At 65.5% G+C, this 51,455-nt stretch carries 35 protein-coding genes; 19 read left to right on the plus strand and 16 right to left on the minus strand.

Annotated elements, in window-relative coordinates; translation table 11 throughout:
• Window positions 1-43: 43 nt before the first annotated feature.
• Window positions 44-301: a hypothetical protein gene (locus tag JOZ06_RS00130; RefSeq protein WP_293227521.1), complete on the minus strand. Its 258-nt coding sequence runs from the start codon at window positions 299-301 to the stop codon at window positions 44-46.
• Between the two features lie 168 nt (window positions 302-469).
• Here JOZ06_RS00130 and chrA point away from each other — a divergent pair, with 168 nt between their 5' ends.
• The 4 genes from chrA (at window position 470) to JOZ06_RS00150 (ending at window position 5,628) form a co-directional block, all read left to right on the plus strand.
• Window positions 470-1,660, plus strand: coding sequence for a chromate efflux transporter (gene chrA, locus JOZ06_RS00135; protein WP_293227522.1), 1,191 nt, complete (start codon window positions 470-472; stop codon window positions 1,658-1,660).
• A gap of 111 nt (window positions 1,661-1,771) precedes the next feature.
• Entirely contained in the window at window positions 1,772-2,020 is a 249-nt protein-coding gene (locus JOZ06_RS00140; RefSeq protein ID WP_293227524.1) for a helix-turn-helix transcriptional regulator, read from the plus strand.
• Window position 2,021: 1 nt separating this feature from the next.
• Window positions 2,022-3,353: a HipA domain-containing protein gene (locus JOZ06_RS00145; RefSeq protein WP_293227526.1), complete on the plus strand. Its 1,332-nt coding sequence runs from the start codon at window positions 2,022-2,024 to the stop codon at window positions 3,351-3,353.
• Window positions 3,354-3,525: 172 nt separating this feature from the next.
• Window positions 3,526-5,628 carry an EAL domain-containing protein gene (locus tag JOZ06_RS00150; protein ID WP_293227527.1) on the plus strand — a complete coding sequence of 701 codons (2,103 nt, stop codon included), beginning with the start codon at window positions 3,526-3,528 and terminating at the stop codon, window positions 5,626-5,628.
• Window positions 5,629-5,711: 83 nt separating this feature from the next.
• On the opposite strand, the gene JOZ06_RS00155 is transcribed toward JOZ06_RS00150, so the two are convergent.
• Both JOZ06_RS00155 and JOZ06_RS00160 read right to left on the minus strand, forming a co-directional pair.
• Window positions 5,712-6,437: a pyridoxine 5'-phosphate synthase gene (locus JOZ06_RS00155; protein ID WP_293227528.1), complete on the minus strand. Its 726-nt coding sequence runs from the start codon at window positions 6,435-6,437 to the stop codon at window positions 5,712-5,714.
• Window positions 6,438-6,510: 73 nt separating this feature from the next.
• On the minus strand, window positions 6,511-6,999 hold the full coding sequence (locus JOZ06_RS00160; protein WP_293227529.1) for a Spy/CpxP family protein refolding chaperone: 489 nt from the start codon (window positions 6,997-6,999) through the stop codon (window positions 6,511-6,513).
• A gap of 158 nt (window positions 7,000-7,157) precedes the next feature.
• Here JOZ06_RS00160 and JOZ06_RS00165 point away from each other — a divergent pair, with 158 nt between their 5' ends.
• Window positions 7,158-7,889 carry a response regulator transcription factor gene (locus tag JOZ06_RS00165; RefSeq protein ID WP_293227530.1) on the plus strand — a complete coding sequence of 244 codons (732 nt, stop codon included), beginning with the start codon at window positions 7,158-7,160 and terminating at the stop codon, window positions 7,887-7,889.
• Window positions 7,886-9,247 carry an ATP-binding protein gene (locus tag JOZ06_RS00170; RefSeq protein ID WP_293227531.1) on the plus strand — a complete coding sequence of 454 codons (1,362 nt, stop codon included), beginning with the start codon at window positions 7,886-7,888 and terminating at the stop codon, window positions 9,245-9,247. The genes JOZ06_RS00165 and JOZ06_RS00170 overlap by 4 nt, the downstream gene beginning before the upstream one ends.
• Window positions 9,248-9,252: 5 nt before the next feature.
• Here JOZ06_RS00170 and rmuC read toward each other — a convergent pair whose 3' ends face one another.
• Genes rmuC through JOZ06_RS00185 form a run of 3 tightly spaced genes read right to left on the minus strand, consistent with a single transcriptional unit; the run spans window position 9,253 to window position 13,351 of the window.
• Entirely contained in the window at window positions 9,253-10,632 is a 1,380-nt protein-coding gene (gene rmuC, locus JOZ06_RS00175) for a DNA recombination protein RmuC (protein ID WP_293227532.1), read from the minus strand.
• Window positions 10,633-12,342 (minus strand): single-stranded-DNA-specific exonuclease RecJ, encoded by a 1,710-nt coding sequence (gene recJ, locus JOZ06_RS00180; protein WP_293227534.1) that lies wholly within the window; start codon window positions 12,340-12,342, stop codon window positions 10,633-10,635.
• Between the two features lie 7 nt (window positions 12,343-12,349).
• A complete protein-coding gene (locus JOZ06_RS00185) occupies window positions 12,350-13,351 on the minus strand; it encodes a hypothetical protein (RefSeq protein WP_293227535.1) in 1,002 nt (333 codons plus the stop codon).
• Window positions 13,352-13,484: 133 nt separating this feature from the next.
• On the opposite strand from JOZ06_RS00185, the gene JOZ06_RS00190 reads away from it, so the two are divergent.
• From JOZ06_RS00190 to JOZ06_RS00235, 10 genes are all read left to right on the plus strand, one after another.
• Window positions 13,485-14,585: an anhydro-N-acetylmuramic acid kinase gene (locus JOZ06_RS00190; RefSeq protein WP_293227536.1), complete on the plus strand. Its 1,101-nt coding sequence runs from the start codon at window positions 13,485-13,487 to the stop codon at window positions 14,583-14,585.
• A 79-nt stretch (window positions 14,586-14,664) separates the two neighbouring features.
• Entirely contained in the window at window positions 14,665-15,543 is an 879-nt protein-coding gene (locus JOZ06_RS00195; protein WP_293227537.1) for a bifunctional methylenetetrahydrofolate dehydrogenase/methenyltetrahydrofolate cyclohydrolase, read from the plus strand.
• A gap of 169 nt (window positions 15,544-15,712) precedes the next feature.
• The gene (locus JOZ06_RS00200; protein ID WP_293227539.1) at window positions 15,713-18,013 is read left to right on the plus strand and encodes a DNA translocase FtsK; all 2,301 of its coding nucleotides are present in this window, start codon (window positions 15,713-15,715) and stop codon (window positions 18,011-18,013) included.
• Window positions 18,014-18,032: 19 nt separating this feature from the next.
• Window positions 18,033-19,121 carry a ferrochelatase gene (gene hemH / locus JOZ06_RS00205; RefSeq protein WP_293227541.1) on the plus strand — a complete coding sequence of 363 codons (1,089 nt, stop codon included), beginning with the start codon at window positions 18,033-18,035 and terminating at the stop codon, window positions 19,119-19,121.
• A gap of 158 nt (window positions 19,122-19,279) precedes the next feature.
• Window positions 19,280-20,497 (plus strand): branched-chain amino acid ABC transporter substrate-binding protein, encoded by a 1,218-nt coding sequence (locus JOZ06_RS00210; protein ID WP_293227542.1) that lies wholly within the window; start codon window positions 19,280-19,282, stop codon window positions 20,495-20,497.
• A 139-nt stretch (window positions 20,498-20,636) separates the two neighbouring features.
• Window positions 20,637-24,545 carry a hypothetical protein gene (locus tag JOZ06_RS00215; RefSeq protein WP_293227544.1) on the plus strand — a complete coding sequence of 1,303 codons (3,909 nt, stop codon included), beginning with the start codon at window positions 20,637-20,639 and terminating at the stop codon, window positions 24,543-24,545.
• A gap of 43 nt (window positions 24,546-24,588) precedes the next feature.
• Window positions 24,589-28,578, plus strand: coding sequence for a hypothetical protein (locus JOZ06_RS00220; protein WP_293227546.1), 3,990 nt, complete (start codon window positions 24,589-24,591; stop codon window positions 28,576-28,578).
• A 33-nt stretch (window positions 28,579-28,611) separates the two neighbouring features.
• Window positions 28,612-32,469 (plus strand): hypothetical protein, encoded by a 3,858-nt coding sequence (locus JOZ06_RS00225; RefSeq protein WP_293227548.1) that lies wholly within the window; start codon window positions 28,612-28,614, stop codon window positions 32,467-32,469.
• Complete coding sequence (locus JOZ06_RS00230) at window positions 32,459-36,346, plus strand: hypothetical protein (RefSeq protein WP_293227550.1); 3,888 nt, start codon at window positions 32,459-32,461, stop codon at window positions 36,344-36,346. The genes JOZ06_RS00225 and JOZ06_RS00230 overlap by 11 nt, the downstream gene beginning before the upstream one ends.
• 75 nt (window positions 36,347-36,421) lie before the next feature.
• Complete coding sequence (locus JOZ06_RS00235) at window positions 36,422-40,732, plus strand: TcdA/TcdB pore-forming domain-containing protein (protein ID WP_293227552.1); 4,311 nt, start codon at window positions 36,422-36,424, stop codon at window positions 40,730-40,732.
• On the opposite strand, the gene JOZ06_RS00240 is transcribed toward JOZ06_RS00235, so the two are convergent.
• Genes JOZ06_RS00240 through JOZ06_RS00250 form a run of 3 tightly spaced genes read right to left on the minus strand, consistent with a single transcriptional unit; the run spans window position 40,729 to window position 42,669 of the window.
• Window positions 40,729-41,541 (minus strand): crotonase/enoyl-CoA hydratase family protein, encoded by an 813-nt coding sequence (locus JOZ06_RS00240; RefSeq protein ID WP_293227554.1) that lies wholly within the window; start codon window positions 41,539-41,541, stop codon window positions 40,729-40,731. The two genes, JOZ06_RS00235 and JOZ06_RS00240, sit on opposite strands and share 4 nt — an antisense overlap.
• Before the next feature lie 10 nt (window positions 41,542-41,551).
• Window positions 41,552-42,046, minus strand: coding sequence for a DUF4442 domain-containing protein (locus tag JOZ06_RS00245; RefSeq protein WP_293227555.1), 495 nt, complete (start codon window positions 42,044-42,046; stop codon window positions 41,552-41,554).
• 44 nt (window positions 42,047-42,090) lie between these two features.
• Entirely contained in the window at window positions 42,091-42,669 is a 579-nt protein-coding gene (locus tag JOZ06_RS00250) for a TetR/AcrR family transcriptional regulator (RefSeq protein WP_293227556.1), read from the minus strand.
• Between the two features lie 114 nt (window positions 42,670-42,783).
• Here JOZ06_RS00250 and dapF point away from each other — a divergent pair, with 114 nt between their 5' ends.
• Genes dapF through JOZ06_RS00265 form a run of 3 tightly spaced genes read left to right on the plus strand, consistent with a single transcriptional unit; the run spans window position 42,784 to window position 44,835 of the window.
• Window positions 42,784-43,617 carry a diaminopimelate epimerase gene (dapF, locus tag JOZ06_RS00255; RefSeq protein ID WP_293227558.1) on the plus strand — a complete coding sequence of 278 codons (834 nt, stop codon included), beginning with the start codon at window positions 42,784-42,786 and terminating at the stop codon, window positions 43,615-43,617.
• Window positions 43,610-44,275: a DUF484 family protein gene (locus tag JOZ06_RS00260; RefSeq protein ID WP_293227560.1), complete on the plus strand. Its 666-nt coding sequence runs from the start codon at window positions 43,610-43,612 to the stop codon at window positions 44,273-44,275. The genes dapF and JOZ06_RS00260 overlap by 8 nt, the downstream gene beginning before the upstream one ends.
• Window positions 44,272-44,835 carry a hypothetical protein gene (locus tag JOZ06_RS00265; protein ID WP_293227561.1) on the plus strand — a complete coding sequence of 188 codons (564 nt, stop codon included), beginning with the start codon at window positions 44,272-44,274 and terminating at the stop codon, window positions 44,833-44,835. The genes JOZ06_RS00260 and JOZ06_RS00265 overlap by 4 nt, the downstream gene beginning before the upstream one ends.
• Here JOZ06_RS00265 and JOZ06_RS00270 read toward each other — a convergent pair.
• From JOZ06_RS00270 to serC, 7 genes are read right to left on the minus strand one after another with little or no spacing between them, the layout of a single operon-like run.
• Window positions 44,826-46,061, minus strand: coding sequence for a PrpF domain-containing protein (locus JOZ06_RS00270; protein ID WP_293227562.1), 1,236 nt, complete (start codon window positions 46,059-46,061; stop codon window positions 44,826-44,828). The two genes, JOZ06_RS00265 and JOZ06_RS00270, sit on opposite strands and share 10 nt — an antisense overlap.
• Window positions 46,062-46,119: 58 nt before the next feature.
• Window positions 46,120-47,136 carry a 3-deoxy-7-phosphoheptulonate synthase gene (locus tag JOZ06_RS00275; protein WP_293227564.1) on the minus strand — a complete coding sequence of 339 codons (1,017 nt, stop codon included), beginning with the start codon at window positions 47,134-47,136 and terminating at the stop codon, window positions 46,120-46,122.
• The gene (locus tag JOZ06_RS00280) at window positions 47,133-47,834 is read right to left on the minus strand and encodes an isoprenoid biosynthesis protein ElbB (protein WP_293227565.1); all 702 of its coding nucleotides are present in this window, start codon (window positions 47,832-47,834) and stop codon (window positions 47,133-47,135) included. The genes JOZ06_RS00275 and JOZ06_RS00280 overlap by 4 nt, the downstream gene beginning before the upstream one ends.
• A 12-nt stretch (window positions 47,835-47,846) precedes the next feature.
• Entirely contained in the window at window positions 47,847-48,434 is a 588-nt protein-coding gene (locus tag JOZ06_RS00285; protein WP_293227567.1) for a TIGR00730 family Rossman fold protein, read from the minus strand.
• A gap of 5 nt (window positions 48,435-48,439) precedes the next feature.
• A complete protein-coding gene (gene pheA, locus JOZ06_RS00290) occupies window positions 48,440-49,513 on the minus strand; it encodes a prephenate dehydratase (RefSeq protein WP_293227569.1) in 1,074 nt (357 codons plus the stop codon).
• A 3-nt stretch (window positions 49,514-49,516) separates the two neighbouring features.
• A complete protein-coding gene (locus tag JOZ06_RS00295) occupies window positions 49,517-50,107 on the minus strand; it encodes a class I SAM-dependent methyltransferase (protein WP_293227570.1) in 591 nt (196 codons plus the stop codon).
• Window positions 50,108-50,155: 48 nt separating this feature from the next.
• Window positions 50,156-51,244 (minus strand): 3-phosphoserine/phosphohydroxythreonine transaminase, encoded by a 1,089-nt coding sequence (serC, locus tag JOZ06_RS00300; RefSeq protein ID WP_293227572.1) that lies wholly within the window; start codon window positions 51,242-51,244, stop codon window positions 50,156-50,158.
• Window positions 51,245-51,455 lie beyond the last annotated feature (211 nt).

A 51,455-nucleotide genomic window follows, 5' to 3' on the forward strand; every position in this document is an offset into this window, starting at 1 on the left:
CCCGGCCGAGGGGCCTTGCGCCCCTCGCCTCCCGGTTAGCGCCTTAGTCGGCGGTTAAGATCAGGCATCCCGCCACCCGCCGGGTACGCACGGTGTCCGGCAAATACATCCAAGAACGCTCCGAATCGACGCGCAGCGACGACCACGGCAGGCGGCTATCGACGATCAGCCGGCAGATGCCGGGGTCGGCTTGGCCCGCGCGCGGCGCGCACAATTCCGAGATTAGAGCGAACAGCGGCAGTTGCTGGAGGTCGCGGTTTGAAGCGGCGGTGGGGATTGCAGTACGATGCGAGATAGCCATTCAACTTCTCCTTCGGTAAAGAGGTTTAGGAGTTGCGTGGTCAGCGGGTCCGGAGGTTGCAGCCCCCGGGCCCGCGCCCTTTGCGGCACTGACGTGCCGCAGCCAAAACGATAGCGAGCAGAAGGGAAAAGAACAATAGTGGATAGCCGTCAGGAAAGTCTGAAAATAATGACACCCGCCACACCGCCCACTGACTCGCTCCCGCACCTGTTTCTGACCTTTCTGCGCCTGGGCTGCACCAGCTTCGGCGGCCCGGTCGCACATATCGGCTATTTTCGCGAAGCCTTCGTCGCCCGCCGGCAATGGCTCGACGACCCGGCGTACGGCGACTTGGTCGCGTTGAGCCAGCTGCTGCCCGGCCCGGCCAGCAGCCAAGTCGGCATCGGCCTGGGCTTGATGCGGCGCGGGCTTGCCAGCGCCTTCGTCGCCTGGCTCGGCTTCACCCTGCCCTCCGCCGTGGCGCTGGTGCTGTTCGGCTTGTTGCTGACGCACGCCGGCGGCGCGCCCGGCCATTGGCTGCACGGGCTGAAGGTGGTGACCGTCGCGGTGGTGGCGCAAGCGATCTGGACCATGGGCCGGAAGCTCTGCCCCGACCTGCCGCGCGCCGCCCTGGCGCTCGCCACGGCGGTGATCGTCTCCCTCGCGCCCGGCGTTGGCGGCCAACTCGGCGTGCTGTGCGCCTCGGCGCTGCTCGGCTGGCGCTTTTTGCCGGCCGCCGCCGCGCCGCCGCACCATCCCTTTCCGTTACGGCTAAGCCCGCGCGCCGGCACGGCCGCACTAGTGCTGTTCGCCGCACTGCTGGCGCTGCTGCCGCTATGGGCCCGCCAAGGCGGCTACGCGGTCGATTTGTTCGCGCGCTTCTACCGCGCCGGCGCGCTGGTTTTCGGTGGCGGCCATGTGGTGCTGCCCATGCTGCAAGCCGCCACCGTGCCGTCCGGCTGGGTTTCCAACGACGTGTTTCTGGCGGGTTACGGCGCGGCGCAGGCCGTGCCGGGGCCGCTGTTCACCTTTGCCGCGTTTCTCGGGGCGGTCTCCCGCCAAACGCCGCACGGCTGGCTCGGCGCCGCGGTGGCGCTGGTGGCGATTTTCTTGCCGGGATTTTTGCTGATGGTCGGCATCTTGCCGTTGTGGGCGACGTGGCGCGATCACCCGGCGCTACGCCGCGCCATGACCGGCGTCAACGCGGCCGTGGTCGGCCTGCTGTTGGCTGCGTTCTATCAGCCGGTGTGGACGCACGCCATTTTCACTTTCGGCGATTTCGCGCTGGCGGCGTTCGCCCTGCTGGCTTTGACCCGGTGGCGCGTGCCGCCCTGGCTGGTGGTATTACTGTGCGCGGGGCTGGCAAATCTGATCTTTTAAGCGCGCTTACAAAAAATTATTTCAGTTGCGACTGAATTTTACTTGCATTCTCTCTATGTTTATACCATTTACATACTAAATAATAATGTCATTATTAGGGAGAGAACATCCATGCCACAGGTAATCCATTCTTCGCAAAATTTAGGTGCCGAGCTGCGCAATTGGCGCCGTGCGCGCGCCATGACCCAGTCCATGGCGGCGCATCGTATCGGTCTCGCGCAAAAAGCCATCTCGGCGCTGGAAACCCATACTGGACAATCGAGCATCGCCCGTCTGCTGCAAGTGCTCTCCGCACTCGACCTGGAGCTCGTCCTGCGCGACAAGCGTGACGGCAGCCTGGTCGGCTCGCAGGATTGGTGACATGCCGCGGCGCGGACAAAGCCGGCTGCACGTCTGGATGAATCGCGAGCTGGTCGGCCAGTGGCAATACACCGAAGCCGCCGGCCATCGCTTTCACTACGACGCTTCCTGGCTGAGATCGCCCTTATGCCGGCCGCTATCGCTTTCCTTGCCGCTACGGCCGGCGCGCGATCATTGGCAAGGGCCGCGGGTGGGCCGTTTTTTTGACAGTCTGTTGCCGGAAAATCCCCTACAGCGCCAGCGCTTGCGCCTTTGCTTCGGCGCGCCAACCGCCTCGGCCTTCGATCTGTTGCGTTGCGTCGGTTTCGACTGTCCCGGCGCGATACAACTGAGCGCCAGCGATCAGCCGCCGGCGCTGGCGCCGCCCGAAGCGGCGCGGCCGCTGGCGGCAAACGACGTCATCTCCATGCTGACGGCGCTACGCTCGGCGCCGACGCAATCCGGCGGCGCTGGACCGATGGCGCCCGTGGCGCTGGCCGGCACGCAGGACAAAACCGCGCTCGTGTGGCACCAGGGACAATGGCGTCTGCCCGGCAATGGCGTGCTGAGCACGCATCTGCTCAAGCTGCCGGTCGAGCGCCATGCCAGCAGCGGCTTCATGCTCAACGGCTCGCTGGAAAACGCCTGGCTGTGCCAGCGCGTCGCCGAAGCGTTCGATGTGGCGGTGCCCCACAACGAATTGGTGAATCTCGGTTCGCAACGCGTGCTGCTGATCGATCGCGCCGACCGGCGCTGGCAAAAAGAACAGGGTGTCTGGATCGGCGTGCCGCGCGAAGACATGTGCCAGGCCTTAGGCCTGACGCCCGAGATGAAGTATCAGACCCATGGCGGGCGAAGCGGCGGCGCGATTGCCCGCTTCATGCTGGGCAGCAACGACGCCGCGGCCGACCGTTTGGCGCTGATGCGCGCCATGCTGGTGTTCTGGCTGTTGTGCGCGTTCGACGCGCACGCCCGCCGTTTCGCCATTCGCTTGCTGCCCGGAGGACGCTTCCGCTTCGACGCGCCGCTGGGCGTGCTATCGGCGCACCCGCTGCTGGGCAATGGCCCGGGCAAGCTGCTGCCGGAGCAGATCCGCCCCGCGCTCGGCCTCTCCGACGAGTCGCCGCCGCCTTGCTGGCGCGCGCTCGACGGTTCGGCCTGGCTCGCGCACGCGCGCGCCTGCGCGTTGCCGCGCGAGGACATCGAGCGGCTGATTATCGAGCTGGCCGACCAGGCCGTGCCCGTATCGGCCCGGCTGCGCAAGCAGTTGCCCCCCGGTTTTCCCGTCGCCGTCTCCGAGCCGATTCTGCAAGGCGTGGTTCAGGCCGCGCGGCGGCTGCGCGCCTCGCTCTAGGTATTCGGCGCAATGCCGCGCGTTGCGCGTCGATTGCCCTACGCAACGCCCCTTCGCCCCTCCCTCTCTTTGCTCGCCAACCTTGATTTAACTCATTGGCATAAGTATTTCACTGTCCTATTTTTATAGCTTAGAGCAGTACGCCGACCACACCTTCACCACAGGACACAGCATGAGTGCGCACCCCAAACGCACCATCCACATTCTGCAGCTTGAAGACGACACCGACGACGCCGAGCTCACTTGCCGCGCGCTACGCGATGCCGGTTTGTCGATTGACGTCCAGTTGGTCTGCAACGAGGCGGACTATCGTGCCAGGCTGCAGCAGCCTGGGCTGGTGGATATCGTTTTATCCGATTTCTCGTTGCCCGATTACGATGGCCTGTCCGCGCTGATTCTGCGCTCCACCCTCGTGCCCGAAGTGCCGTTCATCTTCGTCACCGGCGCGCTGGGCGAGGAGCGCGCGGTGGAGATGCTGCACATCGGCGCGTCGGACTATGTGCTCAAGGGCAATTTGCAGCGCTTGCCCGCCGCGGTGATGCGCGCGTTGGCCGAAGCGGACGAGGTCCGCATTCGCGATGCCATGCAAAAGCAATTGAAGGCCGAACGCCAGCTATTGAGCGCCGTACTCGACACCTCGGGCGCGCTGATCGTGCTGGTGGATCAAGCCGGCCGGATCGTGCGTATGAATCCGGCAGCGACCGCCCCGCTCTCCGCGGCGCAGCGCGAGGCGGATGAACAGTACTTCGACACGCTCTTCGCCGCAGAGGACGAGCGCAACGTGGTGAGCGAACATCTCGCCCACCTGTGCCGTCTGCCGCTGGGCATGCCCGTATCCTGGCGCGCCACCGTCAACGGCCGTCTGGTGTTATGGTCGGCGGCGCGGCTTTCCGATCAGGCCGAGACGCCGGGTTTCGCCGTCATGTCCGGGCTCGACATCACCGCGCAGGAAGAAGCCGAGCAGCAGGCCTATTATCTGCGGCACTTCGACAGTGCGAGCGGCCTACCCAACCGGGCGCTGTTGCTGCTGCGCATGCGTCAGCCGACGCAGCCCGTCGGCGAGCGCATGGCGCTGATCATGATCGGTTTGAGCCGGCTGCAAGAGATCCGCGACAGTCTAGGGGACGAGGCCGCCAATCACCTGCTGCGCGAGGTATCCCGCAGACTGATGGCGGGGCCGCTAGCCGGCGATTATCTGGCCAAGGTCGGCGACGACAGCTTCGCCCTGCTGTGCGCGGCGCCGGAGGAATCCGCGCTCAACGCGCCGCTACAGGCGATGCTGACGCAGCTGCACGAGCCTTATATGCTCGACGGCCGCTTTTTCTTCTTGGCCGCGAACCTGGGCGTGGCGTTTTGCGAGACGGGCGCCCCCCCCGAGGAGACGCTGCAAGCGGCCACCATGGCACAGCACCAGGCGGCGCAGCAGCAAAACGAAAACTACCGTTTCTACCAGCCGCTGCTGTCGGATGAAGCCCGCTCCCGGCTGGAGTTGGAAGGCGAGCTGCACGCCGCCCTGGCCGTCGACGATCAGCTCTTTCTCGATTATCAGCCGCAGGTGGCGCTCCATAGCGGCCAGATCGTCGGCCTGGAGGCGTTGATCCGCTGGCGCCACCCCCGGCTCGGCCGGCTCGGCCCGATGCGCTTCGTACCCCTGGCCGAATCGTGCGGCCTGATCGCCGCCTTGGGCGACAAGGCCCTGCACATGGCTTGCCAGCAGGCGGTGAGCTGGCAGAACAGCGGGTTGCCGCCGGTGACGGTGGCCGTCAATCTATCCGCGGTGCAATGGTCGCAACCCGACCTCGCCGACACCATCCGCCAGGCACTGGCGCAAAGCGGCTTGGCGCCGGCGTGGCTGGAATTGGAGTTGACCGAATCGGCCACGATGCACAACCCCGTCGCCACGCTCGCCACCATGCAGGCACTGCGCGACATGGGCGTGCAGCTGTCGATCGACGATTTCGGCACGGGCTTTTGCAACCTCAGCTACCTGAAGCGCTTTCCCGTCGACAAATTGAAGATCGACCAAAGTTTTGTGCGCGACATCACCACGCAGCCCGACGATCTGGTGATTTCGCAGCTGGTGGTGGCCATGGGCCATTTGCTGCATTTATCGGTCGTGGCCGAAGGGGTGGAGACCGAGGGGCAATTGGCGCTGCTCGCCGAGGCGGGCTGCGACATCATTCAAGGCTATTACTTCAGCCGCCCGGTCAGCCCCCAGGCATGCACCAGCATGCTGGCGGCGGACCGGCGCGTGCCCCCGGCGGCGTGCGGGTAATGTGCCGAAAACGTGCATTGCCTGCGGCGAATGCACGCTACGAGACAGTTGGGTAGCGTGCGTTCGCGCAGCAACGCACGCGTCTAGCGGGGCGAGAGGATGGCGACGTAGCGGCGGATGGTTTCGTCGAACCCGAATTCCAGCGCCTCGACCGTCAGCGCATGACCGATCGACACTTCGGCCACTTGCGGCACCGCGGCGACAAACGCGCCGAGATTATCGAGATTGAGGTCATGGCCGGCATTGACGCCCAGGCCCAATTCGCCGGCTTGGCGCGCCGCGGCGGCATAAGGCGCCAGGCTCAGCGCATCCGGCGCATGGGCATAGGCCTCGGTGTACAGTTCGATCCGGTCAGCGCCGGTGGCCGGCGCCAGCGCGATTTGCGCCGGATCGGGGTCCATGAAGATGCTCGTGCGGATGCCGGCGGCGGAAAGGCGCGCCACCACATCGCGCACCGTATCCAGATGCCGGGTCAGATCCCAACCGTGATCCGAGGTCAATTGGCCGGGCGCGTCGGGCACCAGCGTGCATTGATCGGGGCGCGCGGCGATGACTTGGGCCAGGAAGGTATCGTCGGGATAGCCCTCGACATTCAGTTCGGTGCCAGGGTAGCGGCGCGTGACGTCGCGCAGCGCGGCGATATCGCTGTAGCGGGCGTGACGCTGATCGGGCCGGGGATGAATGGTGACGCCGTGCGCGCCGGCGGTCAGCGCCTTGCTGGCGAACGCCTCGACCGAAGGATAGTCTCGGCCGCGCGCATTGCGGATCAGGGCGATTTTGTTCAGGTTGACGCTAAGTTTGCAGGACATGGCGGGACTCCAGATTTTTCCGCCATTCTACTCTGCCGGAACCGGACGGCACAGCCCGGTTCCGGCGGAACGATTACTGCGGCGGCATATCGGGATGGTCGCCCATCCTATCGGGATGGGGCCGCATCATCGGGTGATGCATCATCTTCGTCAGCGTTTGGCGTTGGTCGGCGGACAAGACTTGCCACAGGTCAGCCACGGCTTTGCTCGACGCGGCCATGCGGTCGGCCATCAGCCGCGCGTGATCGGCGCGCGCCTGCGCCATATCCACCGGCGTGGCGTCGGGTTTCGGGCATGGGAACGGGGCCGGCGCGGCGAGCTCCGTGGCGGCAAAGGCCTTCCACGCGGCTTGTTGGCCCGGTTGCAGATTGAGCGCTTGCGCCAGGCGGTCGAGTCGTTGCTGCTGATGCTGCTGCATCCGCTGCAGCATCTCGCCGGCATGGGTCGGGCAGCCGGCCGGGTTGGGCTCGGCCGCTTGCACGCCAAGACCCATCGTCAACAGGCCAGCCAAGGCGGCAGCCTGTAGCGAACGTTTCAGCGAGAGAACCGGCAACGATTTCATGGGGCGACTCCTTTTACTTGGTAGGAGCCCCTATTAAACACACAAAATGTAAATGGCGTTTTTCGCCGCCGCCCGATAATGTAAATGGGTTGTAATGTTATGTCATCAGCCGTTAAAGACCCCCACCATAGAGGCCGAACCCTTTATGCTGACACCCTATGACGACATGGAACGACAATATGCCGCGCCGCCTCTTGCTGGTCGATGACGACCCGGAACTGACGCGGCTTATCGGCGACTACTTGCGCCAACAGGGCTACCTGGTCGATGTGGCCGAGGACGGCGAGCGCATGCGTGCGCAGTACGCCGTGCGCAAGCCGGACATGATCATTCTCGATCTGATGCTGCCGGGCGAGGATGGCCTGTCCTTATGTCGAACGCTGCGCTTCTCCGACAGCGATACGCCGATTTTGATGTTGACCGCGCGCGGCGACGACATCGACCGCATTATCGGGCTGGAGATGGGCGCGGACGATTACCTGCCCAAGCCCTTCAACCCGCGCGAACTGCTGGCCCGCGTCAAGAGCATTCTGCGCCGCAGTCAAAACCGGGAGGCCACGCGACAGGCGCGCCAGCTGGCATTTGCCGGCTGGATTCTCGATTTGGGCGCGCGCCACTTGATCGGCGGCGATAGCGTGGTGGTGCCGCTGACCGGCGCGGAATTCACCCTGCTGCACCTCCTGGCCGAAAATCCGAATCAAGTGCTGTCGCGCGATCAGCTGCTCGACGGTCTGGCCGGCCGCGAAGCCTCGCCCTTCGACCGCACGGTCGACGTCTTGATCTCGCGGCTGCGCCGGCGGCTGGGGGACGACGCGCGCGATCCGCAGTGGATCAAAACCGTGCGCAATGGCGGCTATATGCTGGCGACCGCCGTGGAACAGATCGTGTGAGAGTCCTGCCACGTACCCTGACCGGTCAATTGCTGCTGGCGGTGGTCGTCAGCCTGATTCTGGCGCAGATCGTCGGCGCCTGGCTGTTATTGGCCGACCGCGCGCATTTCGGCAATCAATTGCGCGGCCAAAACGACGCCGAGCGGCTGGCGGGCATCGTCAGCATGCTGGAGCGCACGCCCAGCGCCGACCGCAACCGGCTGATCCGGGTACTGAACGAGCCGGACAATCTCTTCACGCTGGCGGAAGCTTGGGGCGCACCCGAGCCCGCGACCACGGTCGATCAAGCGTTCGCCAACACCTTTCGCGACGCGCTCGGCCTGAATCGGGCGGTTCAGGTGCTGCCGGTCGAACTGCGCTCGCCCGCGCCGCCTGGGGCGCCGCCGATGCACGGCATGGCGCATGGACGCGGACCGATGCGCATCCCCTTCCTGGTCATGCAGGCCCGGCTGACCGATGGCGCCGTGCTCACCTGGCGCCATGCCGCGCCGCCGGAGCCGCGCAACTGGCCGGCGCGCACGCTGCTGCTGTTGTGGGTGCTGGCCATCTTGGTCGCCGTGCTGGCGAGCCTGCTCGTGCGACGGCTGACGCGCCCGCTGGCGGCGCTGGCCGAGGCCGCCAGCGGGCTGGCGCGCAATCTCGATCAGCCGCCGCTGCCGGAGGGCGGGCCGCGCGAGGTGGCCCGCGCCGCCACGGCGTTCAACCACATGCAACGCGACTTGAAAAGCTATCTGGAAACCCGCTCCCAGGCATTGGCCGGCGTCTCGCACGACTTGCGCCTGCCGATCACCCGCCTGCGTTTGCGGCTGGAGCAACTGAACGACGAGGCGCTGCGTTCGCAGTGCGAAGCCGACCTCGCCGAGATGGACGCGATGATCGGCCATACCTTGGCGTTTTTACGCGCCGGACAGTGCAGCGAACCCACGGTCAAGCTCAATCTGGATGCGCTACTGGATGGATTGGCGGAGGATTTCGAGGCGCTCGGCATGACGGTCGCCCGTCACGGCGAGGCCGGCCGGCCGGTCATGGCGCGCCCGCAAGCACTGCGGCGCTGTCTGGGCAACTTGATGGAAAACGCCCGGCGCTATGCCGGCGACAAGGTCGATCTGCGCGTCGAGGCCGACGATGCCCAAGTGCACGTACTGGTCGAGGACCGGGGCCCCGGCATTCCCCTGGAGGCGCGCGACCGGGTGTTCGAGCCCTATTTCCGGCTCGAATCCTCGCGCGCCCGCACCACCGGGGGCACCGGGCTTGGCTTGGCGATCGCCCGCGCCACCGCGCGCGCCATGGGCGGCGACCTGACGCTGCACGACCGCCCCGGCGGCGGCTTGTCGGCGCGGCTGACGTTACCCGGCTAGCCGGCTCACGCTTCCTCCGCTTCGCCGGCGTCGTCCGCCGCCTCGTCGTGGCCGAGCAGGTGCGCGGCCAGCTGTTTATTGGCCTTGATGCCGAGCTTGCGCAGCTTCTCGGCACTGGTGATCAAATTGCCGCGGCCGTCGCGCAGCTTCTTCATCGCGTCCTGCCAGGTGTCGCGCGTGCCGTCCAGCTGCTTGCCGACCTTCTCTAGGCTATCGACGAAACCGACGAACTTGTCGTACATCGCCCCGCTTTGGCGCGCGATCTCCTGCGCGTTCTGATTCTGGTACTCGTAGCGCCAGATGCTGGCCACCGTGCGCAACGTGGCCAATAGCGTGCTGGGGCCGACGATCATGATGCGTTGCTCGAACGCCTCGTTGAACAGATTCATGTCATGTTGCACCGCCAGCAGGTAGGCGGGCTCGACCGGCACGAACATGAACACGAAATCCAGCGTATTGAGGCTATAGAGGTCTTGATAGCGCTTTTCCGACAGGGTTTTGATGTGGCTGCGCAACGCCAGGATGTGCGCCTTGAGCTCCACCTCGCGCGTGGCATCGTCTTCGGCCTTGACATAGCGCGTATAGGCATTGAGCGACACCTTGGAGTCGACCACCAGTTGCTTGCCCTCCGGCAGATCGATGATCACGTCCGGCTGATAGCGCACGGTGCCTTCGTCGCGCACCTGGATGTCGGACACCTGCACGCGGTATTCCCGTCCCTTCTGCAAGCCGGACGTTTCCAGCACCCGTTCCAGCACCATTTCGCCCCACGATCCCTGCGCCTTGCTGTTGGCGCCGGTGAGCGCGTTGGTCAGCGCCACCGCGTCCTGGTTGAGACGGGTATTGAGCGCTTGCAGGTTTTTGAGCTCGACCTCCAGCGTCAGGCGCTCTTTCGAATCCTTGTCGTAGGTATCCTGCACCTGCTTGCTGAACGCCTGAATGCGTTCGGAGAGCGGCGTGAGCAACTGGCTCAAATTGGTCTGGTTCTGCTCGGTGAAGCGCTTGCTCTTTTCTTCCAGAATATCGGTGGCCAGCGTCTTGAATTGCAGCGTCAGCGCTTCGCGCGCCTCGGCCAACAACGCCAGCTTTTCCTCATGCTGCCGGCGCTCCTGCTGCAACGTCGCCTGCATGGCGGCCAGCTCCCGTTCGCGCAGCCCCAAATGCTCGCGCAATTGCGTGAGCAAGCTGTCGCACTCCGACAGGCGCCCCATGAGATCGCGTTCGCGCGCGATCAGCGCCAGCTTCTCGCCCTCGATCGACGCCTGCGCCACGGCCGACTCGCCGCGGCCGCGCTGATACTCGGCTTCGGCCCGCGCGCGCAGCACCAACACGCCGGCGCCGCCGCCCAGCAATAGCCCCGCCAGCAAACTCAGCAACCATTCCATTTACGCCTCCTGCCTGTCGCCGGCGATCTCGCGCCAGTGCTCGATATAAATCTGCAACTCTTTGCGCCCCTGCCATTCATTGGCCACCAGCTGATAGACGGCGTCGATCTCGTCGGGCAGCCAGTCGGCATGATTGAACAACATGGCGTCAAACTCGCAGCCGAGACTGCCGAGCCGCAGTTTCAAATGCTTCTCGCCCACCACGCGTTGCTTGAGCACTTGAAAACGGTTATGGAAAGTCGGCGCCGGGAAACCCTGCCCCCAAACGCAGGCCGACAGCGATTCGGCCAAATCCAGGCAGATATCCCGCGGCGGCAGCGCGCCATCGGTCTCGATCGTGCGCGTCAGCTGCTTTTCGTCCAACAACTCGCGCGCCACCTGCTCGAAAGCCTGGCGGAAGGTATCCAACGCCGACTGATGGATGGTCAAGCCGGCCGCCATCGCATGGCCGCCGAATTTCACGATCAGCTCGGGCTCGCGCTTGTACACCAGATCGAGCGCGTCGCGCAGGTGAAACCCGGGGATCGAGCGGCCGGATCCGCGCATCTCGTCGCCATCGCCGGGCGCGAATACGATGGCCGGGCGGTGGAACCGCTCCTTGAGCCGCGCGGCGACGATGCCCACCACGCCTTGATGCCAATCCTCGCGGAAAAGCGTCAGCGTGTAGCGCGACGCCGGGTCGATGTCCGACAAATCGGCCAGCGCTTCCTCGCGCATGCCGGCCTCGATATGGCGCCGCTCGCGGTTGAGGTCGTCGAGCTGGCGCGCCAGCGGCATGGCGGCGTCCGTCGACGACGCCAGCAGGCAGGCGATGCCCAGGCTCATGTCGTCCAGCCGCCCGGCGGCATTGAGCCGCGGACCGAGCGTAAAGCCCAGGTCGAAGGTGTTGGCCTTCTGCGTGGCACGGCCGGCAACCTGAAACAACGCCGCCACGCCGGGGCTCATCCGGCCGGCGCGCATGCGTTTGAGCCCATTGCCGACCAGGATGCGGTTGTTTTGATCCAGCCGCACGACGTCGGCCACCGTGCCCAGCGCCACCAGATCGAGCAGCTCGCCCAGATTCGGCTCGCCGCCGTCGGCAAAGGCGCCGCGGTCGCGCAACTCGGCGCGCAACGCCATCAGCACGTAGAACATCACGCCGACGCCGGCCAGATGCCGCGAGGCAAATTCGCAGCCAGGCTGATTGGGGTTGACGATCAACGCGTCCGGCAACTGGCTGCCGGGCAGATGGTGGTCGGTGATCAGCGGTTCGATGCCCAGCCGCCGCGCCGCCGCCACGCCCTCGACGCTGGCGATGCCGTTGTCGACCGTCAGAATGATGTCGGGGCGGCGCGTGGCCGCCAGCTCGACGATCTGTGGCGTCAGGCCATAGCCGTACTCGAAGCGGTTGGGCACCAGAAAGTCGACCGTGGCGCCAAGCGCGGACAAACCCTTGATCGCCACGGCGCAAGCGGTCGCGCCATCGGCGTCGTAATCGGCCACCACCAGAATGCGCTCGTCAGCGGCAATGGCGTCGGCCAGGCGCGCGGCCATCGGCGCGATGTTCTTCAGCGACTGCCACGGCAGCAAGGCACCGAGCCCCTCCGCCAATTCTTGCGGCGCTTGGATACCGCGCGCCGCGTACAGCCGCGCAAACAACGGAGAGTAACCGCCGACGGCAAGGCTTGCGCAGGCATCGGGCGGGACGGAACGGGTCAGAATGTTATGCATGGGTCTATCAATACAATGAAGTCAGCGTCTTGGCACGACGCCAGAATTTCCACAGGTCGCGGCGCTCGACGCGCGCCTCGATCGCCCGCTCGCCGCAGGAAAGCAGGGACAGGCTGGAGAGCGTTCCTTGCCGCAACGCTTGCAACAGCGGCTGGAACCAGTCTTGCTCCAAGGTCTGCAGGGCTTCGCGCCATCCCCAGGCATCGCGGTATTGCGCCGCGCCCAGAAGCCGGTCGAGTTCCACCCAGGCATGCGGCGGCAAACCCTCGGCGGCGAGCGCGGCAAACGACCAAGGCGCGGCCCGCGTCTCGCCGCCGCTTAGCCGCGCCAGCATGCCGTGCAGCGGCTGGTCGCTATAGAGCGCGGCGGGTTTGGACAAGGCCGGCAGCTCGCCGTCGCCCCACAGCCATAGGCTATTGATGCGCGGCTCGCCCCGAGCCTCGCGCGCCTCGTTGACCGGATGGGTGAACAGCAGCATCTGGGCTTCGTTGAGCAAACGGCTAAGCCGCAGCCCATCGGCGCCCGAGGGCAAAAAATCGTCGACGTTCTCGCCCACCACGTCGGGCAGGCTATGAAACGCCGCCTCGACCGGCGCGGAAAGTGACAGATACCAACGCGCCGGCGCCGGCGCATGGAACGCCAGGCCATCGGCGGCAAAATGCCGGTTGAGCGCATCGATGAGCGCATCGGCTTCCGTTTGCGAAATGGCCATCACGCCGGCGTCGGCCAACAGCGCCCGGTCGCGGTCGATCCGCCAGGTCACCGGGTCGGCCAACAGCCACAGGCCTGGCGACGCCAGGCCATCCAACTGTGCCGCGGCGCGCGCCAAGGGCAGCCGGTCGATGCCAAACGGCGCGGCAAGCCGGCGGGACAGCGGGCAAGGCGCGACCGCCAACCGCCCGCGGCCGAGCAGCGTCTCCAGGGCCGGCAGCGGCAAATCGGCGGCGACCTCGGCGCCGTCGTGGACGTCAAGCCAGCTCAAGCCGGGAATGGACAAGGTCAAATGCATGCAGCGCCTCGTTATGCTTCATACTGGCGGATAGGGGATAAAGGGTTGCCCGCCGCAGCGGGCTTGCGTATTTTACCCATCTTTCGCATGTAATGGCCGTTTTACACAGAGGCCCGAGCCCAAAGGAGTTGTCATGGAAGCGTTGTTCGTCGGCATGATGTCGGGTACCAGCCTGGACGGCGTCGATGCCGTGCTGGCGGCTTTCGATAGCCACGGCGAGTTGACCGTGCGCGCCGAACACGCGCTGCCCTACCCGGCCGACATCCGCGCCGAGGTGCTGGCGCTGCAGCAAACCGGCAACGACGAACTACGCCGCGCCGCGCGGCTCGCCAACAAACTGGCCGACCTCTACGCCCGCGCCGTCAACGCGCTTTTGGCGCAAAACGGCGTCCGCGCGGACCAGGTGCGCGCCATCGGCTGCCATGGCCAGACGATCCGCCACGCGCCGCAAGACGGCTACACGCTGCAAATCGGCAACCTGGCCCGGCTGGCCGAACAGACCGGCATCGACGTGATCGGCGACTTCCGCAGCCGCGACGTGGCGGCCGGCGGACATGGCGCGCCGCTGGTGCCGGCCTTTCACCGCGCGGTGTTCGCCCACCCGGAACGCGCCCGCGTGATCGTCAACATCGGCGGCATCAGCAACCTCACCCTGCTGATTCCCGGCCACCCCGTCTCCGGCTTCGACTGCGGGCCGGGCAACATGCTGATGGATGCTTGGTGCCGGCGGCACATCGGCCAGCCTTTCGACCGCGACGGCCGCTGGGCGGCGACGGGACAGATCGACGCGGCGCTGTTGGCCGCGCTATTAGCCGAACCGTTCTTCGCCGCCGCGCCGCCCAAGAGCACCGGGCGCGACCTGTTCGACCTCCATTGGCTCGACCGCCTGCTGGCGCCGTTCGCCCCGCTGGCGCCGCAGGATGTGCAAGCCACCTTGCTCGCGCTGACCGCGGCCAGCATTGCCGACGCCATCGCGCGTCATGCCGACGCGGCCCAGGAAGTGTTCCTCTGCGGCGGCGGCGCCTTCAATCACACGCTGGTGGCGGCGCTCGGCGCGCGCCTGGCGGGCCGCCACCTCAATCAAACCGCCGCGCTCGGCCTGCCGCCGCAGCAGGTCGAGGCCGCGGCGTTTGCCTGGCTCGCGCGTCAATGCCTGGCGCACGAGCCAGGCAACCTGCCCGAGGCCACCGGCGCCGCCGGGCCGCGCGTGCTGGGCGCGATTTATCCACGTTAAGATTCTTGATGTAGCGCGAAACCGGTCAGGGCTATTGCTATAATCCGTCCGTTTTTTTGCAATCCGTTTGGAGAGTGGCATGCACGACTTTAATCCGGAAGGCATGGCGGCGCTCTACCGCGCCATGATCCGGGAAGAAATCGAATCCCTGGAGTCCCGTATCAACGTGGTGGGCTTTCTGGTGTCCGACGACCCGGCGTCGGCGACCTACGCCCGCTACACCGAAGATGGCTGCAAGGACGTCGGCATCCACTTCTCGCTCACGCATCAACCGCGCGAGGCGATCGCCGACGCGATCCGCCGCGCCAATGCCGACCCGGACGTTCACGGTATTTTCGTGTACTACCCCATTTTCGGCGATGCGCGCGACGCCGAGATCAAGGACCTGGTCGACCCTAAAAAGGACGTCGAGGGGCTAACCAGCTATTGGATGGACAAGCTCTACCGCAACGAGCGCTTCGACGACGACGCCCGCCGCCACCGCGCCATTCTGCCGTGTACGCCGCTGGCGATCCTCAAGGTGCTGGAGGCGACCGACGCCTACAGCCCGGGCGGACTGCCGTTCCGTGACCAGACCATCACGGTATTCAACCGCTCCGACGTGGTCGGCCGTCCGCTGGCCTATATGCTGGCCAACGACGGCGGCAACGTGTACTCGTTCGACGTCAATGGCGGCGAAGTCATCCGCAACGACAAAAACCCGCCCGAGCCGATCGACCGCGCCACCGCCCTGTCGCGCTCGGATATCGTCATCACCGGCGTGCCGTCGCGCCAGTTCGAAAAAATCCGCGCCGAGGAGTTGAAGCCTGGCGCGATCTGCCTGAATTTCTCCTTCGTGAAGAACTTCGAGGACGCGGCGCGCGAGTCCGCCCGTATCTACGTGCCGCGCGTCGGCCCGCTGACGGTCGCCATGTGCCTGCGCAACGCGGCGCGGCTTTATCACAATTACCACCGCTGATTTGCCAGCAAGAGGGCGGCACAGCCGCCCTTTCCCTCCCCTTTGCGCTATTGTTTGCCTCGCAATCCGATTTTTCGCGTTATTCTTATTGCGTTAACTTGCGGAAAAGGTTTCAGCATTGTTTGCGCGCGCTTATAATTCCCGGCTGTCATTGGTTGTTTAAAAGGCTATGCGACTTTTCAAGCGAAAAGCGGTTGTCCGCAATCGTCAAACACAGCTGCCGCCCCGGCTCAACGCTTTGCTGCGCGAGGCCTGGTGGCTATTGATGGCGGTGGCCGCGGTCTATCTGGTGCTGATCCTGTCGAGCCATTCGGCGCAGGACCCGTCCTGGTCGCACAGCTCGTCCGACCCCACGATCCGCAATTACGGCGGCGCTTTCGGCGCCTGGCTGTCCGATATGCTGCTGTTCATCTTCGGCGCCTCGGCATGGTGGCTGGTGGCGTTCTGCCTGACGGCGATCGTCTGGGGCTACCGGCGCATGGACCAGGAAGGCCTGGCGCCGAGCAGCGTCAACGCCGTCACCCTCTCCGGCTTTTGGCTGCTGTTGCTGTCGAGCGCCAGCCTCGAATTTATCGTCTTGGGCGAGCATGTCGCCGGGCAATTGCCGTCGGGCGGGGTGATCGGCCATTTCCTCGGCCGCCTGGCGCGCCACGCGCTGGGGCTTTCCGGCGCGAGCCTGCTGTTGTCGACCCTGGCCGCCATCGGCCTGTCGTTGTTCGCCGGCATTTCCTGGCTCGACCTGATGGAGCGCATCGGCACCTGGGTCGAACAGGGGGTGATGTTCGTCTACCAATCGTGGCAGGCGCGACGCGACCGCGAAATCGGCCGCAAACAGGCGTTGCGGCGCGAGGAAAAAGTCACCAGCGAGAAGCGCCGTCACGAAGATTATCAGCCGGTGCGCATTGAAACCCCGGCCGCCGAACCGCCGTCGCCGCCCAAGCCGCAGAAGCCGGTACAGCAATCGCTGTTCGCCGACCCGAGCGACAGCGCGCTGCCTGGCCTCGCGCTATTGGAAGCCGCGCGGGACAAGCAGGAATCGGTCTCTGCCGAGACTGTCGAGTACACGTCGCGGCTGATCGAGCGCAAGCTGGCCGATTTCGGCGTCGAGGTCAAAGTCGTGGCCGCTTACCCCGGCCCGGTGATCACCCGCTACGAGATCGAGCCGGCCGTCGGCGTCAAAGGCGCGCAGATCGTCAACTTGATGAAGGACCTGGCGCGGGCGCTGAGCCTGGTGTCGATTCGCGTGGTCGAAACCATCCCCGGCAAGACCTATATGGGGCTGGAGCTGCCCAACCCGAAACGCCAGATCGTGCGCCTCTCCGAAATCATCGGCTCGGACACCTATCAGAACCCGACCTCGCGGCTGACCATGGCGCTCGGCAAGGATATCGCCGGGCAGCCGGTGTCGGCCGACCTCGGCAAAATGCCGCACGTGCTGGTAGCCGGCACCACCGGCTCGGGCAAGTCGGTGGCGATCAACGCCATGATTCTGTCCCTGTTGTATAAGGCCACGCCCAAGGAAGTGCGCCTGATCATGGTCGACCCCAAGATGCTGGAACTGTCCATCTACGAGGGCATTCCGCATTTGCTCGCGCCGGTGGTCACCGACATGAAGCACGCCGCCAACGCGCTCGACTGGTGCGTTGCGGAAATGGAGCGGCGTTATCGGCTGATGTCCAAGCTCGGCGTGCGCAACCTGGCCGGCTACAACCAGAAGATCCGCGACACCGAGAAGGCGGGCGAGCACGTGCCCAACCCGTTTTCGCTGACGCCGGAAACCCCGGAGCCGTTGGAGACGCTGCCGATGATCGTCGTGGTCATCGACGAGCTGGCGGACCTGATGATGGTGGCCGGCAAGAAGATCGAGGAATTGATCGCCCGCCTGGCGCAAAAAGCGCGCGCCGCCGGCATTCACCTGATCTTGGCGACGCAGCGCCCGTCGGTCGACGTCATCACCGGTCTGATCAAGGCCAACATCCCGACCCGGATCGCCTTCCAGGTATCGAGCAAGATCGACTCGCGCACCATTCTCGATCAAATGGGCGCCGAAGCCCTGCTCGGCCAGGGCGACATGCTCTACCTTCCCCCGGGCACCGGTTATCCGCTGCGCGTCCACGGCGCGTTTGTCGCCGACGACGAAGTGCACCATGTCGTCGAATACCTGAAGTCCACCGGCGAGCCGGATTACGTTGACGGTATCCTGACCGGCACCGCCGACGGCGGCGACGACGACGAGGGAATGGGCGCGCCGTTCGCCACCGACGACGCCGAGTCCGATCCGTTGTACGACGAGGCGGTGGCAATCGTGATCAAGACGCGGCGCGCGTCGATCTCCTCGGTACAGCGTCAATTGCGCATCGGCTACAACCGCGCCGCGCGGCTGATCGAGCAGATGGAGGCGGCCGGGCTGGTTTCCGCCATGGAAACCAACGGCAACCGCACGGTATTGGCGCCGGCGCGCGAAGAATAACCGTTACACGGGATATTTCATGTCTGACGATAACCTCAGCGGCGGGTTTCGCCACGATTTTCAGCCACGTACCGGCGTGCTGCTGTTGAACCTCGGCACTCCGGACGCGCCGACCCCGGCGGCGCTCAGGCGTTATTTGCGCGAATTTCTCTCCGACCGGCGCGTGATCGAAATCCCGCGCTGGCTCTGGTGCCCATTGCTCAACCTGGTCATTCTGACGGTGCGGCCGCGCCAGTCGGCGCAAAAATACGCGCGCATCTGGCAGCCGGAGGGTTCGCCTCTATTGTTGGAAACACTGGCGCAACGCGACGCCTTACGCGCCGAGCTTGCCCGGCGCGGCCATGGCGACATGGCGGTGGCCTGCGCGATGCGTTACGGCAACCCCAGCATCGCCTCGGCGCTCGAGACATTGCGTGACCAGCACGTCGACCGCCTGCTGCTCGTACCGCTCTATCCGCAATATTCGGCCGCCTCGACCGCCTCGGCGCTCGACGGCGTCTTCGCCGCGCTGGCAGGCCAGCGCAACCTACCCGAACTGCGCACCCTGCGCCATTTCCACGACCACCCGGCGTATATCGGCGCGCTCGCGCGCCAGATCGAGGCCGACTGGCAGGTCAACGGCCGTCCGGACGTGCTGGTGATGAGTTTCCACGGCATGCCCAAACGCACGCTGGCGCTGGGCGACCCGTATTTCTGCGAATGTCAGAAAACCGCGAGATTGCTGGCCGAGGCGCTAGGACTCGCGCCCGACGCCTGGCGCATCAGCTTTCAGAGCCGCTTCGGCCGCGCCGAGTGGCTGCCGCCCTATACGGTCGACGTGGTGCGAGAGCTGGCGCGGGCCGGCACGCGCCGGGTCGATGTGGTGTGCCCGGGCTTCGTCGCCGATTGTCTGGAGACGCTGGAGGAGATCGGCATGGAGGTGCGCGCCGAGTTCGAAGCGCATGGCGACGGTCGCTATCGCTACCTGCCCTGCCTAAATCACAACAGTGATTGGATCGCCGCGCTGACGGACATTATTGCACCGCACCTAAGCGGCTGGACGCCGTTAAATCAAGAAGATAGCAGCGAACGCCAGACGCGCGCGCAGGCCAAGGGCGCAACAGCATGACGGCGCTTTGAAAAGAGTTTGTTTCCTGAATTTTGTATTCGTTGACACCTCAAACAACTGATTAGCATAATCAATGCCGTTGGGATGATGCATGATCTGCGTCATCAAACCAGCGATAAAGAGAGTCACCAAATCTACAAAGAAATAAGGGAAACATAATGAAAAACACTGCTCGTCTGACATTGATGGCAGCCGCGGTGCTGGCTCTGGCAGCCTGCGGCAAACAAGGAGGCGCCTCCTCCGACGCATCCGGCGCGGCAGCCAGCGCACCGGCCGCTTCCGCACCGGCCGCCAGCAGCGGCGACAACGTGGTCAAGATCGGCCAGGTTTCGCCGATGTCGGGCCCGATTTCCCACCTCGGCAAGGACAACGAGTACGGCGCCAAGCTCGCCATCGCCGACCTGAATGCCGAAGGCGTGACCATCGGTGGCAAGAAGGTGACTTTCCAGCTGGTTTCCGAGGATGACCAGGGCGACCCGAAGATCGCCACCCAGGTTGCGCAGCGTCTGGTCGACAGCGGCGTGGTGGGTGTCGTGGGCCACCTGAACTCCGGCACCACCATCCCGGCCTCGAAGATCTACTCCGATGCCGGCATTCCGCAGATTTCCCCGTCCGCCACCAACCCGGACTATACCAAGCAAGGCTACAAGACCACCTTCCGCGTGATCGCCAACGACGTGCAGCAAGGTAAGGCGCTGGGCGACTACGCCATTGGCGTAGCCAAGGCCAAGCACATCGCCGTCATCGACGACCGCACCGCCTATGGCCAAGGTCTGGCCGACCAGTTCGTCAACGCCGTCAAGGCCAAGGGCGGCACCGTCGTCGACCGCGAGTTCACCACCAACTCCGCCACCGACTTCTCCGCCATCCTGACCGCCATCAAGTCGAAGAAGCCGGACATGGTGTTCTACGGCGGCATGGACGCGCAAGCGGGCCCGATGGCCAAGCAGATGAAGCAGCTGGGGATCAAGGCGCACCTGATCGCCGGTGACGGCGTGCAGACGCCGGAATTCATCAAGCTGGCCGGCGACGCCGCCGAAGGCCAATTCGCCTCGATGGCCGGCGTGCCGCGCGACAAGATGCCGGGCTTCAACGCTTTCAACGACAAGTTCAAGAAGGCGTTCAACACCGAAATCCAGATCTACGCGCCGTACGAGTATGACGCCGTGCGCGTGCTGGTCGACGCGATGAAGCGCGCCAACTCGACCGATCCGAAGGCATACCTGCCGGAACTGGGCAAGACCTCCTACGACGGCGTCACCGGCCACATCGGCTTCGACGACAAGGGCGACGTACAGAACGCCAGCGTCACCGTCTACCAGGTCAAGAACGGCCAGTGGCAAGTGGTGTCGGTGGTCGGCGGCGCCGCCAAGTAAGCCAGCGCAACACGGTGTTGCCAAGCGGCATCCTGAGGGATGCCGCTTTCATTTTGTCTTGGCGAGCGCTTTTTGATATCGCCGCCCCCCGGTCCGGGATTCACTGATCGCCATGTTCCACGCACTCATGGAGATTGGCATGCCGATCCAGGATTATCTCATCGACCGCGCGCACCTGCCGGCCATCGCCGAGCTGAGCGCGCGCCCTCACGGCCTCGACGCGCGCGCGCCGGGCGCCCCCCGCCCGACCGCCGATCAAACCGCCGCGCTGAACGCCTTGCGCCGCGCGCAGGCCCGGTTGATCAACGACGCACAGGCCTTTTTCGCGGCCTTGCCGCCGCTTGCGCCGCGCGCCGAGCCAGAGGGCCTGGAAGACGCCACCCTCCGGCCCGCCGCCCTACATCTGACCGCGCTAATGAGCCGCCAGGCCGTGGTCGCGGGGTCGCGCGCGCCGCACGGCGGGGGCCTGGCCGTACTGAGCGAGGCGCTATCGAATGCCGCGCCCCCGGTCGCCCGAACACTGTACGTCGCCGGCATGTGGGCCGATTGGCATCAGAACGACCTCGACGAGTACAATGCCAGCCCCGACAGCGCCATGCCGCCGGCACTGCGCCAGCATATCGCCGCGCACGACGCGGTAGCGCGCCGGCCGGCCGAAACCTCGCTCTGGCGGCTGATCGACACCGCACACCGCCGCGGCATGCGGCTCATGGCGATCGATTGTGCCGCCACCGCCTCCCTGGCCGCCGAAACACAGCTCGGGTTACGGCTCTCGAACCAAGTACGCAACTATTTCGCCTATCAGATCGTTCGCGACGACCCGCAGTCGGGCCGCTGGTTGGCGTGGATGGAGGAAAAATACGTCAATCGCTTCGAGGACGTCCCCGGCCTGGCGGAGCTCACCGGCGCCATCGGCCTGCGCTTGCCGCCGGGCGCCGGCACCCCGGCGGCGCGGCCGCTGATACTGCGCGCCGACCGTGGCGAAGGCATCAACCGGCCAAGCGGCGAGTATTTCTGGGTCAAGGCCGATCTACTGCTGACCCCCAACCCGCTCATCGACCCCGACGCCTTGCCGTTGCGGCTTAGCCCCAACGGGGCGTGCGCGGTTCTGGCCAGACCGGATATCGGTGAAAACGAGTACGAACTGCATCATCATGCCGTCGATCCGGCGCAAACGCTCAAAGTCATCCAAAGCGACGGCCACGCCTTCGTCCTCGCCTTGCCCAATCCGGGCGATTGGCATCGCTTTCCGCGCGGCGCCTACCCGACCATCCCCGCGCTGATCGAAGCCTTGCGCGCACACGGCTGGCACGATGTATGGCCGGGCACCACACCGGTATTGGATAGCGCCGCGAGCCGGTTAGCGGCCGAACGGCGCCCTGGCCTTCTATTCAAGCCCGACGCCCCCCTGTCACCCCGCTATGCCCTCTCTGCCGGCGAATTAGCCTGGCACCTGCGCCAAGAACAAGCCGCCGGCGCGCCATCCAAGTCCATCGGCCGCAACGACCCCGGCGGCGCCACGAGCGAACGGCTGTTGCGCGACGCCAGCCTCTACTTCCAGCTGCCGCCGCAGCCGCAACGCCCGCCGCTACCTGCCTTCGCCCCCAATCAGTCCATGGCCGGCGTGATCAGCCAATTGCTGGCGCGCTACCCTGGCGTCATTATCGGCCATGGCGGCGGCGAGCCCTGGGGCGCCTGGCTGCTCGCCGAGCAGATGGCGGCGCTGCCGCAGCATGGCGTGCGTACCCTGTTTGTCGACACCCTGCGCGCGGATCAACATCAGGCGCTATTGGATGGCTGGACCAAGGCAAGCGAGACCCCCATGCCGGACGCGCTGCGGCACGCATTGACGGACCACCTTCCGCCAGGCCAGACCGAGGCCGTCATCGCCCTGCTGTCCGAGGCGCACCGGCACGGCATCGCCATTATCGCCGCCGACTGCTTCCTCGCCCGCCGTTTTCCCTCGATCTACACCACGGCGCTGGTGACAAAATACTACGCCGCGCTGCGCATCGACGAACAACTCAACCGCGCCCGCGCCCAAGCGCTGCGCGGCCGCTGGGTCGCATTGCTCCATACCGTATCTGCCGCGCTATTCAACCAGTTGTTTCCCGACCTGGCGGTACTGACGGGCGCCGTCAGCCTGCGACTATCGGGCGAACCGCATAGCGTATTGCCCGACCTGGGCGGCCGGCTGGTGGACGAGCACGGACGCGGCGTCCACGTTCAGATGGATTTGATCGCCGCCAACCGCCCGCCGATGCCCACGCGCATGATCCATTCGCGCCTGCAAGCCGACGGCGATTACGCGCTGATTTACGCACCCGACGCGCTCAACGAGGCTTTCGAGCTGCATTATTACGACCAGGGTCGCGTCACCGTGAAGGCGATACGCTGGATAGACCAGGGATGGCACGTCAATTTTCCCGACGAGCCGGCTTTGCGCACCTTTACCTCCCTAAGCGCCCTTATGCACGCCCTAGCGCGACGGGTGGACGGACGGCATTGGCAACGCAACGTCTGGGCCGACGCGATGCCGCAGCCCATCGACACGCTGCCGCAGACGCAGCGCGCATTGCTGCAGGGACAAGAAACGGTGCGGCAGCAACATTTGGACAACTTCGAACACGAGCGCGAGGCGGCGCTGTTGCATCAGGTTTTCTTCGCCACCCGCGACCAGCGCACGGCATTTAAGGAAGGCAAGGCCTTGTGGCAAGCCGGCCTCGCCCTCATCGGCCTGGACGCCGATGCGCCGCTGGATGTCTTGAAGCAGACCTTCGCGGCACAATGGCGCGGGCTCCCCGAGCGGCAGCAGGGCGCAGTGCTGGGCGCGATCGACGAGCGGCAAGCAGAGCGGGCGCGGGCCCTGACCGATGCCTGGTTCGACCGCATCATGCATTGGCGGCTCACGGCCATCCGCCGCATCGAACACAACCGCTATCTGGCGGCGACCGAACATCGGCAAGGCCTATGCGCCGGACTGACGGCGCATTTCGCCGCGGCTTGGCTGCTGGACGCGCGCGGCGCGAACGGCAACGCGCACTTCAACGGCTATTTGGATATGTTGCGGGACGCCACGCACCACCCCGAGTCGCCTCGCGCCCGCATACTCGACACCGCCCTGCTCGCCTGGCAATTCGGCTCTCGCGAGCAGGCTTTCGGCCCACACCAGCTTGAGACCGGCTTGTCGCTCAACGGCGTGCTCGATCGAATCGACGCCATGAACAGCCCGGCGGCTTTCGCCTTATCGCTCGGCAACCATGCCCTGCTTCTGGCCAAAGCGCATACGCACTATCTGCTCGCCGACCCCAATTTTGCCCGCTGCAAAATCGACAGCCGGCAGAAATTGGCCGAGATACTGCAATGGCACGGCCAGCTGCTGCGCGGCCTGTTTACCGCGAGCGAACCAGGCGATCCGCCGCTGTCCTTCGGACTATGCCGCTACCGTGACGACCTGCCCGCGCAACCTCTCGTGAACGTCGGGGTGGGCGAGCCGCTCGACAGTCTCATTCTGGCCAATCTGTGCCAGCCGGCCGAGCTGGCAAATCTGCTCAACCACAATCCGTTGCGAGAGACAGCCGCCAGCCACGCGCTGGTGCGACGGCTGACCATCATGGAGTACCGGCAACGGCTGACCCCGATCGGGCTCGCCCCGGTTCTGGCCCGGCAACTGCTCGACATTCTCGCGCAGCACGGCGTGCCGCAGACGATACAGCGTCAATTACGCCGCATCGCATTCATCAACACACAGGAACACCACACCGTGGTCACCCTGGAAGCGGGCGAGAACATGCTGTACACACTGCAACTCAATCACCACAACGACGTGGCGGCGATCCGGTTTCTGCGCTCGCTCAACGCGCTGGGGACAGAAATAGGGGGAACCGACGCGCGCGACTGGCAAAGCCGGATCAGGGAGTACTTCTGGCCACCGGATCTATTCAACGCATTGCGGCTTCTTCCGCAGTGGGAGGTCGACCGCCAGGTGCTGGCGGCGCCTTTGCCCGATGACACCGACGGGACCATGCCGCCGTTGCCGGAGGCATAACCCCCGCGTTAGCGGGTAGCCACGTTCATCATGGAGACAAGCCATGCCCCTCCCGCCCCATGCCAGTACTTACGATATTTTTCCCGGCTATCGCAAGGCGCTCCTCCCGCTAAGCAAAGCGCCCGGCTGGTTCGACCTGGCCCAGTTGGAAACGCAACCACTCGACAAGACAATCGGGCGGGCGCTCTTGGAACTCAGCGCGCGGCGCCGTCAACTGATCGACGACGCCCAGCAGTTTTTCTCCGCGCAAAGTACGCCCCAACCACGCCGCATGCTGGCCGCCCCTCAGGACAGCGGCGCCACCCTTTTGTCCAGTCTTCTCCAGCAGCCGCTCTCGCGCCATCAAGGCGTGGTGTTCGGCAGCCGTCCGCCGCGCGCTGCCGGCCTACGCGTCATGATCGAGTTGCTTTCCCAGCCCCAAGGCGTTACCACGCTCTATCTGGTCGGCCTGCTGGCGGACTTGCATCAGGACGATCTCGACCGCTATGGCGCCACGCCCTCGGCAGCCATGCCACCGACGTTGAACGACTATGTCGACGACTACGACAGGCTGCGCGGCCACCCTGCCGAACACTCGCTGCGGCGTCTGCTCGAGTTGGCCCGCGCCCAAGGCATTCGACTGGTGGCGCTGGAAAACGCCGCGCTGCGCACCGTGCACAGCAAACAACCGTTGCCGACCCGCACGGCAGTGGAGATCGTCAATTATTACTTCGCTCAGCGCATCACGGCATACCAGCGCCGATTCCGCGGCGCGCGCTGGCTGGCCTGGACGGATGAGATGCCCCTTGGCCGCTTTGAGGACGTGCCCGGCATCACCGAGCTCACCGACAGTATCGGCGTGCGGCTGAACTTTCCCGCCTCGCCCGGCGACAGGCCGCTGCCAGCGCTTTACTTGCGCCGCGATCGCGGCGAAGAGGTGGTCGATCCGGCAGGCCAACGTTGTTGGCTACGTGGAGATCTGCTGCTGTCGCCCAATCCCTTGATCGATCTGGATGCGCTCAATGCCCGTCTTGCCCGCGTCGACGCCTTCGTCCTGCTGGCCCGGCCGGATATCGGGGAATTCGAGTTACGTTACCGTGCCGGCGACCAATCCATCCTGATCGTGCCGTTGCAACGCGATCCGCGGTCGCCGCACCGTTTTTTCATCGAGCAGCCGAATGACGTGCGCCCCTGGGGCGACATCCCGCTGCGCCGCTACCGTTCCGTGCAAGCGCTGAGCGATGATCTGCAGCGGCAGCTTGGCATGACCAACGCCTGGCCAGGGCTGACCCCCATCTTGGACACGCTGGCCAGCCAGCATTCGCCGACAAGGAAAGCCGGCTGGCTGCATACGCCACCACCGGGCATCGAGCGCGTCATCCCCGGCCAGCCGCTGCCGAGCGCGCGCACCTATGAACTCTCGGGGGGGGCGGTGGCGCTGCTTTTACCGCATACCAGGCGTGGACAGGGACTGGATACGCGTTATTCGCCGTATGGATTGACGCCGGCCGAGACGTTGGCGCACCAGCGTTTCATCCACAAGAGAACGCAACTATTGACCGATGCCGAACAGTATTACCGCCTCGCCCGACTGCCGGTACGGCCGGCACCGCCGGAGATCGCGCTTGCCGCGCCAATCTCCGACCAACTGGGACAACTGCTGGCGCGCTACCCCGGCATCGTCGTGGGGGAGGTTCATGCCGAGCACTGGGGCAAACAGCTACTGACCGAACAGATGGCCAGCTTACGCGACCAAGGCGTGCGCACGCTGTATCTGGAACAGCTGATCACCGAGCAGCATCAAGCTTTATTGGACAAATGGCACGCCGCACCCGACAACGCCATTCCCGAACGCTTGCGCAGTGGACTAGAGGCGGTCGACCCGGAACACCAAGTCGGCCAGGACTACACTTTCATCGCGCTGGTCAAGGCGGCGCACCGCCACGGCGTCGCCGTGGTCCCCCTCGATTGCTTTGGCGCCTTCTACACGCACGTGTTGTTCAACGAGCTGCAGCGCATCAAGCTGATGAATTATTACGCCATGCTGCGCATTCGCGAACGGCAAGCGGCGGCACCCACGGACAAATGGATCGCCCTGGTCGGCAACGCCCACGCCAACCACTTCGGTTCCGTGCCCGGCATCGTCGAGCTGACCGGCGCGGTCGGCCTGCGCGTCGCCGGCGAGCCGGCCGGGCTCTTGCCGGATACCGGCACCTGGGCCAGCTCGATCGAACTAGGGCAAGGTTTTTTGAAGTCCGATTTCGTCGTCTCCCATCGGCCGGTGCTGACCGATGGCGAGATCAACGCCCGCCTGCGCGCGCCGGGCGATTTCGCCATCGTCTATGCGCCGGAGCCGAATCGCATGGCGTACGAGCTGCGCTACCGCGATGCGCGGCGGATTACGGTACTGCCGATCCGCCTCACCCCCAATGGATTGCATTTTTATCTGGCCGACACCCCTTGGCCGGCGATCAACCATTTTCAAGTCCTGTCGCTCAAGACATTGAACAAGATGCTGGAGCAGATCGCCAAGCTGCACAACGTCTGGCCCCGCCTGACGCCGCAGCCGATCACCACGCTGTCGCCCGAGCAGCGCGACTTGGCGCTGCACCCGGCAGAGGCCGCGCGGCAGTGGCAAGCGGCGTTCGAGGGGCTGCGGCAGGCCACGCTATTGCGCCAGCTGTTTTTCGCGCCGGCGCAGGACCAGGGCGAGTTCAAGGCGGGCAAGGCCGCTTGGCAGGCCGAGCTCGCCGCCACCCCTCGTTTCGTCGAGGCGGACCTGGACACGCTCAAACACATCTTCGTCCAACAGGCCCCCACGGCCACGCCCAGACGGCTCGGCGCGTTGTTGGCCGCCGTGGCCGACCGGCAAGCCAGGCAGGCCGACGAGCTCGCCGAGACATGGCGCGCGCAAATCGCCCGGTTGGGCGGCACGGCGATTCGCCCGCTCGGCCACAACCGCTACCTGAGCGCGACCAACCACCGGCAAGGCGTGTGCGCCGGCCTGTGCGCCCATATGGCGGCCGCCTGGCTGCAAGACGCGGCCGCGCCAGGCCATGCCTACCTCGACGCCTATCTGGACAATGTCGAGGCCGCCACACACGCGCCAGACTCGGACAGCGCGCGCCTGCTGGATCTGTCGCTGCTGGCATGGTCGTTTGGCGTGCCGGAAGCCAAATTCGGCACCACCTCGGTGGCCAGCAGCGCCCCCCTGGCCGGCGTAATCGATCAACTGGAGCGCGCGGGCATACCCGCCGTTTTCAAGCTTTCTTTTGGCAACCACGCCATGCTGCTGGCCAAAGGCGGTCCGGCGACAACGCGCACTTTCCTGCTGGCCGACCCCAATTTCGGTTATTGCAAACTATCCGACCGGCAGGCGCTGACCAACGCCCTCGACTGGCACGGCCAATTGGTGCGGCGCTTGCTCCTGCCCGACGAAACCGGAGACAGGATTTTCACCCTGCGCCGCTACCGGGCGGATCTACCAAAACAAAAGCTCTTTCCTCAGGTGGAAACCGGATGGCTCGCCACGCAGAAGTTGGCCGATCTATGCGCGCTGCCGGCCCGAACAGCGCAGTTCACCACGCCCCTGACGCAAGACGCGACGTACCGGCAGTTGGCGTGGCGCCTGACCCTGCTCGAATATCGGCAGACACTGCAAGGTCTCGACCCGCTGAACACGACCAGCCGCATGTTGAGCGACTTGCTGACCCGGCACCAAGCGCCGCAATCGGCGGTGCGTGCCCATGCGCGAGTGCTCAAGATCGTCTTCCGCCGCCCAAACGCCCTCATCACGCTGGCCGCCCCCGCCGGGCAGGTCTACCCACCGCTGCTCATCGACGGAGCGCGCTATCCGCAAGACATCGCCTTGCTGCAGAAGCTGGTGTCGCTACAGCAAGACCTCGCCCCGCGCGGCACGCTGTCATTCCTGAGCCGCTGGCTTCGCCCGCGCCAGGCGCCGGTGAGGGAAATCGACCGCGATGTGTTGAGCGCCTCGCTGCCGGACGACGCGATTGAGCGCTTCTTGATATCGTCGCCGGCGCGGCCGTTTTAGCGTGTCTCCCCATGTCATCACCGGGAGGCCGCCATGCCCACGACCGACTACACCGTCCCCCATCATGTTCGCCCGGCCATTGCGCAACTCGCCAACACGCCGACAGGCCTCGCCTTGCGTCAGTGGGACGACGCCGGCGACAGCAACCTCAAATCGGCGCATCAAGCGCTGCTCGACGCACAACGGCGCCTGCAGACCGACGCCAAGGCCTACTTTACCCGCCTCGCCATGCCGCGCGCACCCGCCGTCCTCGATCGCGACGGCGCGCCCGCCCACCTCGCCGACCGTCTCGGCGCGCTACTACGCCGAGACGGCGGCATCGTTCTCGGCGGCATGCCGTTGCCGCCAATCGATAGCACGCCATTGATCGCATTGCTGGCCACGCTGAAGCAACAAGGGGCCGGCACCCTGTTTATCGCCGGGCTGCTGGCCGACGTGCATCAGGACGCGCTCGACCGCTGCGTCTCCGAGCCGCAAACGCCCTTGCCGGACACGCTGACCGCGTTCGCGGGTGCCACGATGACGCGCTTACTGCAAGGCGCACGCCAGCACGGTTACCGCCTCGTGGCGCTAGACTGCGCCGCCACCGTGGCCAACGCCGCGCTCGCGCCGCGCGAACGCGCCGAAATCGCCAACTACTTTGCGCAGCTCGTCATCGGCGAATACGCCAGCCAGCCAACGCACGCGCTCTGGCTCGCCTGGTTGGATGAAACCCGGCTCAGTCGTTTCGACGATGTGCCGGGCATGGCGGCGCTGACCGGCGCCGCCGGGGTGCGCCTGCGTCTCGCCAGCGCGCAGCCGGCGATGCGGCAGGATCATGGTGAACAGGTAGTGCGGACCGACGGCACACGCTACTGGGTCAAAAGCGATTGGCTGTTGAGTTCCCATCCCTTGATCGGGCAAGCGCGGCTACGCGCACGCCTACACGATGCCGGCACCTTCGCCATCGTCGCGCGGCCGGAAAGCGGCGAATTCGAGCTGTGCCACCGCGCGCACGACCTATCGCTGATCACCACCCCCATTCAGCGCGACCATGTCTCGCCACAGCTGTTCTTCATCGAACGCGACGATGCCGGCGCGCATTGGCAACCGGTACTGCGCCGCCGCTACCGCGATCTGTCCGCATTGCGCCAGGCGCTGCAGGAAATCGAGATGGTCGACGCCTGGCCTGACGCGACCCCCGTGCTGGAGACCGCAGCGCTCGGCGATGCCGGCGAGCGGCGCGCTGGCGTCATCGCACTGCCGGACGCCGTTACGCCGACGTCCGGCCTGCGGGTCTATGAGCACGGCGGCGAGGATGCCGCACAATTGGAAGCCATCGCGCGCGAAGAATCGCGCGGCTTGGATTTGCGCTACGTCAGCCCCTTGCTGAGCGAGCCGGACCGCCAGCTACGAAAGCGCTTCGCCAGCAAACGCGAAAGATTGCTCACCGATGCGGCGTTGTTCTTCCGGCAACCCACCTTGCCAGCCCGCCCCCCGATGCCGACGCTCGCGCCGGAGCTGGCCATGGCCGAGGCGCTCAACCGACTGCTCGCGCACTACCCCGGCATCGTTTTCGGCGAATCGCATCAAGACTGCCACAGCAAGCAGCTGTTGATCGAGCACATGCCGGCGCTGCATAGCGCCGGGGTACGCACGCTGTATTTCGAACACTTGCTGGCCGATCGGCATCAGCCGCTGCTCGACGCTTGGCACGCCGACCCCGGCGCGCCGATGCCGGCGGCATTGCAAAGCTATCTCCAGTGGCAAGACCGCGGCCAACGCGTCGCCGGCAACGCCAATTTCACCGCGCTGGCGCAGGCGGCTCACCGTCATGGCATCGCCATCGTCGCCATCGATTGCTTCAGCAGCTATTTCACCAAGGACTTGCTTGGCGCATTCGATCGACAGCAATTGATGAACTACTATGCCATGCGGCGCATCGAAGCGCGGCAAAGCCAAATGCCCGGCGCCAAATGGATCGCACTGGTGGGCAGTACCCATGTCACCCGGTTCGGCAACGTCCCCGGCCTCATGGAACTCACCGGCGCCACGGGGCTGTTCGTGCGCGGCGCGCCCGTGGGCATCCGCCCCGACGTGGGCGCTTGGGTCAGCACTTGGAGCAATGACGCCACGCCACAGCACTTTCTGCGGGCGGACTGGGTCACCTCCGCGCTGCCGCCTCTGCCAGAACCCACGCTGCAGGCCAAGCTGGAGGTTAACGGGGATTTCGTCATCGTCGCCCACGCCGCCCCCGCCGTCGCGGCTTACGCGCTGTATTACCGCGACGGCGAGCGTATCGTCGCGCTGCCGGTCACCCGCTCCGGCACCGGCAAGCGGCTGACGCTGCCCGCGCCGCCCTGGAAGGCCGCGTATGGCCAGCACTTCGCCGATGTGGCGAGCCTGGCGCAATTTCTTCAGCAAAGACAGGCGATGCGCGACGTCGCACCACTCTCCCGCGGCAGCTTTAGTGAATCATCCGGTGAGGCGGCTGCCGAAACAGCCGAGCAAACGGCGCCGGTTTCGGAGCGATTCGAACGCCAACGGCAGTCGGTGCTGCTGTGCCAGGTTTTTTTTGCCGACGGCGATAGTCGCGCCGCCTTCAAAGCGGGCAAAGCCGGCTGGCAGCACGAGCTGCCGGCGCTCGGGCTCGCCACCGACGCGCCTCTCGATCGGCTCAAAGCGGTGTTTGCCTGGCAAGCCGCCACGCTTTTCCCTCGCCAGCAAGGCGCCCTGCTGGCGGCCATCGGCGAGCGGCAAGCCGCGCTGGCGGCGCAACAGACAGTCGATTGGCAGACCCAGGCGGCGCTGCGCGGCGGCATGACGACGCGGCGCATTGCACACAATCGCTATCTGGCCGCCGCCGGACATCAGCAAGGCATGTGCGCGAGCCTAACCGCGCATTTGGCGGCCGTATGGCTCACGGACCGCCGCCAAGGCGGCAACAGCCATTTCGATGGGTATCTGAACGGACTAGAGGCGGCCATTCGCCAGCCCGACACCCCTGAGGCCCGGCTGCTCGACCTCGCGCTCGTCGCCTGGCGTCTCGCGCCGGACAAACAGGCTTTCGGCCGGCACCCGCCGGCCAGCGGGCTCTCCGTGGCCGACGTGCTGGCCCGGCTCGATGCCGCCGCCGCGCCGGCGGTATTCGAACTGGCACTCGGCAGTCACGCCATGTTGCTCGCCAAGGGCGGCACGACAGGCGCCGAGGGGTATGTGCTCGCCGACCCCAATTTCGGCCGCTGCGACATTCCCAGCCGGCAGGCGCTGCCGGCGCTGCTCGACTGGCACGGCAAACTGATGCGGCAGCTGTTCTCGCCCGATGCCGCCAAGCCGGTGTTTTCGCTGCGCCGCTACCGCGACGATCTGCCCGAACAAAGTTTGTTCGCCGCCAACAAGGTCGGCCCGCCGCTGAAAGCACTGCGCCTCGCCGACCTGGGGGCCCTGCCTGCGCTGGCCGAAGCCGACTTCGGGCGTCTCGCGCGCCGGCTCACCGTCGCCGACTATCGCCGGCGGCTGCAAACAACAGGCGCCGAACCCTTTGCCGCGCTACTCGGAGAGTTGCTCGACCGCCACCAGGCGCCCGTCGCGATGACCCGCGCGCCGGCACGGGCGATCAGGATCGCTTTTCGTGGGGAGGACGCTTTCATCACCTTGCGCGGCGCGGAAGGGCTGGCGCTGCCGCCGCTTCGCATCGATGGCGCGAGCCACTCCGAAGACGTCGCGCGGCTGCGTCAGGTCAAGGCGCTGCTACATGAACTGACGGATGACAATACCCTCGCCCGCATTGGCCGGCTGCTGCTGCCGCGACGGGCGCCGGCGTGGGAGGTCGACCGCCAGGTCCTGACCGCCGCGCTGCCTGATCCGCTCCCCTCCCCGCCGCCCCATAAGGAGTCCACTGATGTCTATTGAAGCATTTCTCGTTGCCGCGGCGCACCGTCCTATTCTGATGCGACTAGCCAACCGGCCGCAGGGCTTGGCCGGCGCGCTGGGCGACGCCGCGCTCAGCGGGGAGGAAACGCAAGCATTGCAAGCATTGAACCAATGTCAGGGTCTGCTCCTGGCGAGAGCCGCCCTGGCCGCCGACGATGGCAATCGCACGCGCTCAGACATTTCCTCGCTGGAAAACGACCGCCCACGGACGGCTGAGGCCCATCTGACCGAGCTGCTGAGCCGGCACAATGTACTGATCGGCACGCGCATCGGCCATCATGGCCTGGCACAGTTGATCTCTGCACTGGCGCAGTCCGCCAACGGCATCCACACCCTTTATCTCGCCGGGCTATGGGTGGATGGCCATCAAACCGCGCTCGATCAATACAACACGGCCACCGACGCGGGCATGCCGGCAGCCTTGCGCGAACGCGTTGCGGCGCTGGATCAGCACGCGCAACGACCCGCTGCCGCCTCGCTGCGGCGACTGATGGAGGTCGCCCACAGTCAGCGCATCCGGCTCGCCGCACTCGACTGCGCCGCCTGCGATGTTAGCCAGAGCCTCGCTGCCCGTCTGGGCGCGCGCAAGATCCTGGCGGCCGTCAACCACTTCGCCCAGCTGCGCATCAAGACGGATCAACGCGATACCGGCGGGCAACACTGGCTTGCCTGCCTGAGCGAAACGCGGGTCAATCGATTCGAGGGCATTGCCGGCGTCGCGGAATCCACCGGCGGCATCGGCGTGAGGCTGCAATGGCGCCAAGACGCCACAGTGGCGGAGCCCGTGCACCTGCAGCGCGACGGCGGAGAGCGCGTCACGCCTCCTGGCGAACCGACGTATTGGATCAAAACCGATTTGTTGATGACGCCCCATCCGCTGCTCAGCCGCAACGCCTTGGAGGAAAAGCTCGCATTGCCCGGCAGCTTTCTCGTCTTGACACGACCGGACATCGGCGAGGAAGACTATGAATTGCATCTTCACGACAGCGATCATGACATCGCGCTGACGCTCATCATGCGCGACCTCGCCACGCGCGCCTTTCACGTCGAGGCGGACCGGCCGGCGCAATGGCCAAACTGGCAACGGATAGCACAGCAGCGCTATCCCAGTTTGCGCGCTTTGCGCGCTGACCTGCAAAGCATCGGCATGCGCGATCTGTGGCCCGATGTGACGCCGGTACTGCTAAGCGAGGCACGGCGCCTCGCCGCCGAACGGCCTGCCGGGCTACTGCGCCGCGCCTCGCCGGCCAGCCGCTACCAGCTCTCCGGCGCCGAGATCGCCTGGGTGCGCGCGCATCTCACCGAATTTGACATCATGGAGCGCAGCGACCCGGGCGGTTATCAAAACGATTTACTGCTGACCGACAGCGAACGTTTTTTTCAACGACCCAGTTTGCCCGCGCGTGCACAACCGCCGGCATTCGCGCCCGACCTGCCGCCTGACGCGCTGTTTGACCTGCTGTTAACGCATCACCCTGGCATCGTCATCGGCGAGACGCGCCTTGCCGGCGCGAGCGACGCGGGCAGAACCTGGGCCCGGCGGATACTGGCCGAGCAATTGCCAAGGCTGAGTCAGGCGGGCGTCGATATGTTGTTTACCGATCTGCTGAGCAGCGAGCCGCACCAGCCGCTGTTGGATGCCTGGCCGCCGTTGGCCGATGCGCCGCTGCCCGAGGCCATCCGGCAACATCTGGCCCAGCGGCTGCCCGCGCGCGAAGTCGAGCCCATGGTCGCGCTGCTGCAGAACGCGCACCGCCACGGCATCGGCATCACCGCGCTCGATTGCTTCCTCATCAGCCGCATCGCCCCCGGCCCCTTGCAGGTGAAGGTGCGCAACTTTTACGCGCAGCGTTGCATCCGCGCACATCGCACAGGCAATAAATGGATCGCGCTGACCGAGGCCGGGCAGGCGTGCCATTTCCAAACCAACACCATGCTCGCGGGGATCCCCGGCGTCGCGCTGTTGACCGGCGCCATCGGCCTGCTGTTTGCCGGGCGTCCTTTGTCCACGCTGCCGGATACCGGAAACTGGCAGCGCGACGCGGGCGGACTGCGGTTCATTCAGGCCGACTTCATTGCCGCGCCGCGGCCGCCGATGGCGGACGGCGCCATCAACACCAAACTGGAACGCGAGGGCGATTTCGCCGTCGTCTACGCACCGGATGCCGCCACGATGGCGTATGAGCTGCGCTATCACCACGCCGGCAGGATCTTCGTGCTGCCCATCCGTTTCAGCGAGGAAGGCGACGTCGAATTATCGCCCCCGTCGTGGCTGCCGATCGACGTCGAATACGAAGCGCTCGACGCGTTTGTCCATGAGTTGTCTGCGGCAAGCGGGCGCCGCAACGTGTGGCCAGACGTCACACCGCAACCGGACTATTCGTTGCCGCTGCCGCAACGCCGCGCCTTGCTCGGCGCCGAACTGGCGGCACAACAAATGCTGGCGCAATTCGAACTGCAACGGGAAGCCGCGTTGCAACATTTGGTGTTCTTCTCCAACACCGCCATCCGCAACCTCTTTCGTCAGGGCAAAGCGGCCTGGCAAGACGAGCTTGTGCTGCTGGGGCTCACACCCGACATGCCGATCGAGAACATCAAGCAATACTTCGCGTTGCGCATCCACCAGTTGAGTGCCCGCCAACAGGGCGCGCTCTTGGCTGCGATCGCCGACAAGCAAAACCAGGCGGCAACACGCGTAGCCGACACCTGGGTCGAGCAGGTATTGCGACAGCGCGTCACGGCGCTGCGCCGCATCGCCCACAACCGCTATCTCGCCATCTCCGAGCACCAGCCCGGGCTATGCGCCGGTTTGGTCAGCCATTTCGCCGCCGCCTGGCAGCTTGATCGGCGCGCAGCGGACACGTCCACGGCCTTTAACGCCTATCTCGACAATCTGCAAGCCGCCACCACGCAGCCCGACCAGCCCATGGCGCACTTGTTGGACCTGGCGCTGCTTGCCTGGCAATTCGGCCCGCGCGAGCGCGCGTTCGGCACGCACACCCCGTTGCACGGACTTTCCGTGGCCGCCTTGCTGGCGCAACTGACGGCGGCGGCCGCGCCCGTCGCCTTCGAGCTATCGCTTGGCCGCCATGCCATGCTGCTGGCCAAGGACGGCGCGCCCGGCGCCGAAACGTATTGGCTGGCCGATCCGAACATCGCCCGTTGCAAAGTGGCGGGATCGGCGGCGATCGCTCGGTTGCTCGAATGGCATGGCCAATGGCTGAAAACCCTGTTTCCCTCGCCGGACGGAGAGCGCGACGCGCCGTTGTTTGGCCTGCGCCGCTATCGCGACGACTTGCCCGAGCAAAGATTGTTTTCCCTGACGGAAACAACCTCACTGCTCGGCACGCTCACGCTGAGCGCGCTGTGCCAACCGGAGACGCTGGCGGCGCGGCTACCGGCCAACATGAGGCAGAGCCACGTCTTTCGGCAGTTGCAGCGTGACCTCTCCATTGCCGAATACCGCTATCGGCTGACGCAAACCGGCTACCGTCAAATGCTGACGGGGCGACTGCGCGAGGTATTGTTGCGCAATCAGGCGCCGCCGTCGGCATTCTTGGTGCCGGTACAGATCAAGAACGTCGTTTTTCCCCCTCGCGGCGGCACCTTGTTCGGTCCGCGCGTGAACGCGCGCGTCACGCTGCAAACCGGCGCCGGCGTCACTTACGAAATCTTCATCGATGGCGCGCTCTACCCAACGGACGTCACATTCCTGCGTCAGGTCGACTTGTTCAGAAGGCTGATCGCCTGGGGCGTGCCGCATCACGCCGAATATCCGCTGGAGCCGGCACTGCACATCGACAGGGAGATGCTGACAAGCCCATTGCCGAATGACGAGCCGGCCGGCGAGGAATGAGTGTTTTTTGATATCGCCCCATGCGCCGGCGCCCTAAGTTGAGCGCCATGTCCACCACCCGCATGGAGAGACCGAATGCCCAACCTCGATCACGCTTTACCGTCCCGCCCACTGCCAAACGATCTGGCCGCCGAGTGGCGGCGACACATTACCCGGCTCGGCGCCACGGCTGTCGGCCAACTGGACCAGCGGCAATACCTGGCCGCCACCCCGTATCGCCACGGGCTGTGCGCCGGCATGGTCGGTCATCTCGCCGCAGCTTGGCTGCATGACCGGCGCGTGGCGCGCGGTCGGAGGCGGTTTTCCGCTCTGCTCGACGCGCTGACGGCACAGGGCAAGCCACCGCACAGCCTCATGACGCGCCGCTTGGTCGCCTGGAGCGTTGGCGGGCAGACGGCGAAATTCGGCTCGCGCCCTCGCCACGACGACCTGACGCTCGCTGCGCTGCTCGACCGCCTGGCACAAGCCGTCGCACCGGCGGCATTCGAACTGTCGTTCTGCGGTCACGCCATGCTGCTGGCGAAGCAAAGCGCCTCATGCTACTTGCTGGCCGACCCCAATTTCGGCCATGCCACGCTCGCGGACCAAGCGGTGTTGGCACGGGTACTGGATTGGCATCGCGCGCTCACCCAGCGGTTGCTCGCCCCCACGGACAGCCGCCAGACGCCGCACATTTTCACGCTGCGCCAGTTCCGCGACGACCTGCCGCTGCGGCCGCCAACCCAGCGGGCAGCACCCGCCCCAATGCAGTGGCCCGCGCTGGCCGCAGCATTGCCGGACACCTTGTCCGAGGAAGTCATGAGCCTGCTGCAAGGCGCCGCCGAGGAGGTGCGCGCCACCACGCCACGCCTGCCGAGCCTGGCGGAGGATCTATCGCTCGGACTGAGCGCGGGCCAGCAGAGGGCGACGCAAATGGCGGCGCGCCTGGAGCGCAGCCTAAGCGCCATGCTGGCGCAAAGCGAGAGGCCGGCCGACCGGGTACCGCTATTTGATGGGCTGGCGCCGGAACCCTCGGGCGGCATGCGGCTACCGTTCGCCGACAGACAAAACCCAGAGGCGCCTCCGCTGGAGCTCGTCAGCGCCGACGACGACCACACGCTGGCCGAGATGAAAGCGCTGCTGGAAAAAAACGCGGCGCAAATGCGGCGCGCCGGCGCCGTCCTCGACAAGCACGCCACCGCGACAGAGGGGACGCTGCCAGGCGAGGATTTGGCCATCGACGGCCTCAACGCCGCTTTCATGGTGCAGGCGATTCAACGTTTGCTCAGCCGCCGCCCGGAAACCGCGCCCCAAACGCCGGTGCGCCCGGGCCTCGCCATGGCGCTGCAGTTGCACGATTACGCCAACATGCTGATGGTCGGCGCCGGCGCGGCGCAAGACGTGCTGCGCGGCGCCGCGCTCGTCAAGGCGCTGCGCGCGCTCTCGGCCGGCGAAACGCTGCCCGGCGCTAGCCTTGGCCTACTTGGCAAAGGCACGGCCCTATTGCAGACCCTTAGCGTCGGTTTGGATATTTATGAGTTGACCCAGGCGCAAACCGAGAACCAGCGCGCCGTGTTCGGCACCAATCTGTTCTTCGACTCGTCGGGCTTAGCCGCCTTGATCGCCTCGGCGGCGGGCGTGCCGGTGGCCGGCCAGTTGGGCGTCATCATTGCCGGCCTCGGCATCGGCGTCGGCGGCCTCGTCTCCGCTTTCAACGACATCGCCAACAAAGCCGCCGCCGTCGGCCAGTATTTCGCCAACTTACGCCGCGCCTACCACACTCGCGGCGACACGCTGGGCGCCGGCTACGAGTACGACGCCGCCCGCCAAACACTCGCGCCCGCCTACCCGGCCGTGGTGATCAAGCTCGACCTGCGTCAGCAGCAAGCGACACTGGTTTCGCCGCTCTTGTATCCCGCCAAGCACGGCGCGACCGGCTCCGGCCGGCGCAACTATTTCTTCTGGGCCGGCGACATGCCGCGCGTCCAGCATGACCGTCAGCGCGCCATCGACACATGCCAACGTCTGCAATACCCGCTTGAGCCCATGGCATTGCCTGGCGCCGCCCGCACGGCCCGTCACATCGTGCTGCCCAGCGTGCCCCGGCATTACATTTCCTACAGCTACAACATGCTGCCGTTCGCCACCGCGCGCCAAGACGGGGGTTTCGACGTCCTGCGCCAACTGGAAGGCGACGACTTCGATTTCGACTTTTACATCTTTCCGTCCGAATATCTGATCGATCAACTGCACTTCGAATATGTCGACACGGCGGTCGACGTCTTGCTCGCCACGGGAGACTGCCAACTCTACATGCCGACATTCCCCGCGCCGGTGCAGGGCCACCTGCGCTACACGCTCCATGCCGACAGCGGGCAATACCGCATCGTGCTGTCGCCGGGTGCATCGCTGACGTTGACCGCCGCGCCAAACGCACAATACGAATGGCTGCTGGACGCCCGCCCGTTGTCCGACGACGAGCCGCAGTTCGACGCGGATCGCGCCGGCGTGGTCATTGGCGGCGTGTCGGTTCGCGTCTCCTCTGCGGGCGCGCCCCTCACGTTGGTGCGCAAAAACGGCGTGATTGAACGGCTCATCGTCGCCGAAGCGCGCCGCGAGACCGTGGAGATCGACGCCGCGCGCTGGCCCGCCTCGCAATTGGCGCAGTATTTGCACGATTTGGGCAGACAGCATCTGGCCCATGGCGACGTGGTGCAGGTGAAGGACTATCCGTTACCGGGCACGCCGGCCAAGACGATACCGCTCGCGTATTACGACACTGCGGGCGGACGCATGCTCTATGTCGCCGAGGACCTGCGCTACCCTCAGTGCGCGCTGGCGCTGATCGACGGCGATCAGGCGTACTTCTACAATCACCTGCGCAATAAAGTGCTGCGTATCGACCCGCGGACGCTGGCCATCGAAGCGGAGTTCTCGCTGCGCGATAGCCCGGAAATCCGGCTGTGGCGGGAAGGCGGCGCGGTACTCCTCAGCAGGGTGCCCCCGGTGACCAAGAAGCAGCCCTCAGCCATCTTCAGTCTGGAGAACGATACGTTGTACTTGCGCAGAGCGACCTTGGATGCGCCGCTCGTCAGTCTATTGGAAAACCAAGACCGGCTCAGCGACATGACAACCGACCTGCAATCCATTCTGGCGGAACACTTTACTTGGCAGCGGCCCAACCGCATCGGCGGGGCCGTGTTGCCGCTCAACGGCTATGTGGTGCTCGATCATTCGGCGGGGGAGACAGTCAAAGTCCGCTACTGGTTGCGCACGCGCGATGGCGCGTTGATCCGTCCCCGCCTGCCCGCGGGCGATCTACCTACGCAAGAGGATCTCGCGCTGGCGCATACCGACACCCTGCCCGACGGCGATGAGGCATGCTTCTTCTACCATGCGCCGCAAAAGGCGCTATACCACCAGCGCGGCCGGGGCTACGGCACAAACGACTTGGCGCGCAAGCTGACGATCGAGGGACTGGCATCGCTGAGTATCCTGGACGACCAGCTGTACGCACAGACCGAGCAAGGCCTGATCGTGTCGCTCGACGCGCAAGGGCGATCGACGCCCACCGCCGTCACGCGAAGCTGGCTTGCCGCGCGGCCGCAATGGCCGGATGACTTGCTCAAGCTCGCCGCGGACGGGACGCTGTCCGTGCTCGACCTCAAGCGCGCCGATGGCGGCGCGCAGCCAGCATGGACGATGGGCGGCCGCATCGTGCTTGCCGGTCCGAATCTGCCGGCCGACACGCAACTCATTGGTCTTGGGCAAGGCACGGAGGAGGCCTGGCTGTACAATCCGCGCGATCGGGCCTTATATCGTCAACCGCTGCTGAGCCGGCAGGATATCTTGCGCGCCTACGGTGCCGTGACGCAGACGGCGGGGGTCGAGATCGCGCGCGCCGAGCTTAAGCGCCAGTTCGCCGGTCTCTCGATCCAGGGGGCGACCTTGACGGTCGAATTGCTCGATGGCGTGCTGCCGCCGCCGATGCGCAACATCACGCAACTCTTGCTGGCGCCCACCGTGGCCATGGCGCTCTTGCGCATCGGCATGGACGACTGGCGGCTATACCAACGCATCGGCATCGACGTCGGCCGCTTACCTGCCGTCCAGCCGGATCAGGCCGCCATGACGATCGAGATCGCGTTGACGAGTCCCTTGGCGCTGAGCGCCACGCGCGAAGGCGACGATTTGCTGCTATTCGATCGCGCGAGCGGCAAGTCTTTGCTGGTCCTGCGGCTGTTCACGCCGGCGCAGCAGCGGAAAGTGAGCGTGCGCGTACGCGATGCCGTCGGCGACCGCGTGGTGGCAGACGGGATTCACGAAGCGCTCGCCAACGCGGACCCGGAGATTTGGCGCATGCTCATCACGCCGCCGGAACTCAAGCAGACGCCGCCGGCGCCCTAATCGCGGAATACGGCCGGTTGTTTCGTCATCGCCGCCATGCCTGCCGCGGCAATGTCTTCGGACAGCAGCATGGCGGCATTCCAATTGGCCACATATTCCAGCCCATCGGCCACGCTGTGGTCGCGGCTATAGTTGAGAACCTGTTTGCTGCCGCGCACCGCCAACGGCGACTTGGCGGCGATCAGCCGCGCGGCGTCCAGCGCGGCGGCGCGCAGGCTCTCGCCATCCGGCAGCACGCGGTTGACCAGCTGCCACGCCAGCGCCTGCTGCGCGTCGACGTCGCGGCCGGTCAGCGCCATCTCCCGCGCCACGCCCTGCCCGACCACGGTCGGCAGGCGCTGCAGCGTGCCGACGTCGGCCACCATGCCCACGTCGACTTCGCGCACGCCAAACTGCGCGTCGGCGCTGGCGTAGCGGAAGTCTGCCGCCAAGGCGATATCCAACCCGCCGCCGAGACAATAGCCGCTAATCGCAGCGATCACCGGCTTGCGGCAGCGTTCCAGACTGCTGACGCAGTCTTGCAGCTCCAGGATCAACGCCCGCAGCTTCTCGCGCTTGCGCGCCTCGCAGGAATCGTCGATCTGCCCCTGTACGCCCATCAGCATCGACAGGTCGATGCCGGCGCTGAAGTGGCGCCCGTTGCCCGACAGCACCACGGCGCGCACGCCAGGCTCCTGGTCGCACCAAACCAGCGCCTGCCGCATCTCGCGCCACATCTCGGCATTGAGCGCGTTGGCCTTGTCCGGCCGGTTAAACGTGACCAGCGCCACCGCATCCTGCCGCTCGATGGTCAAAACCTTATCGTCCACACCCGCCTCCTCAGCGTTTTTTCGGCACCCAGGCCCAAATCATTTCGCACTGAATCGGCGCGTTGCCCGATTCGTCGGTCACCACCACCTCGATCAAGGTGTTGCCCTTCTCTTCCTGATGCACGGCGTCGATCTGCTCCGGGCGCAGCGTGGCCACGGCGCGCATATTGCCTTGGCTGCGTTGCTGATAGTCGACTTTCATCGATTTGAGCAGCATCAGCTTGTCGTCCGGCACGTTCATGGCCAAGACGAATCCCGACGCCGTTTCCGCCAACAGCGCCATGGCGGCGGCATGCACGCCCTTGATATGGTTTTGCACCTTACGCCGGTTGGGAATCGACACCACCATGCGCGTGGGGCTCACTTCCTCGAAACGCAGGCCGGCGGTGCCGAGAAACGGCACGATGCGGCCAAACAGGCGGGAAATGACGACATTGCGCAACGCGCCCGGCAAGCGGGACGCCTTGGCTACCATGCGGTTCATGCTGTTGGGCTTGGGTTGCATCCCTCGTGTTCTCCTCGTGTTGTTGGCTTTTTATTGGTATGGCTTCATTCAACGCCCAAGAGGCGGGTGATCTGGCGCTTGACGGTATCGAGCCAGCCATCGTCGACCCGGGCCAGCTGCAGCCCGCCCTGCAGCGCGGAAAACATCAACACCCCCATTTCCTCGGCGCTGCCCGGATAGTGGAAAACGCCTAGATCGCGCCCTCGCGCCGCCAGATCGATCGACCAGTCGCGCATTTCGCCGATGAAGGCGGCCGCCTGGTCGCGCATGGCGTCGGGCAGCGTATGGAATTCCGTGCAGAGCATACCGCTCGGGCATACCTGCCGATCTTGGCGGAAATAGCTGTGCGCCAGCTCGAAATAGCGTTCCAGCTGCTCGCGCGGCGGCAACGCGGCTTGCGCTTCGATAAAACGGGAAAGGCGGCGGCGGTAGCGCTCGATCAGCGCCACGCCCAGATCGGTCTTATGCGGGAAATGATAATGAATGGCGGCGTTGCGCACGCCAAGCTCGCTGCTCACCCACTGATAGCTGAAGGCATTGAACCCCCGCGTCAGCAGCAGCTCCTCCGCAATATCCATAATGCGCTTGCGGGTGTCGTTCTTGGCGTCGGTGTCGATTTTCATGAACGCACTTTACTTACTGGTCAGTAAGCTGTCAATGCGATTGGCATGTGCTTCAGCACCCCTATAACTTGGGTTATGATGAACAGAAATCATGCGCCAATGAAGAGGCCGCACATGAAACTTAAATTCAGCAAAATGCATGGGCTGGGCAATGACTTCATGGTCATTGACGGCGTACGTCAATCCGTGGACCTGACCCCAGCGCAAATCCGGCACTGGGGCGACCGCCATTTCGGCATCGGTTTTGACCAGCTGTTGCTGGTTGAGCCGCCGACAGGGCACGACAACGATTTCCGCTACCGCATCTTCAACAACGATGGCGGCGAAGTGGAACAGTGCGGCAACGGCGCGCGCTGTTTCGCTCGCTTTGTCGCCGAACAGGGCCTGTCGGACCGGCGCATGCTGCGCGTGGAAACCGCGCGCGGCGTCATTCAACCCGAGTTGATGGACAACGGCGAGGTGCGGGTCGACATGGGCATCCCCCGGCTCGATCCCGCCGAGATCCCGTTCGTCGCCGAACGCCAGGCGATCACCTATCCGTTGGCGGTGGCCGGCGAATCGATCGACATCAGCGCGGTCTCCATGGGCAATCCGCATGCCGTGCTCATCGTGCCGGAAGTCGAGCTCGCGCCGGTCAAATCGATCGGGCAAGCGCTGCAGCAAAGCCGCCATTATTTTCCCGACAGCGTCAACGTCGGCTTCATGCAGATCGTGAGCCCGGACGAGATCCGCTTGCGCGTCTATGAGCGCGGCGCGGGCGAAACGCTGGCCTGCGGCACGGGGGCCTGCGCCGCCGTCGTGGCGGGTGTTCTGCGCAAACGTCTGGGAAATCGCGTCAGAGTCCATACCCATGGCGGAGACTTGACGGTAGAATGGGCCGGCATCGGCCATGCGGTCCACATGATCGGGCCGGCCACCACGGTATTCAGCGGAGAAATCGATGCCTGACCACAACGCGACGGTGCAGTCCGACGACGTATTGGCTTTTCTGGAGAACCATCCCGACTTTCTACAGCATCACGCCGAGCGCTTTGGCTTGAAGCACAACGGCGATCGCGTCGTGGTGTCGCTGGTGGATCGTCAGATGCTGGAACTGAAGGATCGTTGCCGCCAACTCGAGGCCCGCTTGCAACAGCTGGTGCGCCATGGCGAGAACAACGACCAGATTCAAATCCGCATGCATCAGCTGGCATTGACGCTGTTGACCGCGGATACGCCCGCCGCGCTGGCCGCCAGCCTGCGCGCCTGCTTCGCCGACAGCTTCGGCCTGGACAGAATGGCGCTGCGTTTGTGGCATCCCGGCGCCCAGGCGTTGGCAGAGCTCTACAGCGCCAAGAGCGAGGCCGCGCTGTTGGCGCGCAACCTGAGCGCGCCCTACTGCGGCCCCTACGTCAATGACGAAGTGATGTCCTGGTTCCCCGCCGTGCCGGTACTGCAATCGTTCAGCCAAGTCGCGCTGCGCGACGAGCACGGCGAGCCGTTCGGACTGCTGGTGCTGGCCAGCGACGACCCGGACCGCTTCACCCACGACATGCACACCCACTACCTGGTACAAATCGGCGAATTGATCAGCGCCGCCTGGCGCCGCCTGCTGGGTCCGGCGTGAGTCCGTTGCTGCCCGCGCTTTTCGTCGCCATGGTGGGCGGCTTCTGGCTCTTTGCCCTATGGCGTGTCGTCGCCAGCGGGCACGGCGTAGCGCAGGCGTGCTTTGTCGCCGGGTATCTGCCCTTGGCCATCGTGGTGCGGCTCGGCCATCCGCCCGACCCGATGGCGCCGATCTGGGCGCCGTTCCTTTACCCCTACACCTGGGGCGGCATCGCCGCCCTGTTTTGGGCCGCGAGCCAATTGCGCGCCAGCCGGCACGGCATCGTGGTCGACGGCACCCCGCCGCGCATGGCGGCATTCTACTTGGCGCTACTGGCGCTGCATGCCGGCGCGGTGCTCGCCGCGCCGTTGCATAGCGGCCACGTGCTGACTCTCTATCTGATGGTACCGCCGGCCATGGTCGTGCTGGCGCTGTTGCTCTATCTCAGCATCTCGCTGCTGTTCCGTCGGGCCGGCCGCACTGTGATGTCCTGGGGCGCGCTCGCCGTGCTGGCGCTGCTACCGGCGGGCTGGGTCAAGCTGTGCGAGCTCGCCGTGCCGGCGCTGTTGCGCTACGCCTGACATTGCGCGGCGACGCGCGCGAGCCAACCCGCCAAGGCGGAAGACGCGCGCGTCAACGGCACGTGTCCACGCATCAAAATCTGCGCATTGCGCCGATAAACGGCGCGAAGGATATCGACGCCTCGCGAGCCGACCTCGGCCTCGATTCGGGCGCGCAGCAAACCGGCCGGATTTTCCAACACAATGTCGATCACCTGCGCCGAGCGCAGGGCAGGCAAGCCCGTCGCCAGCTCGTTGGCCACCGTACCCGGCACCAGGCATGCCGAGGCGATGCAGCAAGCCCCGGACACCGCCAGCGCGGCGTGCGGCTGTTGCGGCGTGAAATAGCGCACCAAAAGCTGCGACTCCCCGCGCCCAGGCGCCAAGATCGCCACCTTGGGCAAGGTTTCGCTTCTGGCCAACGCCGCCTCATCCAGCAAACGGCCATCGGCGTCCGTCAACCCCATGCGCAGCGCCGCCGCCACCCATAATTGCCGCAGACGGCGCATAAAGTCCGTGTCCTGCGCCAGCGCCGCGGGCGCCTCCTCGGCCGACTTGCCCAGATCCGCCGCCCGGATCAACACCATCGGCACCGCGACATCGACACAGCTTACCGGGATGCCATCGATCTCATCGCGCGCGGCGCCCGTCGGCAACAGCCGGCCGGTTTTGGCGCCGGCCGGCGCCAACAGCGTCAGATCCACCGCCGGCCACGCGCCATCGACACCCGGCATACCGTCGCAGCGCGGCTGCCCGTCAGGACGGCATTGCAGCCGCGCCTCGCTGATCACGCCGGTATTGGTGTTGCGAATGACCATGCGGCAGCTGCCGTCGTCTTCCGGCTGCAGCAAGCCGACATCGAGCGCCCACAGGGGCAAGGAGGAGGTCAGATTGCCGCAATTGGCGCGCCAGTCGATGGCGTCGGTATGCGCCGCGAGCTGCGCCAGCGTGCTGACCAAGCGCCAGCCCGATTCGGCATGCTCGACGTTGACGAGAAAAACCTTGTTGCTGGTGGGCGTGACGCGCCCCAAACCGGTGAGCTGACGATTATTCGGTAGGTCGCCCTGTAAGGGCACGCCCAGCAAATGGCGCAGCAGCTCGTCGCGCACGGCGGCGTCGGCGGGCATCAGCGATTGCGGCAGAACGAGTCCGGTCGAGGTGCCGCCGCGCACCAGATGCACAGGGCAATGCCAAACGCCGCCGGCCCGATAGGGGCCGGTGAGCGGCATCGGCGGGATAAGCCTCAAGCCTTGGCTCCGGCGAGGGGGAATGGGTTGCGTGCGCGGCGCGTCATGACATTCCTTCCTAGAGGGTGCGGTCCATGACCTGAGCCAAAGGCCGCAACGCCGCCATCAGCGAGGACAGCTGCGCCGGCGTCAGCGCTTGCTCGGCATGGCAACGCGCTTGCGCCGGATTGGGGTGAACGTCGAGCCACAGGCCATCCGCGCCCGCCGCCACGGCGGCGGCGGCCAGCGGCGGCGTCATCCAGGCCTTGCCGGTCGCCCGCGCCGGTTCGACGATCACCGGCAAATGGGTCTCCGCCTTCAATGCCGCAATGGCGCCGATATCGAGCAACGTGCGATAACCCGGCTCCAGGCTTTTGACGCCGCATTCGCAAAAAATGATGCGGTGATTGCCTCCGGCCGCCACGGTTTCCGCGGCCATCAGCCACTCGGCCAGCGTGGCGGCCGGACCGCGTTTGAGAATGACCGGCTTGTTGAGGCGCCCCACTTCACGCAGCAGTTCCGTATTGCCCATCGGATGAGCAACAATGGCCAGCGCGTCGATTTCCAATTCGAGAAACGCGTCAATGACGCGCACATCCGCCAGCTCCGCCACGGCAGGCAGCCCGGATGCCGTGGCGGCGGCGCCAAGCCGGGCCAGCCCATCCACGCCCAAGCCTTGAAAGCCATAAGGCGTTTCGCTGTGCAAAAACACCCCGCCGTGCAGCAAGTGACCGCCGCTGTCGCGCACCGCCGAGGCCGCGGCGGCGATCTGTTCGTCGCTCTCCACCGCGGGCGGCCCGGCAATCACCTGCAGCGCACGGCCGCCGAAGGCCTGGCCGCGAATCGTCACAATCGACGGCTCGGGGTGAATTTCACGGCTGACCAGCCGGTACTCGCGCATCACGCGCAGTGCGCGTTCCACCCCCGGCATCCGCTCGAACAAGGCCGGATCGAGGGTGCGCTCGTCGCCAATGGCGCCGATCAACGTGCGCTCGGTGCCACGTGAAATATGCTCGGAAAGGCCAGCGGCGCGGATGCGCGCCACCACCCCGGCAATGTCGGCCGCCGAGGCGTCCGACGACATGACAATGATCATCCGCCCTCCTGTTGCGCCAAGAGCCAGCACATCGCCGAGACGGCGGCTTGGGCCGCACCGAAAAGATCGGCGGGGCTCGCCTTGGCATAGAGGCCCGCCGGCACGCTGACGATCCGCTGCGCGTCGTCGATGCAAGCCTCGTCCAGCGCGCACTCGACATGGCGCAGCCCCCAGGCTTCCAGCGCATCGATGTACTCGCCCGCCTCATCCTCATGCCCGAACGTCAGCCGCGCGCCATGCCGCCCCAGCTCGCGCGCCAGGAGCGCAGGCACCAGCGCCGCCGGGCCCAGCGCGACAAACGGCCGCCCGGCGAGAAAAACCGGCATCAACGCGTCCAGCACGTCCGGCGCCAGCGTTGCCCCGGCGCCGCGCACGGCAAAATTGGTTAAATTGCGCAACACCCCGCCGCCGCCCGGCAGCAGCACCGCGTCCAACCGGACGGGGTCCAGCTCCGACAGCGGCTCGATAACGCCGCGGGTAAGGCGCGCCGACTCGATCAGCATGTGCCGCGCATCCTGCATGGCGCGGCCACTGGCATGATCAATCACCTCGCGCTGGGCGCGGCTCGGCGCAAAGCAGCGCACCCGGCAACCCTCCTGCGACAGGGCGATCAGACTACCCGCCGCCTCAAGGACGTCGCTGCCGTCTCCGATTCCGCAGCCGCAAAGCACCAGCGCGATAGTTGGCGTGCCAATCATGAGGCCACCCGATCAGGTTTTATCCAAGGACAGCGGCTCGCCCTTGGGCGCGTGTCGTTGCCGGCACAGCATGGCGAGCAGGCAGTCGACGTCTTGTGCCAGACAAAAGCGCTCCATCGCCGCGCCGCGAATGAAACCCTGCTCGCGCATATGGCGCACCATCGCGAGCAGGGGCTGGTAAAACCCATCGACATCCAAGAGGCCGATCGGCTTGGCATGCACACCCAACTGCGACCAGGTCACGATCTCGAACAGTTCGTCGAGCGTGCCGAATCCGCCCGGCAAGGCGACGAACGCATCGGCCAGCGCCGCCATCTTGGCTTTGCGCTCGTGCATGGTTTCGGTGACATGGAGCGTGGTCAGTCCGTCATGAGCCACCTCGCGCGCCTGGAGAAACGCGGGGATCACGCCGACCACCTCGCCGCCCGCCGCCAGGGCGGCATCGGCGGCCGCCCCCATCAGGCCCACATTGCCGCCGCCATAAACGAGCGTCAGCCCAGCGTCGGCGACCGCGCGGCCAAACCGGCGCGCCGCGGCGACATAGGAAGGCGAACCGCCGTTGGCGGAGCCACAGAACAAGCAAACGGAACGTATCGCCATAGCGGTCAGATCACGGCCAACGGGTAGGAACCCAGGATTTTGACAAAGGCGGCACTGGCCTTGAGCGCCTCGAGCGCCGCCACGACATTGACGTCGGACTGATGTCCCTCGATATCGATGAAGTACACGTATTCCCACAGTCCGGCGCGCGCCGGGCGCGACTCCAGCTTGGTCATCGACACGCCGTTGGCCGCAATCGGCGCCAACAACGTATACAGTGCGCCGGCGCGGTTGGGCGCCGCCACGATCAGCGACGTTTTGTCCTCGCCGGTGGGGCCGACGTCTTGATGGCCGAGCACCAGGAAGCGCGTGGTGTTGTTCGGTTCGTCCTCGATGCGTTCAGCCACCTTGATCAACTGATAACGCTCGGCGGCCGCCTGACCGGCGATCGCCGCCACACCGGGCTCGACGCCGGCGAGCCTTGCCGCTTCGGCGTTGCTGGCCACGGACACCCGTTCGACGTCCGGCAAATTCTTGTTCAGCCATTCGTGACACTGCGCCAGCGCCTGCGCATGCGCATACACGCGGCGCACCGGCGCCTCTGCGTCCTCGGCACGGCGCAAGAGGTGGTGATGAATGCGCAGCACCACCTCGCCACAAATCTTGAGAGAGCTTGCCAGCATCAAATCGAGCGTGCGTCCGACCGCGCCCTCGGTGGAGTTCTCCACCGGCGCCACCACGTAGTCGAGCGTACGCGCCTCGACCAACCGAAACGCCTCGTCCACCGAGGCACAGGCGACCGTGCGCGCGGCATGGCCAAAGTGCTTGATGGCGGCCAGCTGGGTAAAAGTGCCCTCGGGGCCGAGATACGCGATCGACAACGGTCGCTCCAACGCCAGGCACTCCGACATCACCTCGCGGAACAGCCGCGCCACCGACTCGGACGACAGCGGCCCCTGATTGAGCGAGCGGATGCGACGCAGAACTTGCGCCTCGCGTTCAGGGCGATAGACGACGCCGCCGCCCTTGATTTCTCCGATGGCTCGCGCATGCGACGCACGTTGATTGAGCAGATCGAGGACCTGCACGTCGATGCCGTCAATGGCATCGCGATGTTGTTTCAGTAAATGATCCGACACGTTTTATTCGTCTTTCAAGATGACAAATTGGCCTTTTCCGATCGGATAAGTTTCGGCGAGATAGCCGTCGGTCGCAAGCACCTGTTCGATGAACGGCGCGCATTCCTGCGGATGCGACAAGGCGTTGTCCATCACTAAGAGCCCGCCCGGACGCAATACGCGGCAGATTTGCGGCCACAGCGCCGGATAGCTTGAGCGATCGGCGTCGAGAAACAGGAAATCCACCGGCCCGGCTTCCAGTGCGGACAGCCATGCGGCCGCCTCGACGGTTTCGAGCCGCACCAAGTGCGCAAGGCCGAAGGCGGCAAGGCGCGATTCCGCCACGGCGCGGAAATCGCCGGCATTGTCGAGACTCGTGACCTTGCCTTGATTGCTTTGCGCGGCGAGCGCGAGCCACAGCGTCGAATAACCGCTGGCCGTGCCGATTTCCACGATACGGCGGGCGCCGGCGGCACGCGCCAGCTGATAGAGGAATTTGCCGGCATCGGGAGCGATCATGCGCCAGCGCGCCGACGCTGATGTCAAATTGGCATCGCGCGCCTCGCCCTCCTGCCAGAGGACTCTTAATTGTTCCAGCGTATCGTTCTGCAGCATCGACTCTCCTCCTTATACGTGGCGACCAGGAGAATGCCCGCGAGGCGGTTACCCGTGCTGTCGGGCAAAGTCCTGCATGAAATGAACCAACGACTTCACGCCTTCGATCGGCATGGCGTTATAGATCGAGGCGCGCATGCCGCCGACCACGCGATGTCCCTTGATCTGCACCAGGCCATTTTTCTTGGCCTCGCTCACGAAAGTGTCGTTGAGCGATTCGTCGTGCAGCCGGAAGGTCACGTTCATTTTGGACCGGAACGGCGTTTCGATATGTGTGGCGTAGAACCCGCCGCTCGTGTCAATGGCATGATAGAGCAGACCCGATTTTTCCTCGTTGCGCGCCGTAATGCCTTTGATACCGCCCTGCTCGCCGATCCACTTGAGCACCAGACCGGCGATGTAAATCGGGAACGTCGCCGGCGTGTTGTACATGGAATCGGCGTCGGCATGCACGCGATAATTGAGCATTGTCGGCGTAACGGGCCGCGCGCGGTCGAGCAGATCCTCGCGCACGATGACCACGGTCAGGCCGGACGGGCCGATGTTCTTTTGCGCGCCGGCATAAATCAGGCCGAAGCGGCTGACGTCGACTTCATGCGACAGAAACTCGGACGACATGTCGCAAACCAGCGGCACGCCGTCAAGCGTCGTCGGCACGAACGGAAACTGCAGGCCACCGATGGTTTCGTTGGCGGTGTAATGCAGGTAGGCCGCTTCAGGATCACATTGCCAGGTATCCTCGGCCGGCACGTAGGAAAAATTTCGGTCCTCGCTGGAGGCGACGACTTTGACCTTGGTGTAGCGCTTGGCCTCCTTGATGGCCAGCTTCGACCAGTGGCCGGTATTGACGACGTCGATGGACTTCTTTTCGCCCAGGAGGTTGAGCGGCACCATGGAAAACTGCATCGAGGCGCCGCCCTGCAGGAAAAGAACATGGTAGTTGTCCGGAATGCCCATCAATCGGCGCAGATCATGCTCGGCATCATGGATGATTTCCATGAATTCCTTGCCGCGATGGCTCATTTCCATCACGCTCATACCGCTGCCGTGCCAGTCGAGCAACTCGCTTTGCGCCTCCGCCAGCACCGAATGGGGCAACATCGCCGGGCCGGAGGAAAAATTGTAGACCTTTGCCATGACAATCCTTTGTAGGGAAAGCCGGTCCGAGGCGCGGGCCGCGGCGGGCTTTCTAATTAGGGACCCTCTGAACAAGTTATTTACCGCCAGGCGCCGCCCCGAAGGGTTTGGCCAACAAGCGGCCGCCTGACGGCGTTGCGCTCCTTGGCATCGCAGAATGACTGCGACCTGCGTCGCGCGCCTTGCATTCGGCCTGTTGTTGACCAAACGC

Source organism: Paludibacterium sp. (assembly GCF_019232825.1).
GTDB lineage: Bacteria > Pseudomonadota > Gammaproteobacteria > Burkholderiales > Chromobacteriaceae > Paludibacterium.

Excerpts from the sequence above, each read along its gene's own strand:
- JOZ06_RS00130 (WP_293227521.1), bottom strand. The coding sequence starts at position 301 with ATGGCTATCTCGCATCGTACTGCAATCCCCACCGCCGCTTCAAACCGC.
- chrA (WP_293227522.1), top strand. The coding sequence starts at position 470 with ATGACACCCGCCACACCGCCCACTGACTCGCTCCCGCACCTGTTTCTG.
- JOZ06_RS00140 (WP_293227524.1), top strand. The coding sequence starts at position 1,772 with ATGCCACAGGTAATCCATTCTTCGCAAAATTTAGGTGCCGAGCTGCGC.
- JOZ06_RS00145 (WP_293227526.1), top strand. The coding sequence starts at position 2,022 with ATGCCGCGGCGCGGACAAAGCCGGCTGCACGTCTGGATGAATCGCGAG.
- JOZ06_RS00150 (WP_293227527.1), top strand. The coding sequence starts at position 3,526 with ATGAGTGCGCACCCCAAACGCACCATCCACATTCTGCAGCTTGAAGAC.
- JOZ06_RS00155 (WP_293227528.1), bottom strand. The coding sequence starts at position 6,437 with ATGTCCTGCAAACTTAGCGTCAACCTGAACAAAATCGCCCTGATCCGC.
- JOZ06_RS00160 (WP_293227529.1), bottom strand. The coding sequence starts at position 6,999 with ATGAAATCGTTGCCGGTTCTCTCGCTGAAACGTTCGCTACAGGCTGCC.
- JOZ06_RS00165 (WP_293227530.1), top strand. The coding sequence starts at position 7,158 with ATGACGACATGGAACGACAATATGCCGCGCCGCCTCTTGCTGGTCGAT.
- rmuC (WP_293227532.1), bottom strand. The coding sequence starts at position 10,632 with ATGGAATGGTTGCTGAGTTTGCTGGCGGGGCTATTGCTGGGCGGCGGC.
- recJ (WP_293227534.1), bottom strand. The coding sequence starts at position 12,342 with ATGCATAACATTCTGACCCGTTCCGTCCCGCCCGATGCCTGCGCAAGC.
- JOZ06_RS00185 (WP_293227535.1), bottom strand. The coding sequence starts at position 13,351 with ATGCATTTGACCTTGTCCATTCCCGGCTTGAGCTGGCTTGACGTCCAC.
- JOZ06_RS00190 (WP_293227536.1), top strand. The coding sequence starts at position 13,485 with ATGGAAGCGTTGTTCGTCGGCATGATGTCGGGTACCAGCCTGGACGGC.
- JOZ06_RS00195 (WP_293227537.1), top strand. The coding sequence starts at position 14,665 with ATGCACGACTTTAATCCGGAAGGCATGGCGGCGCTCTACCGCGCCATG.
- JOZ06_RS00200 (WP_293227539.1), top strand. The coding sequence starts at position 15,713 with ATGCGACTTTTCAAGCGAAAAGCGGTTGTCCGCAATCGTCAAACACAG.
- hemH (WP_293227541.1), top strand. The coding sequence starts at position 18,033 with ATGTCTGACGATAACCTCAGCGGCGGGTTTCGCCACGATTTTCAGCCA.
- JOZ06_RS00210 (WP_293227542.1), top strand. The coding sequence starts at position 19,280 with ATGAAAAACACTGCTCGTCTGACATTGATGGCAGCCGCGGTGCTGGCT.
- JOZ06_RS00215 (WP_293227544.1), top strand. The coding sequence starts at position 20,637 with ATGCCGATCCAGGATTATCTCATCGACCGCGCGCACCTGCCGGCCATC.
- JOZ06_RS00220 (WP_293227546.1), top strand. The coding sequence starts at position 24,589 with ATGCCCCTCCCGCCCCATGCCAGTACTTACGATATTTTTCCCGGCTAT.
- JOZ06_RS00225 (WP_293227548.1), top strand. The coding sequence starts at position 28,612 with ATGCCCACGACCGACTACACCGTCCCCCATCATGTTCGCCCGGCCATT.
- JOZ06_RS00230 (WP_293227550.1), top strand. The coding sequence starts at position 32,459 with ATGTCTATTGAAGCATTTCTCGTTGCCGCGGCGCACCGTCCTATTCTG.
- JOZ06_RS00235 (WP_293227552.1), top strand. The coding sequence starts at position 36,422 with ATGCCCAACCTCGATCACGCTTTACCGTCCCGCCCACTGCCAAACGAT.
- JOZ06_RS00245 (WP_293227555.1), bottom strand. The coding sequence starts at position 42,046 with ATGCAACCCAAGCCCAACAGCATGAACCGCATGGTAGCCAAGGCGTCC.
- JOZ06_RS00250 (WP_293227556.1), bottom strand. The coding sequence starts at position 42,669 with ATGAAAATCGACACCGACGCCAAGAACGACACCCGCAAGCGCATTATG.
- dapF (WP_293227558.1), top strand. The coding sequence starts at position 42,784 with ATGAAACTTAAATTCAGCAAAATGCATGGGCTGGGCAATGACTTCATG.
- JOZ06_RS00260 (WP_293227560.1), top strand. The coding sequence starts at position 43,610 with ATGCCTGACCACAACGCGACGGTGCAGTCCGACGACGTATTGGCTTTT.
- JOZ06_RS00275 (WP_293227564.1), bottom strand. The coding sequence starts at position 47,136 with ATGATCATTGTCATGTCGTCGGACGCCTCGGCGGCCGACATTGCCGGG.
- JOZ06_RS00280 (WP_293227565.1), bottom strand. The coding sequence starts at position 47,834 with ATGATTGGCACGCCAACTATCGCGCTGGTGCTTTGCGGCTGCGGAATC.
- JOZ06_RS00285 (WP_293227567.1), bottom strand. The coding sequence starts at position 48,434 with ATGGCGATACGTTCCGTTTGCTTGTTCTGTGGCTCCGCCAACGGCGGT.
- JOZ06_RS00295 (WP_293227570.1), bottom strand. The coding sequence starts at position 50,107 with ATGCTGCAGAACGATACGCTGGAACAATTAAGAGTCCTCTGGCAGGAG.
- serC (WP_293227572.1), bottom strand. The coding sequence starts at position 51,244 with ATGGCAAAGGTCTACAATTTTTCCTCCGGCCCGGCGATGTTGCCCCAT.